This window comes from Methylobacterium jeotgali (genome assembly GCF_022179345.1).
Classification (GTDB): domain Bacteria; phylum Pseudomonadota; class Alphaproteobacteria; order Rhizobiales; family Beijerinckiaceae; genus Methylobacterium; species Methylobacterium jeotgali.
In genome coordinates this window covers 56,122-110,343 of sequence record NZ_BPQR01000027.1, presented here as the reverse complement: position 1 = coordinate 110,343, position 54,222 = coordinate 56,122, and the positions used below count along the sequence as shown (strand labels likewise).

General features: G+C 71.6%; 49 protein-coding genes (1 of these 49 only partly in view). 33 read left to right on the top strand and 16 right to left on the bottom strand.

What is annotated here, in order from left to right; translation table 11 throughout:
* From MFF04_RS08590 to MFF04_RS08580, 3 genes are all read left to right on the top strand, one after another.
* On the top strand, window positions 1-1,374 hold a 1,374-nt coding region (locus MFF04_RS08590; protein ID WP_238275068.1), incomplete at its 5' end, for a S8 family serine peptidase.
* 82 nt (window positions 1,375-1,456) lie between these two features.
* The gene (locus MFF04_RS08585) at window positions 1,457-2,017 is read left to right on the top strand and encodes a sigma-70 family RNA polymerase sigma factor (protein ID WP_238275067.1); all 561 of its coding nucleotides are present in this window, start codon (window positions 1,457-1,459) and stop codon (window positions 2,015-2,017) included.
* Window positions 2,014-2,712 (top strand): hypothetical protein, encoded by a 699-nt coding sequence (locus MFF04_RS08580; RefSeq protein ID WP_238275066.1) that lies wholly within the window; start codon window positions 2,014-2,016, stop codon window positions 2,710-2,712. Before MFF04_RS08585 ends, MFF04_RS08580 begins: the two co-directional genes overlap by 4 nt.
* A 16-nt stretch (window positions 2,713-2,728) precedes the next feature.
* Here MFF04_RS08580 and MFF04_RS08575 read toward each other — a convergent pair whose 3' ends face one another.
* The 7 genes from MFF04_RS08575 to MFF04_RS08545 all read right to left on the bottom strand — a co-directional run bounded on the left by MFF04_RS08575 (window position 2,729) and on the right by MFF04_RS08545 (window position 12,734).
* Complete coding sequence (locus MFF04_RS08575) at window positions 2,729-3,016, bottom strand: hypothetical protein (RefSeq protein ID WP_238275065.1); 288 nt, start codon at window positions 3,014-3,016, stop codon at window positions 2,729-2,731.
* Window positions 3,017-3,121: 105 nt separating this feature from the next.
* The gene (gene pgl / locus MFF04_RS08570; protein ID WP_238275064.1) at window positions 3,122-3,871 is read right to left on the bottom strand and encodes a 6-phosphogluconolactonase; all 750 of its coding nucleotides are present in this window, start codon (window positions 3,869-3,871) and stop codon (window positions 3,122-3,124) included.
* The gene (gene gnd / locus MFF04_RS08565; RefSeq protein WP_238275063.1) at window positions 3,868-4,842 is read right to left on the bottom strand and encodes a phosphogluconate dehydrogenase (NAD(+)-dependent, decarboxylating); all 975 of its coding nucleotides are present in this window, start codon (window positions 4,840-4,842) and stop codon (window positions 3,868-3,870) included. The genes pgl and gnd overlap by 4 nt, the downstream gene beginning before the upstream one ends.
* A gap of 79 nt (window positions 4,843-4,921) precedes the next feature.
* Window positions 4,922-7,771: a bifunctional transaldolase/phosoglucose isomerase gene (locus MFF04_RS08560; RefSeq protein ID WP_238275062.1), complete on the bottom strand. Its 2,850-nt coding sequence runs from the start codon at window positions 7,769-7,771 to the stop codon at window positions 4,922-4,924.
* Between the two features lie 263 nt (window positions 7,772-8,034).
* On the bottom strand, window positions 8,035-10,110 hold the full coding sequence (gene tkt, locus MFF04_RS08555) for a transketolase (protein ID WP_238275061.1): 2,076 nt from the start codon (window positions 10,108-10,110) through the stop codon (window positions 8,035-8,037).
* A gap of 42 nt (window positions 10,111-10,152) precedes the next feature.
* Window positions 10,153-11,961, bottom strand: a complete 1,809-nt coding sequence (locus tag MFF04_RS08550; protein WP_238275060.1) for a glycoside hydrolase family 15 protein — start codon at window positions 11,959-11,961, stop codon at window positions 10,153-10,155.
* A gap of 104 nt (window positions 11,962-12,065) precedes the next feature.
* Window positions 12,066-12,734, bottom strand: coding sequence for a hypothetical protein (locus tag MFF04_RS08545; RefSeq protein ID WP_238275059.1), 669 nt, complete (start codon window positions 12,732-12,734; stop codon window positions 12,066-12,068).
* A 177-nt stretch (window positions 12,735-12,911) separates the two neighbouring features.
* On the opposite strand from MFF04_RS08545, the gene MFF04_RS08540 reads away from it, so the two are divergent.
* On the top strand, window positions 12,912-13,691 hold the full coding sequence (locus tag MFF04_RS08540; protein ID WP_238275057.1) for a class I SAM-dependent methyltransferase: 780 nt from the start codon (window positions 12,912-12,914) through the stop codon (window positions 13,689-13,691).
* Window positions 13,692-13,694: 3 nt separating this feature from the next.
* Here the strand turns inward: MFF04_RS08540 and MFF04_RS08535 are convergent, their stop codons facing one another.
* From MFF04_RS08535 to MFF04_RS08495, 9 genes are all read right to left on the bottom strand, one after another.
* The gene (locus MFF04_RS08535) at window positions 13,695-14,795 is read right to left on the bottom strand and encodes an MBL fold metallo-hydrolase (RefSeq protein ID WP_238275056.1); all 1,101 of its coding nucleotides are present in this window, start codon (window positions 14,793-14,795) and stop codon (window positions 13,695-13,697) included.
* A 155-nt stretch (window positions 14,796-14,950) separates the two neighbouring features.
* Window positions 14,951-17,872, bottom strand: coding sequence for a beta strand repeat-containing protein (locus MFF04_RS08530; RefSeq protein WP_238275055.1), 2,922 nt, complete (start codon window positions 17,870-17,872; stop codon window positions 14,951-14,953).
* A gap of 217 nt (window positions 17,873-18,089) precedes the next feature.
* Window positions 18,090-19,115: a Rieske 2Fe-2S domain-containing protein gene (locus MFF04_RS08525; protein ID WP_238275077.1), complete on the bottom strand. Its 1,026-nt coding sequence runs from the start codon at window positions 19,113-19,115 to the stop codon at window positions 18,090-18,092.
* A gap of 470 nt (window positions 19,116-19,585) precedes the next feature.
* Window positions 19,586-19,852, bottom strand: a complete 267-nt coding sequence (locus MFF04_RS08520; RefSeq protein WP_238275054.1) for a hypothetical protein — start codon at window positions 19,850-19,852, stop codon at window positions 19,586-19,588.
* A complete protein-coding gene (locus MFF04_RS08515) occupies window positions 19,849-21,084 on the bottom strand; it encodes a site-specific integrase (RefSeq protein ID WP_238275053.1) in 1,236 nt (411 codons plus the stop codon). Before MFF04_RS08515 ends, MFF04_RS08520 begins: the two co-directional genes overlap by 4 nt.
* A 36-nt stretch (window positions 21,085-21,120) precedes the next feature.
* Window positions 21,121-21,378, bottom strand: a complete 258-nt coding sequence (locus tag MFF04_RS08510) for a hypothetical protein (protein WP_238275052.1) — start codon at window positions 21,376-21,378, stop codon at window positions 21,121-21,123.
* A complete protein-coding gene (locus tag MFF04_RS08505; protein WP_163334995.1) occupies window positions 21,371-21,655 on the bottom strand; it encodes a hypothetical protein in 285 nt (94 codons plus the stop codon). The genes MFF04_RS08510 and MFF04_RS08505 overlap by 8 nt, the downstream gene beginning before the upstream one ends.
* Window positions 21,656-21,727: 72 nt before the next feature.
* The gene (locus MFF04_RS08500) at window positions 21,728-22,015 is read right to left on the bottom strand and encodes a hypothetical protein (protein ID WP_238275051.1); all 288 of its coding nucleotides are present in this window, start codon (window positions 22,013-22,015) and stop codon (window positions 21,728-21,730) included.
* A complete protein-coding gene (locus MFF04_RS08495; protein ID WP_238275050.1) occupies window positions 22,012-22,614 on the bottom strand; it encodes a helix-turn-helix domain-containing protein in 603 nt (200 codons plus the stop codon). Before MFF04_RS08495 ends, MFF04_RS08500 begins: the two co-directional genes overlap by 4 nt.
* Before the next feature lie 145 nt (window positions 22,615-22,759).
* On the opposite strand from MFF04_RS08495, the gene MFF04_RS08490 reads away from it, so the two are divergent.
* From MFF04_RS08490 to MFF04_RS08350, 29 genes are all read left to right on the top strand, one after another.
* The gene (locus MFF04_RS08490) at window positions 22,760-22,954 is read left to right on the top strand and encodes a helix-turn-helix domain-containing protein (RefSeq protein ID WP_164212813.1); all 195 of its coding nucleotides are present in this window, start codon (window positions 22,760-22,762) and stop codon (window positions 22,952-22,954) included.
* On the top strand, window positions 22,951-23,532 hold the full coding sequence (locus MFF04_RS08485; RefSeq protein ID WP_238275048.1) for a hypothetical protein: 582 nt from the start codon (window positions 22,951-22,953) through the stop codon (window positions 23,530-23,532). The genes MFF04_RS08490 and MFF04_RS08485 overlap by 4 nt, the downstream gene beginning before the upstream one ends.
* Complete coding sequence (locus MFF04_RS08480) at window positions 23,529-23,783, top strand: hypothetical protein (protein WP_238275046.1); 255 nt, start codon at window positions 23,529-23,531, stop codon at window positions 23,781-23,783. Before MFF04_RS08485 ends, MFF04_RS08480 begins: the two co-directional genes overlap by 4 nt.
* A complete protein-coding gene (locus MFF04_RS08475; protein WP_238275044.1) occupies window positions 23,776-24,153 on the top strand; it encodes a hypothetical protein in 378 nt (125 codons plus the stop codon). Before MFF04_RS08480 ends, MFF04_RS08475 begins: the two co-directional genes overlap by 8 nt.
* Window positions 24,150-24,596 carry an HNH endonuclease gene (locus MFF04_RS08470; RefSeq protein ID WP_238275042.1) on the top strand — a complete coding sequence of 149 codons (447 nt, stop codon included), beginning with the start codon at window positions 24,150-24,152 and terminating at the stop codon, window positions 24,594-24,596. The genes MFF04_RS08475 and MFF04_RS08470 overlap by 4 nt, the downstream gene beginning before the upstream one ends.
* The gene (locus MFF04_RS08465; protein WP_238275041.1) at window positions 24,593-24,973 is read left to right on the top strand and encodes a DUF4326 domain-containing protein; all 381 of its coding nucleotides are present in this window, start codon (window positions 24,593-24,595) and stop codon (window positions 24,971-24,973) included. The genes MFF04_RS08470 and MFF04_RS08465 overlap by 4 nt, the downstream gene beginning before the upstream one ends.
* Window positions 24,970-26,079: a DUF7146 domain-containing protein gene (locus MFF04_RS08460; protein WP_238275040.1), complete on the top strand. Its 1,110-nt coding sequence runs from the start codon at window positions 24,970-24,972 to the stop codon at window positions 26,077-26,079. The genes MFF04_RS08465 and MFF04_RS08460 overlap by 4 nt, the downstream gene beginning before the upstream one ends.
* Complete coding sequence (locus tag MFF04_RS08455) at window positions 26,076-27,359, top strand: hypothetical protein (RefSeq protein WP_238275039.1); 1,284 nt, start codon at window positions 26,076-26,078, stop codon at window positions 27,357-27,359. Before MFF04_RS08460 ends, MFF04_RS08455 begins: the two co-directional genes overlap by 4 nt.
* A gap of 70 nt (window positions 27,360-27,429) precedes the next feature.
* Window positions 27,430-29,298 (top strand): hypothetical protein, encoded by a 1,869-nt coding sequence (locus MFF04_RS08450; RefSeq protein WP_238275038.1) that lies wholly within the window; start codon window positions 27,430-27,432, stop codon window positions 29,296-29,298.
* Complete coding sequence (locus tag MFF04_RS08445) at window positions 29,295-29,528, top strand: hypothetical protein (protein ID WP_238275037.1); 234 nt, start codon at window positions 29,295-29,297, stop codon at window positions 29,526-29,528. The genes MFF04_RS08450 and MFF04_RS08445 overlap by 4 nt, the downstream gene beginning before the upstream one ends.
* A gap of 40 nt (window positions 29,529-29,568) precedes the next feature.
* Entirely contained in the window at window positions 29,569-29,913 is a 345-nt protein-coding gene (locus MFF04_RS08440; protein WP_238275036.1) for a hypothetical protein, read from the top strand.
* Window positions 29,914-30,433: 520 nt separating this feature from the next.
* Window positions 30,434-31,102: a hypothetical protein gene (locus MFF04_RS08435; RefSeq protein WP_238275035.1), complete on the top strand. Its 669-nt coding sequence runs from the start codon at window positions 30,434-30,436 to the stop codon at window positions 31,100-31,102.
* Window positions 31,103-31,400: 298 nt separating this feature from the next.
* Window positions 31,401-32,897 (top strand): terminase large subunit domain-containing protein, encoded by a 1,497-nt coding sequence (locus MFF04_RS08430; RefSeq protein ID WP_238275034.1) that lies wholly within the window; start codon window positions 31,401-31,403, stop codon window positions 32,895-32,897.
* Window positions 32,898-33,323: 426 nt separating this feature from the next.
* The gene (locus tag MFF04_RS08425) at window positions 33,324-33,569 is read left to right on the top strand and encodes a hypothetical protein (RefSeq protein ID WP_238275032.1); all 246 of its coding nucleotides are present in this window, start codon (window positions 33,324-33,326) and stop codon (window positions 33,567-33,569) included.
* Window positions 33,569-35,215: a portal protein gene (locus MFF04_RS08420; RefSeq protein ID WP_238275030.1), complete on the top strand. Its 1,647-nt coding sequence runs from the start codon at window positions 33,569-33,571 to the stop codon at window positions 35,213-35,215. The genes MFF04_RS08425 and MFF04_RS08420 overlap by 1 nt, the downstream gene beginning before the upstream one ends.
* On the top strand, window positions 35,212-35,598 hold the full coding sequence (locus MFF04_RS08415; protein ID WP_238275028.1) for a hypothetical protein: 387 nt from the start codon (window positions 35,212-35,214) through the stop codon (window positions 35,596-35,598). The genes MFF04_RS08420 and MFF04_RS08415 overlap by 4 nt, the downstream gene beginning before the upstream one ends.
* 1 nt (window position 35,599) lies before the next feature.
* On the top strand, window positions 35,600-36,445 hold the full coding sequence (locus MFF04_RS08410; RefSeq protein WP_238275027.1) for a hypothetical protein: 846 nt from the start codon (window positions 35,600-35,602) through the stop codon (window positions 36,443-36,445).
* Between the two features lie 11 nt (window positions 36,446-36,456).
* Window positions 36,457-37,989, top strand: coding sequence for a hypothetical protein (locus tag MFF04_RS08405; protein ID WP_238275026.1), 1,533 nt, complete (start codon window positions 36,457-36,459; stop codon window positions 37,987-37,989).
* 160 nt (window positions 37,990-38,149) lie between these two features.
* Window positions 38,150-39,013, top strand: coding sequence for a phage capsid protein (locus MFF04_RS08400; RefSeq protein WP_238275025.1), 864 nt, complete (start codon window positions 38,150-38,152; stop codon window positions 39,011-39,013).
* Between the two features lie 61 nt (window positions 39,014-39,074).
* Complete coding sequence (locus MFF04_RS08395) at window positions 39,075-39,344, top strand: hypothetical protein (protein ID WP_238275024.1); 270 nt, start codon at window positions 39,075-39,077, stop codon at window positions 39,342-39,344.
* Window positions 39,345-39,397: 53 nt separating this feature from the next.
* The gene (locus MFF04_RS08390; RefSeq protein ID WP_238275023.1) at window positions 39,398-40,021 is read left to right on the top strand and encodes a phage connector family protein; all 624 of its coding nucleotides are present in this window, start codon (window positions 39,398-39,400) and stop codon (window positions 40,019-40,021) included.
* Window positions 40,021-42,471: a phage tail protein gene (locus MFF04_RS08385; RefSeq protein WP_238275022.1), complete on the top strand. Its 2,451-nt coding sequence runs from the start codon at window positions 40,021-40,023 to the stop codon at window positions 42,469-42,471. Before MFF04_RS08390 ends, MFF04_RS08385 begins: the two co-directional genes overlap by 1 nt.
* Window positions 42,472-42,475: 4 nt before the next feature.
* Window positions 42,476-43,066, top strand: coding sequence for a hypothetical protein (locus MFF04_RS08380; protein ID WP_238275021.1), 591 nt, complete (start codon window positions 42,476-42,478; stop codon window positions 43,064-43,066).
* Window position 43,067: 1 nt separating this feature from the next.
* Complete coding sequence (locus MFF04_RS08375; RefSeq protein WP_238275019.1) at window positions 43,068-45,275, top strand: hypothetical protein; 2,208 nt, start codon at window positions 43,068-43,070, stop codon at window positions 45,273-45,275.
* Entirely contained in the window at window positions 45,272-48,565 is a 3,294-nt protein-coding gene (locus MFF04_RS08370; RefSeq protein WP_238275017.1) for a nucleotidyltransferase family protein, read from the top strand. The genes MFF04_RS08375 and MFF04_RS08370 overlap by 4 nt, the downstream gene beginning before the upstream one ends.
* Window positions 48,566-48,838, top strand: a complete 273-nt coding sequence (locus tag MFF04_RS08365; RefSeq protein WP_238275015.1) for a hypothetical protein — start codon at window positions 48,566-48,568, stop codon at window positions 48,836-48,838.
* Window positions 48,839-48,855: 17 nt separating this feature from the next.
* Window positions 48,856-51,438, top strand: a complete 2,583-nt coding sequence (locus MFF04_RS08360) for a hypothetical protein (RefSeq protein WP_238275013.1) — start codon at window positions 48,856-48,858, stop codon at window positions 51,436-51,438.
* A 63-nt stretch (window positions 51,439-51,501) separates the two neighbouring features.
* On the top strand, window positions 51,502-53,949 hold the full coding sequence (locus tag MFF04_RS08355; protein WP_238275011.1) for a hypothetical protein: 2,448 nt from the start codon (window positions 51,502-51,504) through the stop codon (window positions 53,947-53,949).
* Window positions 53,950-53,971: 22 nt separating this feature from the next.
* Window positions 53,972-54,222, top strand: partial view of a lysozyme family protein gene (locus MFF04_RS08350; RefSeq protein WP_238275009.1) — the 5' portion only. The gene runs 1,003 nt beyond the window's last position; only the first 251 of its 1,254 coding nucleotides appear in the window; the start codon lies at window positions 53,972-53,974; its stop codon lies off the right edge, out of view.

The following is a 54,222-nucleotide window of genomic DNA, read 5'->3' as shown; positions in this document are numbered from 1 at the left end:
GCCGGGCGGGCGGCACGGGAGCGCAGCGCGGGCACTCCACCGCCCCGCGTCCCGCCCCGCGCCGCGGCGGCGGCCGCCGCTCCGGTCCGAGCGGCCGCGGAGGCCCCCGGCACGGTGCCCGGCGAGGTGCTCGTCGCGCTTCGGCCCGGCGCCCCCGCCGACATGCCCGCCCGCCTCGCCCGGCGGGAGCGGCTGACGCTGATCGCCTCCGAGCGCTTCGGCCTGGTGCCGGTGACGCTCCACCGCTTCCGCATCCGCGACCGGCGCGGCCTCGCCGCGGTGATCGCGGCGCTCTCCACCGACCGGCACGTGGCCTCGGCCCGGCCGAACCACGTCTACGCCCTGGTCCAAGCGCCCGAACCGGCCTTCGCGGGGAGCCAGTACGCCGTGGCGAAGCTGCACCTTCCGCAGGCGCACGCGCTCGCCACCGGCCGGGACGTCGCCGTCGCGGTGATCGATTCCGGCATCGACGCCGCCCACCCGGAGCTCGCCGGCGCGGTCGCGAAGAGCTTCGACGCGCTCGCCCGCTCCGAGACGGCGCCGCCGAGCCCGCACGCCCACGGCACCGCCGTCGCCGGACTCGTCGGGGCGCGGGGACAGCTCGCCAGCGCGGCGCCGGCCTCACGCCTTCTCGCGATCCGCGCCTTCTCGGGGACGGGCGAGGCGCGGCCGAGCGGCGCGCAGGGGACCACGATCCACGTGCTGCGGGCCCTCGACTGGGCGGCCGGCGCCGGAGCGCGGATCGTCACCATGAGCTTCGCCGGGCCCGCCGATGCCTGGCTGTCGCAGTTCCTGGCGGCGGGGCTCGCCAAGGGCACGCTCTACGTGGCCGCCGCCGGCAATGCCGGGCCGGCCTCGCCCCCGCTGCATCCGGCCGCCGACCCGAGCGTCGTCGCCGTCACCGCCACCGACGCCGAGGACCGGCTCTACCCGGCCGCGAACCGGGGGGCGCATGTGGCCCTCGCGGCGCCGGGCGTCGAGGTGTTCGTGGCGGCCCCCGGCGGCGGCTACGGCTTCCTCTCCGGCACCTCCATGGCCGCGCCGCAGGTCGCGGGGATCGCGGCGATGCTCCTCCAGGCGAAGCCCGACCTGACGCCCGCCGCCCTGCGGTCCGCGCTGACCGGCAGCGCCCGCGACCTCGGCCCGCCGGGACCGGACCCTGAGTACGGGGCGGGCTTCGCGCAGGCCGACGCGGCGCTGCGGGCGGCGGGCGCCGCCCCGCCGACGATCGCCGAGGCCGCACGGCCCACCTCCGCCAGTCCCCCGCAGGGCATGGCGGAAACGGCCACTCCGCCGGCCCTGGCGAGCCCGCAAGGCCCGGCCGGGACGCCGGACGCCGTGCCGGCCACCGAGCCGCCCGGGCCGCGGCCGTGAGCCCGGCGCGAGAAAGACCCGACGCCGGGTTTGAACCGCGGGCGCCCCTCGGGCGACCAAGGATCGAACGGGACGCAGGGCGATGACGGACGGGTCGGACGAGGCGCTCGTCGCGCGGATCGCCGGGGGCGACGGGCTCGCGATGCAGGCCCTCTACGGACGCCACGCGACGCGTCTCTACCGATTCCTGGTCCGGCTCGTGCGCGACCCGACCCATGCGGAGGATCTGATGAGCGAGGTCTTCCTCGACGTCTGGCGCCAGGCCGCCCGCTACGAGGGGCGGGCGAGCGTGACGACCTGGATGCTGTCCATCGCCCGGTTCAAGGCGCTCTCGCACCTGCGCCGGCGGCCGCAGGACTCGCTCGAGCCCGAGGCCGCCGAGGCGATCGAGGACGAAGCGGACACGCCCGAGATCCTGCTTCAGAAGGTCGGCAAGGCGGAGGCGATCCGCCGCTGCCTGGCGACGCTCTCGGCGGAGCACCGGGAGGTGGTCGATCTCGTCTACTATCACGAGCGCAGCGTCGAGGAGGTGGCCGAGATCGTCGGCATCCCGGCGGGCACGGTGAAGACGCGCCTGTTCCACGCGCGCAAGCGGCTCTCCGAACAGCTTTCCGCCCGAGGCATCGACAGGGGGTGGCCATGAGCCGGGACGAGGACCGGGACACGAGTCACGATAAGGCGCCGGACGACGTCGACCTGCTGGTTCCCTGGCACGCGACGGAGCGCCTGAGCCCCGAGGAGGCGACGCGGCTCGAGGCGGCGATCGCCCGCGATCCTGCGATCGCCCGCAACCTCGCCGCCGCCCGCGAGGAGCGGGCCGAGACGGTCGCCCTCAACCAGGGGCTCGGCCTGCCGTCAGCACGGGCGCGCGAGGCGCTGTTCGCGCGGATCGCGGCGGAGGCCGGCCCGGACCGGAGGCCCGGCCTGCTGGAGCGCCTGCGCGGGGCGCTCGCCGGGCTGTCGCCGGGGGTATTGATGGGGGCGGGCGCCGCCGCGGCCCTGGTGATCGCGCTCCAGGCCGGCTTCCTGGCGCAGGCCTATCTCCACGCGCCCTCGGGGACGGGCTACGAGACGGCCTCGGCCCCCACAGTGGAGAGCGCGCGGGGGCGCTTCGCCCTCGTCGCCTTCGCGCCCGAGGCGACCGCCGGCCGGATCGAGGCGCTGCTCCGGGAGACCGGCGCGCGCATCGTCGACGGCCCCCGCCCAGGAGGGGTCTACCGGCTGCGGCTCGCAGACGAGGGCATCGCGCCGGAAGCGCTCGCGGGGCTGGTCGAACGGCTTCGGGGGAGCGGCGCGGTCCGCCTCGTCGCGCCGGAGAGCCTGCCGCCCGCGCGCTGAGCGGAGCGGCGCCCGCTCAGCGCGCCTTGTCCTGCGCGAGAGCGGCCCTGTCCGCCGCGCGTGCGGGAGCGGCCTCCGGGCGTCGTGCTCCTTCGGAGACGATGGCGAGGAGGAGCGGCAGGCCCAGCGCCGCGAGCACCGCGAGCCCGGCCAGCGCGCCGACGAGGGCGCCCGCGGCGACGCCCCGGTCCCGCCGCCGCGACGGGCGCAGAGGCCCCGGCGCGAGACGCTGGCCACGCCGCAGCCGCGCCCTCGGAGGCCGGAGCGCGCAGGACTGAAGCGCCGTCTCGGACTCGGACTCCATCGAGCCTTCGCCGGCTTCTGCCTCGCGAATCATGTCCCTGCCGCGCTGAACGGAGATGGGTCTACGAAGCGGCCCGGTTTGCGGCGAAATTCCGAATGGCAGCCCTCACGCGCCCGCGGCCGCGGCATCGATCAGCCAACTGATGCGGCCGGCGCTCGTCACGCGGGCGGCGGGCAGGTCCTCGCCCGCGGCGAGACGGGTGAGGGGCGCGCGCTTCCCCGCGCCGGTGACGAGGAACAGCACCGCGCGGGAGGCGGCGAGCGCCGGGAAGGTCAGCGTGACCCGCGGCACGAAGGGCGCGAGGCCGGGCTTCGGCACCGGCGCGGTCCAGGCGTCGGAGACGGCGAGCGCAGCGGTGCCGGGGAACAGCGAAGCGGTGTGCCCATCCTCGCCGAGGCCGAGCAGCACGAGATCGAACAGCGGCGTCGCCGGATCGGGCCGCGCCACCCCGAAGAACCCCGCGAGCGCAGCGCCGTAGCGCTCGGCCGCCGCCTCGGCGCCGCCGGCGGGATCGATGCGGTGGAGGTTCTCCGGCGGGATCGGCGCGTCGGTGCCGAAGGCCTCGGCCGCCATGCGCACGTTGCTGGACGGATCGTCCCAGGGCACGACCCGGTCGTCGCCGAAGAACCAGTGCAGGCGTCCCCAGGGCAGGCGGTCGCGCAGGGGCGGGCGGGCGAGAAGGGCGTAGAGCAGCTTCGGGGTCGAGCCTCCGGAGAGGCAGACCGCGACGCGCTCGGCCGGCGCCGTCTCGCAGGCCGAGACGAGGTGCTCCGCCGCCCGCGCCGCCACCGCGGCCGGATCGGCCAGGGTCTCGGCGTTCGGCGGCAGGACCACGCTCGCGTCCTCTCCGCTCATTTCGGCTCCTGATGGCCGCCGAAGCCCTTGCGCATGGCCGAGAGCAGCTTGTCGGCGAAGCTCGCGTGCTCGCGGGAGCGGAAGCGGGCGTAGAGCGCCGCCGAGAGCACGGTGGCCGGCACCGATTCCTCGATCGCCGCGTTCAGCGTCCAGCGGCCCTCGCCGGAATCGGCGACGAAGCCGGAGAAGGAGTCGAGCCGCTCGTCACTCGCCAGCGCCTGGGCCGTGAGGTCGAGGAGCCAGGAGGAGACGACCGAGCCCCGCCGCCAGACCTCGGCGATGTCGCCGATGTTCAGGTCGAAGCGCTGCGCCTCCGGCAATTCCTCGGCATTGGCGTGGCGCAGGATGTCGAAGCCCTCGGCATAGGCCTGCATCAGCCCGTACTCGATGCCGTTATGGACCATCTTCACGAAGTGGCCGGCCCCGCTCGGACCGGCATGGATGTAGCCCTGCTCGGCGCAGGGGTCGCGGCCCTCGCGGCCGGGCGTGCGCGGCACCGAGCCGAGGCCGGGGGCGAGCGTCGCCAGGATCGGGTCGATGCGCTGGACGGCCTCACTATCGCCGCCGACCATCATGCAGTAGCCGCGCTCGAGGCCCCAGACGCCGCCGGAGGTGCCGACGTCGACGTAGTGCAGGCCGGCCTCGCGCAGCTCCGCGGCGCGGCGGATGTCGTCCTTGTAGAAGGAGTTGCCGCCGTCGATGACCGTATCGCCCGCCTGCATCAGGCCCTTGAGCGTTCCCACCGTCTCCTCGGTGATCGCGCCCGCCGGCAGCATCACCCAGGCGGTGCGGGGCACCTCCAGCTTCGAGACGAACTCCTCCAGGCTATCGGCGCCGACCGCGCCCTCCTTCACGAGGGCCTCCACGGCCTTCGGGTCCCGGTCGTAGACGACGGCCGTATGGCCGCCCTTGAGAAGACGGCGCACGATGTTGCCGCCCATCCGGCCGAGGCCGATCATGCCGAGCTGCATGGGGTGTTCTCCGGTTCAGCCGTCGAGGCGGGCAGGGGGACCCGGCGCGCGGGACGCGCCGGGCGCCGTCGAAGTCGCTTCAGCCGACCGCCGCGGTGATCGCGGCCGCGATCCGCTTCAGGCCGGCCTCGGTGTCGCCGCCCTTGATGTGGACGCGGAGCGCCCGGCGGCCGCGCTCGGCCAGCACCGCGAAGTCGCCCCGCGCCTGGGCGGCGATGACCGTGCCGAAGCCGAGCTTGCGCCCGGGGATGGGAAGGTCTTCGGCCGGGTCGGCGGTGATCTGCACGAAGACGCCGCTGTCGGGCCCGCCCTTGTAGGCCTGGCCCGTCGAGTGGAGGAAGCGGGGCCCGAACTCCAGGCAGGTCGCGACCCGGCGGGCGTCGCGCGCGGCCAGCCGCGCCTTCTGGAGCACGGCGTGGTGCGCCTCGTTGCGGGCGACGTAGGCGAGAAGCGCCAGGTAGTCGCCGTCCTTGAGGCGCCCGAGATGGGCTTTCAGGGCCGCGTCGAGACCTTCGGCGGCCCGGGGCAGGGCGCTTGCGTTGCCGGCATCGGCGTAGAGGGCGATGGTCTCGTCCTCGAAGAGCGGCGTCTCGGCGGGCAGCGCGCCGCTCGACTCCGCGGCCTCGAATAGCTTCTTCGTCTCGACCTTGCTGGCCTCGACGTCCGGCTGGTCGAACGGATCGATGCCGAGCACCGCGCCGGCCACCGCGGTCGCCATCTCGAAGCGGAAGAACTCCTGGGGCAGGTGCTCGACGGTCTCGAGCGCGATGCGGGCGACGGGATGGCCCTCGCGCTCCAGGTTGCGCACCGCCTCGTCCTGGCCGGCATCCGCGTGGCCTTCGAGACGCAGGTAGACGAAGAAGCGGTCGCGGCCGTAGACCGCCGGCACGCCCGCCGGCTCGCCGTCGACCGGGATCAGGCCCTTGCCCTGCTTGCCCGTCGATTCCGCGATGAGCTGCTCGGCCCAGGCGCCGAAGGAGGCGACGCCGGGCGAGGCGATCAGCGTGACCTTGTCGCGACCCTCCTTGAGCGCGGCGGTGCCGAGGGCCGCGCCGAACTGCACGCCGGGGTTCTGGGCCGGCGGAACGGCGGGGCCGCAGGAACGCACCATGGTACGGGCGGTGTCGAGCGCCTCGCGGACCTCGATGCCGGCGGCGGCGGCCGGCACCAGCCCGAAGGCCGAGAGCACGGAGTAGCGCCCGCCGATCTGCTTCACGCCGTGGAAGACCTTTCGGAAGCCGTCGGCCTGCGCCGCCTTCTCCATGGCCGAGCCCGGATCGGTGACGGCGACGAAGTGGCGCCCGGCGCGCTCGCCGACGACCTCCTTCATGCGGCCGAGGAAGTAGTCTCGGAAGACGTTGGGTTCGAGCGTCGAGCCGGACTTGCTCGCCACGATGAATAGGGTCCGGGCGAGATCGATCTGCGATTCCAGCGCCCGCACCTCGTCGGGGGAGGTGGAATCGAGGATGCGCAGGCGCGGGAAGCCCTCGCGATGGCCGTAGGTCAGCGCCAGCACCTCCGGTCCGAGGCTGGAGCCGCCCATGCCGAGCACCACGGCGTCGGTGAAGCCCTCGGCCTTCACCTCCTCGGCGAAGCGCTCGTAGGTCTCGACGCGCTCCAACTCGTCCTCGACGATGCGCAGCCATCCGAGCCAGTTCGCCTCGTCGCCGCCGGTCCAGACGGAGGCGTCGTGCTTCCAGAGCCGGCGGATGGCGCCCGACGCCCGCCACGCCTCGACCGTGCGGTCGGTCTCCTTGGCGAGCGCCTCGCTCAAGTGGAGGCTCTGGCCGTCGAGCTTCGGGCCGAGAAGCGCTGTACGCTTGCCCGCGACCGCGCCGAGCAGCTTGTCGGCGGCGTCGACGAAGAGCTGCACGCCCTCGTCCACGAGCTTGCGGGCCACCTCCTCGATGTCGATGCCGGCCCCCGCGAGCCCGGCCATCGCGGCCTCGGCGGCGGGCAGGTCGTGCGCGATGGTGGCGCGGACCTCGCCGTGGTCGCGGAAGGCGTCCATGGTGGCCGGCGGCATGGTGTTGACGGTGTTCGGGCCGATCAGCTCCTCGACGTAGAGCACGTCGGAATAGGCCTTGTTCTTGGTGCCCGTGGAGGCCCAGAGCAGGCGCTGCGCCTTGGCGCCCTTGGCCTCCAGCGCCTTCCAGGCGGGCTCGGCGTAGATCGCCTCGTAGCGCCGGTAGGCGAGCTTCGCGTTGGCGATGGCGACCTTGCCCTTGAGGGCCTCCAGCGCCGCCTTGTCGACGCCGCCGCCTGCGATCTTCTCGTCGAGCGCCTTGTCGACGAGGCTGTCGATGCGGCTGATGAAGAAGCTCGCCACGCTGGCGATCCGCGAGACGTCCTCGCCCCGGTCGGCGCGCTCCTGCAGGCCGGCGATGAAGGCGCGGGCGACCTCCTCGTAGACGCTCTGCGAGAACAGCAGCGTGACGTTGATCGAGATGCCCTCCGCCGTGAGCTGGCGGATCGCGGGGATGCCGGCGGGTGTGGCCGGAACCTTCACCATCAGGTTGTCGCGGTCGACCCACTTGTGGAGGCGGCGGGCTTCCTCCAGCGTCTCCTGCGTGTCGAGGGCGAGGTAGGGGGAGACCTCGAGGCTGACATAGCCGTCGGCGCCGTCGCTCGCCTCGTAGACCGGGCGCAGCACGTCGGCGGCGTTGCGGATGTCCTCGACGGCGAGCCCCTCGTAGAGGTCGATGACGCGGGCGTCGCCCTGCTCGGCAATTACCGCCTTGAGGGCGCCGTCATACTCGTCGGAGGCGCCGATCGCCTTCTCGAAGATCGCCGGGTTCGAGGTGACGCCGCGCAGGCCGTCGCGCTCGACGAGGGTCTTCAGCTCGCCCTTCGCGATGAAGCCGCGGGCCACGAAATCGAGCCAGACGGCCTGGTCCTGCTCGGTGAAGAGAGCCTTCAGCGCGTTCATCCGTCCCGTCCTCGCGTGGGTGTCATCGTCCCGCGCCCGGTAGATAGGGCGGGGGCCCGCGCGTGAACCACCCCCTTCGTGCGGGGGAGGGCGGCCTTTCGCGCAGGGGTGACGAATCCTCCGGAAGCGGCGGTGCTGTCCTCTCTCGGTCCGCTTCGCGGGCCACCCTCTCCCATCCCAAGCCGGGCCTGTCCGACTCGGGGAGCTTGGAGCGGAACCCGGGCAGCCCCGAGTTCCGTGGAGGAGAGGGCTTCTCGCGTGCGCTACTTCTTGTGGCGGGCGACCTGGGCGCGGGCGGCCTCCAGCACCTTCTCGGGGGTGAAGCCGAACTTCGTCAGCAGGTCCTTGATCGGCGCCGAGGCGCCGAAGGTGTGCATGCCGACGATGGCGCCCTCGCTGCCCGCGTAGCGGTCCCAGCCGATCACCGAGCCCTGCTCGACGGCGACGCGGGCCTTCACGGCGGGCGGCAGCACGCTCTCGCGGTAGGCTTGGTCCTGGCGCTCGAACAGGTCCCAGGAGGGCATTGAGACGACGCGGGCCTTCACGCCTTCGGCCTTGAGGGTCTCGTAGGCGCCGACGCAGAGCTGCACCTCGGAGCCGGTGCCGATCAGGATCACGTCGGGCGTGCCCTCGCTGTCGGCGAGCACGTAGGCGCCCTTCGCCACGCCGGAGGCGGGGGCGTACTTGGCGCGGTCGAAGGTCGGCAGCGGCTGGCGGGAGAGGGCCAGCACCGCCGGCTGGTCCTTCAGCGAGAAGATCACCCGGTAGGCCTCGGCGACCTCGTTGGCGTCCGCCGGGCGGAGCGTCACGAGGCCGGGGATGCAGCGCAGCGAGAGAAGCTGCTCGACGGGCTGGTGGGTCGGCCCGTCCTCGCCGACGCCGATCGAGTCGTGGGTGTAGATGTGGAAGACCGGCAGCTCCATCAGCGAGGCGAGCCGCACCGGCGGGCGCATGTAGTCGGCGAAGACCAGGAAGGTAGCGCCGTAGGCGCGAAGCCCCACGAGGCCGAGGCCATTCACGATCGAGCCCATGGCGTGCTCGCGCACGCCGAAATGGATGTTGCGCCCGCCCGGCTCGAAGGGGGTCAGCGTGCCCGCGCCCTCGAAGGTCAGGTTCGACTTGTTGGAGGGGGCGAGATCCGCGGAGCCGCCGAGCAGGAACGGCACGTGCTTGGCGATGGCGTTGAGCACCTTGCCGGAGGATTCGCGGGTGGCGAGCCCCTTGGCGTCGGCCTCGAAGACCGGGATGTCCCGGTCCCAGCCGTCGGGCAGGCGCCCCTGAAGGAACGCGTCGAGGTCCTCGGCGTGGCCGGCATCGGCCTCGCGGGCGGCCTGGAAGAAGCCCTGCCACTGGGCATGAAGCTCGGCACCGCGCTTGCCGATGCCGTCGCGGAAGGTGTCGAGCACGCCGTCCGGCACCAGGAACTCGGCATCCTCCGGCCAGCCGTAGGCGCGCTTGGCGCCCTTGACCTCGTCGGGGCCGAGCGCGTCCGAGTGGGCCTTCGAGGTGTTCTGCTTGGTGGGCGCGCCGTAGCCGATGATCGAGTTGACGACGATCAGGGTCGGCCGGTCGCTCGACTGGAGGAAGGTCTCGAGGGCGCCGGAGATCGCGTGCACGTCGTTGGCGTCGGCGACCCGCAGCACCTGCCAGCCATAGGCGAGGAAGCGGGCGGCGACCTCCTCCGAGAAGGCCAGCTCGGTATGGCCCTCGATGGTGATGGTGTTGTTGTCGTAGATCCAGCACAGGTTCGACAGGCGCAGGTGCCCGGCGATCGAGGCGGCCTCGGAGGCGACGCCCTCCATGAGGTCGCCGTCCGAGCAGATCGCGTAGACGTTGAAGTCGAACAGCGGCAGGTCGGGCCGGTTCAGGCGCTCGCCGAGGAAGCGGCCGCCCATCGCCATGCCGACGGAGTTGGCGACGCCCTGGCCGAGCGGGCCGGTGGTGGTCTCGACACCGGTCGTGAGGTGGCTCTCCGGGTGGCCCGGGGTGCGGCTGTCGACCTGGCGGAACTTCTTGATGTCCTCCAGCGACACCGCCGGCGCGTTGCCGCCGTCCTTGTCGGCGACGCCGGCGAGATGCAGCAGCCCGTAGAGCAGCATCGAGGCGTGCCCGGCCGAGAGCACGAAGCGGTCGCGGTTCGGCCAGTGGGGGTTGGCCGGGTCGTAGCGGAGATACCGGTTCCAGAGGGTGTAGGCGACGGGCGCCAGCGCCATCGGCGCGCCGGCATGGCCCGAGTTCGCCTTCTGCACCGCGTCGATGGCCAGCGTGCGCAGGGTGTTGATCGCGAGCCCGTCGGCTTCGCTCAGCTTGCCCCGCGCCGGGGTGTCCGCTCCGCTCATGGTCGCTCTCTCTCGTGCTGCCGCCGGCCCGCGCGCCCCGATCTAGCGGGGCGCTTCCGCCCCCGCGCCGCGTGCCGGTCCGGTGGCCCGGCTGTAGCTGAGGATGGTGTTGACGAGGGCCACGTGGCTGAAGGCCTGGGGGAAGTTCCCGACGAGGCGCTTTCTAACCGGATCGTACTCCTCCGCAACCAGCCCCACGTCGTTGCAGACGCCTATCAGGCGCTCGATGAGGGCGCGGGCCTCCTCGCAGCGGCCGAGGCCGATCAGATTGTCGGCATACCAGAAGGAGCAGGGCAGGAAGGCGCCCTCGCCGCCGGGCAGGCCGTCGACGGTCTGATTCTCGGTGTCGTAGCGCAGGATGAAGCCGTCGCGCATGAGCTGGCGGCCGATCGCCTCGACGGTGCCGACCACGCGGGGGTCGTCCTGGGGCAAGAAGCCCATGTGCGGGATCAGCAGCAGGCTCGCGTCGAGATGCTGCGAGCCGTAGGACTGCACGAAGCTGTTGAGCTCAGGGTCGAAGCCCCTGTCGCAGACCTCGGCGTGGATCCGGTCGCGGATCTCCCGCCAGCGGCCGACCGGCGCGTCGCGCAGCTCCCGCCGCTCCTCGTGGGAGCGGATGGCCCGGTCGAAGGCGACCCAGGCCATCACCTTCGAATGCACGAAGTGCCGGCGCCCGCCCCGGACCTCCCAGATGCCCTCGTCGGGCTCGCTCCAGACCGTCTCGACGTGCTTGAGAAGGGAGAGGCCGAGGCGCCAGCCCTCGGGATCGCTCTCCATGCCGCGCCGACGGGCCTGATAGAGGGCGTCGAAGAGTTCGCCGTAGACGTCGAGCTGGAACTGGGCGGAAGCGGCGTTGCCGACGCGGACCGGCCGCGAGTTCTCGTAGCCCGGCAGCCAGTCGAGCTCGATCTCCGGCAGCAGGCGCTCGCCGCCGATGCCGTAGAGGATGTGGGCCTGCTCCGGGTTGCCGGCGACCGCCCGCATCAGCCAGTCGCGCCAGGCGCGGGCCTCGTCGAGGAAGCCTGCGTCCATCAGGGCCAGCAGCGTGAAGGTCGAGTCGCGCAGCCAGCAGAACCGGTAGTCCCAGTTGCGCACGCCGCCGATCTCCTCGGGCAGCGAGGTGGTGGGCGCGGCCACGATGCCGCCGGTCGGCCGGTAGATCAGCGCTTTGAGAGTCAGCAGCGAGCGCTTCAGCACCGCGTCCCAGGGCGTTCCCTGGGCGCAGCCCTCCGACCATTCGTGCCAGAAGCGGTCCGTGGCCGCGAGCACCTTGCGCGGCTCGATCGGCGGCGGGTCGTCCTCGTGGGACTTGCCGTAGCTGAGGGTGAAGGCCACCGACTCTCCCGCCTGGAGGGTGAACTCCGCCACCGTCGTCTGGCCGGAGCCGCGCAGGGGCACGCCGGTGCGCAGCACGACCTTGTGGGGGCCGGATACGGCGCGCAGGTCGCCGAGCTCGTTGCGCGTCACCCAGGGCACCGCCGAGCCGAAGTCGAAGCGGATCGCGAGGTCCATGCGCATGGCTACGCGCCCCTCGATCCCCTCCACGAGGCGGATCAGGTGCGAGCCGTCCCCGGCGGGCATGTAGTCCGTGACCAGGACCTCGCCCGAGCGGGTGCGGTGGCGGGTCTCGAGGACGAGGCTCGACTCGCGGTAGCGGCGCTCGGTCTCGACCCCGGCGGCCACCGGCGCGATCCGCCAGAAGCCGTGCTCCTCGGTGCCGAGGAGATGCGCGAAGCAGGCCGAGGCGTCGAAGCGGGGCCAGCACAGCCAGTCGACGCTGCCGTCACGGCTGATCAGGGCGGCGGTGCGCCCGTCGCCCACGAGCGCGTAGTCCTCGATCCGTGCCGGCATGGACGCTGGGATTCCTCGACAGGCTCACCGTCAAGCCTCGAGGGTGCAGGTAGTCCCCCGCCCCGCCCGGTCCAGGGAGCGGCCGGCGCGACCTTTCGGCCGCCTCAGCGCAGGCAGTCGACGAGGAGAGAAACCGAGCTCTTCAGGCTGGCGGCCCCGCTGCCCACGGCGGAGGCCGCCCGGCCGACCGCGCGGGCCGCCGGGGCGAAGGGCAGGGCGAGATCGGGCATGCCGGAGCCGTCCTCCTCGCCGACCTCGATCTCGCGGGGCGCCGGGCTCTCGCCGGAGCGGATCGATCCCGTGCGGGCAGCGGCGAAGGGATCGGCCTCCTCCGGCGCGTAGCGATGGGCGGCATCCGGGCGGCGGGCGTTCTGGACCTCGCTACAGCGCGGCTCGGTGCAGCCCTTGCGGGGAGCGGAGAGCCCGACGACGCGCGGCCCCGGCCGCGCCGCGACCCGGACCTCGGGCGCCCGCAGATCGAGGGGCTGGAGCGAGGCGAAGGCGAGGCCGGCGACGAGCCGGTCGCCCGTCTCCGGGAGCGCCTCGGCGGAGGCGGCCTCGCGGGAGAAGGGGAAGGCGGCCGCCGAGACATGCGCCGAGGCATGGACGGCCGGCGCCGGGGCGGACACGAGCGTCGCGGCCGGCTCCTTGCAGAGGAAGGAGAGCGCGGCGATGGCGACCGCGGTGACGAGCGTCGGCAGGAAGGGCAGGTTCACGCCCGAGGACCGCCCCGAGACCGGTCCCTCGGCCAGGGTTCCGAGCGGGTCCCGCATCGCCTTCGCCCTCCCGAATCGCTCAGGCGCCGGGTCGGCGCCGCACCGTGGAGACTACGGCCCGGTTTGCGGCGGAAGCGGGGCCATTTCCTTTCCGGCACGTAATCCGGGGCCTCTTCGTCGCACCGGATGCGGGGACACTGGCGGGGTCCGGCGCGTTGCCGGGGACAGCGATCCATGAGAGGCCCCCCGAGCGTGCCCCTGTCCCGACGCGCGGCCACCGCGACCGCCCTGGCCTGCCTCCTCTGCCTGACGCTTCCGGGCGTGGTCCCGGAGGCCGCCGCCCAGACGGCGCCGGCCGACGCCTTCCCGAAGCCCGACCGGCCGGTCGCCGAGATTGTCGCGCCGCTGTGGTCGAGCGAGCGGGAGCGGGACGCCGCCGACGAGTACGGGCAGGTGGCGCGCGCGCTCGGCATCCGCCCCGGCGAGACGGTCGCCGATATCGGCGCCGGCAGCGGCTACTACACGGTGCGCCTCGCCCGGAGCGTCGGCCCCGGCGGCCGGGTCGTGGCGAACGACGTGACGCCGGCCTATCTTGAAGGGCTGCGCACGCGCCTGCGCGGCGAGAGCCTCGACAACGTCCAGGTGGTCGAGGGCGAGCCCCACGACCCGAAGCTCGCGCCGGGCTCCCTCGACGCGGCGGTCCTGGTCCACATGTACCACGAGATCGCGCAGCCCTTCGGCCTGCTCTGGCACCTCGCGGCGGCGATGCGCCCCGGCGGGCGGATCGGCATCGTCGATGCCGACGACATCCCCTCCCGGCACGGCACGCCCCCGGCGCTCCTGCGCTGCGAGCTGTCCGCCGTCGGCTACCGCGAGACCGGCTTCGCCCGGTTGAAGGACGGCCTCAGCTACGTCGCGGTGTTCGAGGCGCCCGCCCCGGAGGCGCGGCCGGCGCCCGCCGCGATCCGCTCCTGCCGGGACGAGGCGACGCGGGCGGGGAAGAGGCCGCGCTGAGGATCAGGACGCCTGCCAGACCTGGCCGGGGCGCAGGGCCGGGAAGCGGGCCGGGTCGATGCCGGCCTCCTCCAGCGCCGCGCCGAGCGCCTCCACCGGCCGCTCGATCCCCTCGTCGGTGAGGCGGAAGGTGCCCCAGTGGTGCCCGAGCGCCTGCTCGGCGCCGAGCAGCCGGAAGGCGGCGACGGCGTCGCTCGGGTTCATGTGCTGGGCCTGCATGAACCAGCGGGGCTCGTAGGCGCCGATCGGCAGGCTCGCGAGGCGCGGCGGCCCGAAGCGGGCGCGGATGTCCCGGAACACGCCCCCGTCCCCGAAGCCGGTGTCGCCGACATGGTAGTGCACGCCGCGGGGCGAGGTGACCACGAAGGCGCACCACAGCGCCATCCGCCGGTCGTTGACGCCCCGCGCCGACCAGTGGTTGGCGGGCGTCAGGTGCACCGTGAGGCCGCCGCCGAGGTCGCATGAGCCGCCCCAGTCGCGGGTCTCGACATGCATGCTGTCGTCGTAGCCCTTGAGGATCGCGTCGTTGCCGAGCGGCGCCACGATCAGGGGCTGATGGTCGGTCCAGATCCGGGCCATGCTCGGCCCGTCGAGATGGTCGTAGTGGTTGTGGGTGATCAGCACCGCGTCGATGGGCGGCAGGTCGGTCAGCGCGATGCCCGGCGGGTTCACGCGCTTCGGGCCCGCGAAGGCGACGGGGCTCGCGCGGCGCGAGAACACCGGGTCGATCAGGATGTTGCGGCCGGCGACCTGCACGAGGTAGCTCGCGTGGCCGATGAGCACGACGCGCAGGCCCTCGACCCGCTCGGGCGGCGTGTCGGCGGGAAACGGGCTCGGGAAGCGCTTGGGCCAGGCCTCGCCCCCCCGCGAGAGCTGCCAGCGGGCGACGGCGAGGAGGTCCTTGTCGGCGGCCTGATCGGGCGAGCTGAAGCGCACCCCGTCGAAATGGTCGCTCACCGGCCCGCGATAGTAGGGGTTGGCGCTGCGCCGGTGCGCCGCGTAGCCGACGCCGCCGAGCGTCATCACGGTCGCCGCGCTCGCCGCCGCGAGCAGGCCCCGCCGTCTCGTCGGGCGCTTCGCGGGGGGTGGAGAGGACGCGTTCATGGGTCTCTGCGTCTCGATCGCTTGCCACGGCGGAATCGGTCGCCGCGGTCGTCAGCTTAAGCCGGGCAGGTAGGACGGCCGACGAAAAAGGGCACCCGCAATGGGCGCCCCGTCTCGTTCTCCGAACTGGATCGGGGCCGAGATCGGCTCCGGGATCACGCCAGGAGATCGTGGAGGCTGGTGTGGACGACGAAGGCGTTGCCCTCGTCGATCCAGTGGGCGCCCGCCGCGCCCTGGCGGATGCCCGCCGCCTCATCGGCCAGGGCGAGATGGTGCTGACCGGTCTGCGTGTTGAGGAAGCGCGACAGCATCTGCGTGCCGCTCGCGCCCGCCTCGGCATAGGCCTGGAAGGCCACGCCCTCGTAGGCGTAGCCCGAGCCGCTCCGCAGCAGCACGTCGCGCTCGGCGGCGTCCGTCGTGTAGAAGTGGTCGCCGTTCAGGACATTGAAGAAGCGGAACACGTCGGTGGTATCCGCGGCTTTGTCCGGACTCGCCCAGGACGTGCCTTCCGCCCGGTAATTGGCCATTCCCGCGATCTGTACGGCCTCGGCCGCGCTCGTGGTCAGCATGTGGTCGCCCGACACCGTGTTGAAGAAGCGGAAGGCGGTCTCGGTCAGCGCGTCCACGCCGAGACTCAGGGTGGTCCGGCCGGCGTTGCCGGCCGCGTCGAGCACGGTCTGGGTGAACACGTCGCCGCCATGCGCCGCGGCCTGGTAGCTGTAGCTGCCGTCCGCCGAGACGGTGAGCGTGCCGTGGGCGCCGGCGATCTGCACGCTGCCGGTGCTCGGCACCGCGACCGTGGCGCCGCCGAAGCGGATCTCGGCCAGATGCAGCGGCGAGGCGTCCGTGTCGTTGGCCAGCAGATGGCCTGTCAGCGGGGTCGCCACGCCGCGCCCGACGGCGACGTCCGCGGTCAGCGCCGGGGGAGTGGTATCGCCCGCCGGCGGGGCCAGGACCTGCACCGCGTTGCCCGTTGCGGCGGCGGTGTTCCCGTGGATATCGGCGATGGCGAGCGATGCGGTCACCGTGCCGGTCAGGCCCGTGAGATCGACCGTGCCCGCGCCGTTCGCGGCGATGGTCGCCGTCGCCGTACGGGTGCCGTCCGTGAAGGTCGCGACGGCGCTCGCGTCGCTGTCGAGGCCCGTCACCGTGAAGCGGGCCGCCCGCGCCTCGGCCGCGTCGAGCACCCCGTCGGCGGTGGCGTCGAGCGTCAGGGCGGCGGCCGCGCCCGCGTCCGCGGTCGTGTCGACGATCAGGACCCGCGGCGTGCCGAACCCCGCGTTGCCCAGCGCGTCCTCGGTCGAGGCGACGACCACGTAGGTCCCGTCGGTCAGCGCGGAGGCGAGCGCCGGATCGGCGCCGCCCGCCGTGCCCGACGCGTCGACCCGGAGGGTGTAGGCCCCCCCGCTCAGCGTCGCGGTCCGGGTGGGAACGCTATGCCCGTCGCTGGCATAGAGGGCGATGCGCACGCCCGGACCCGGGTTGGCGTCGCTGACTGTCCCGCCGAGATGAAGGCCGTCGGCGAAGGCGGCGGCGTTGAGGACGAGGCTGCCCCCGGCATTGGTCGGAAGCGCACGGCTGCCATGGACCGGATCGCTTCCCGTGCCCGCCGTCAGCGCGAGCGTCAGGACCGGAGCGCTCGTGTCGACGGCGATGTGGGTGCTGGTTCCGGCGGCGGTGGTCAGGCTCGCCGCGTCCAGGCCGAGCGCCTGCGTCGAGGTGTTCAGACGCACCGCGAGCGTGCTGGTCGAGAGGGAGGCCGAGGCGATGTCGGGCAAGCCGTCACCGTTCAGATCGGCCGTCGTCACCGCATAGCTGTTGGCGCCCGCCCCGTAGTCCCGCTTGGTCTGGAACGTGCCGTCGCCGTTGCCCAGCAGGATGGAGAGGTTGCCCGTCGTCGTGGAGGCGACGATGTCGACCTTGCCGTCGCCGTTCACGTCGGCCAGCGAGACGGAGGCGGCCGGTCCGTTGGTGGCGTAGAACTGCCGCGCCTGGAACGTGCCGTTGCCGTTGCCCAGCAGCACCGAGACCCCGTTGGGCGTACCGAGATTCGGCGTGACGATGTCGAGGATGCCGTCGCCGTTGACGTCCTTCAGCGTGATGCCGAATGGGCTCGGCCCGGCCGCGTAGTCCTGCTTCGCCTGGAACGTGCCGTCGCCGTTGCCCAGCAGCACCGAGACGGAGTCGCTGTAACCGTTGGCGACGACGAGATCGGTCTTGCCGTCGCCGTTCACGTCGGCGGCCTTCACGTCCTGCGGGCCGTTGCCGACGGTGTAGGTCTGCCGCGCTTGGAACGTGCCGTCGCCGTTGCCCAGCAGCACCGAGACGGTGGTGCCGTCGCCGCTGAAGCGCCCCTTCTCGGTGGTCACGAGATCGAGCTTGCCGTCCTGGTTGACGTCGACCGCGATCGCGGAGGAGGTCCCGGCACCGGTGGCGAAATCCTGCTTCACCCGGAAGGTGCCGTCGCCGTTGCCGAGCAGGACGGAGACGTAGCCGTTCGCCGTGCTGCCGGAGGTGTCGGCGGTGACGAGATCGAGCTTGCCGTCGTTGTCGACATCCGCCGCCACGACGGTGCGGGGACTGTTGCCGGTGGCGAAGTCTTGCTTTGCCTGAAACGTACCGTTCCCGTTGCCCAGAAAGACAGACACGGTGTTGTCGCGCGTGTTGGCGGTCACGAGGTCGGCCTTGCCGTCGCCATTCACGTCCGCCGCGAAGACCGCGTAGGTCGAGACGGTCTGGGCGCCCGCGGCGTACTCGGTCGGCGTGCCGAAACCGAAGACGCTCGCGTGCGCGACCGTGGCGCCCTTGAGGTCGAGGTCCGTCACGGTCAGGCCCGCGGTGTCCTGGCCCGCGGCCACGGTGTAGGTGAAACGCAGGCCCGCCGCGTCGTAGCCGGCATAGGTGGCCGTCGCGCCGTTGCTGAGCGTCAGGATCGGCCTCACGCCGCCCGCGAGCGTCACGCCGTCGATGGACTGCGCGGTGGCCAGCGTCAGCGTCAGCGTGTCGCCGGCCCTGAGGGCCGGGCCGGACGAGGAGGTCGTCGTGGTGATGCCGGTGACGGCAAAGGTTGACGGCATCGCTTCGAGACCCCCTCGGGTCCGCGCCACGCTATCGTGCGTGCTGAATCACGGACGTGCCGAGAAATAGACTCGAATAGTGAATAAACCCTCGCCATAAAGCAGACGTCATCGTAAATCTTCTTCTGGAGGAAAGACTTGCCTTATGCTTATCCAAAGATGAACATCGGCCGCCCGATGCCGGGAATCCGGAGAGAGCGGCCGGCGGGCCGCCGCCTCACGAGCGCCAGCGCAGCTCCTGCTCCTCGAGCGGGTTGGCGAAGGGGCGGCGATCGCGGGCGGCCTGGAGCGCCTCGCGCTTGAGGCGGAAGTACCATTGCGAGGGCAGATCGCCCTGGCCGAACAGCACCATGGTGGGCTTGCGGTCGAGGCCCTTCTGGGCGTGCTGGAGCACCTGCTGATCCTGGGTCAGGAACTGGCGCATCAGCGGCCGGGCGACGGGCTTGAGGAGGTTGAGGCCGGGGATGTTCCAGTAGAGGGCGTTGGTCAGAAGCGTCCGGTTCGGCGTCATCGGCGTGGCGAAGGTGTAGTTCGCCACCCGCTTCTCGCCCGCCGTGATCCGCTCCAGCCGCACGCCGGGCAGGCGGAATTCGATCTCGACCTCCGGCACGCCCCCGAGCAGACGGTAGACCGGCGAGCTCGTCGTGGTGGCGTGGCTCGTCATGACGAAGCCGTAGGGCACGGGGGCGAAGCGCTTGACCTTCTCCTTCAGCTCCTTCGAGGGCCGGAACCACCAGGAATCGTGCACGAAGGCGACGTGGCCAGGATCGACGAGGCTGAGCGTCGTCAGATCGAAGGAGGCCTCGACCTCGAGCGCCACGACGAGGCTGCCGCGGGGCTCGAAGCCGAGCGCGGGCACCTCCGGGGTCTCGGCGCCGGGCGCCCCGAGCCAGGGGTTGACCCAGACGAAGCCGGCGCTCTCGACCACGGGGAAGCGCTGCACGACGATCTTCGAGAAATCCGCCGCGTCGGCCGCCGAGAGGGTCGGCACCTCCCGGCAGCGCCCGTCCGTGCCGAAGCGCCAGCCGTGGAACGGGCAGGTGAGGGCGTCCCCGTCGAAGCGGCCGAGCGACAGGGCCATGCCCCGATGCGGGCAGCGGTCGCGGAGCGCAAAGGGGGCGCCAGAGGTCTCGCGCCCGAGCACGATCAGCTCGCCGTTGAGGGGAACGGAGCGGAGCTTGCCGGCGCGGAGGTCCTCCGCACGGCCGACGCAGTACCAGGCGTTCGGCAGGGGCTGGCGCATGGCCTCCGGATCGAGGGCGCCCTCGTCGGCGGGACCCGCGGCGTTCGCGCCCGGCTTCGGGAGCGGATCGGAGGAGGGGGCGGGCACGCGCGGTGTGTCGAGCATCGGATCGGTCCCGCAAGGGGCGGACCGGCATGACGCCATCCGGCCTTTCGCGCCGTCCTCATACGGCGCCGCGGGGAAGGGGGCAAAGCCGGCCGCCGGACCGGGCGGCACGGGGGGTGCGGCAGGGGAGCGCGGCGGGCCGGCGCGCCGCACGCCTTCACAAGCCCGCGCGGGGCACCTACCTTCGGGCTCCCAGCAACCAGCGAAAGGAGGTGATCCAGTGTCTCATTGTCACTCGACAATGCCGAGCAAGGGCGAGGCGGTGGTCAATTCCTTCAACGGTTTAGGCGCTGCCTCGCCTGTACGAACCGAGAACGTGTGACCCGACGTTAGGGGTCGCAAAGGTCGCACGTGCGACCTTCGTTCTAGAGGCTGGTGACTTCGAGCAGGCGCGCGAGCATCTGCCTCGTCATCGGGAAGTCCTCGGCGATCTCGTTGTGGCCTACGCAGAGGTCCACGACGAGATCGCAGGGTTCACCGCTGACAGCTCTGCATTCCTGGCGGGCGAGGTTGAAAAGCTCCCTCGCCTTTGCCCGCGTCGGTAAGCGGATGTTGGCGACGGTGACGGGCTCGAGCTCGTCGGCGCTCACACCGCACACATGGATACCGATCGCGCAGGGTTCATAGCTCACAGGGCGGCCCCTTCGCTTTCGAGGTAGAGCACGAGCTTGCCGATCGCGGCCGATGCCTGCTCGCGGTCGATCGCCAGGTAGTGCTTGAGGATGCTGTAGATCGTGCGCGGGTCGTGCCCGGTGATGGAGCGGATTTCCGGCACGGTGCAGCCGGCGCGGGCGAGCCAGGTCACGGCGGTGTCGCGCAAGTCCCGGTCCTGAAAATCCGCCAGCGTCGGGCAGGGCTCGACGATCCAGGCGCCGTCCGCCCCCTTGACGCCGGCGACGGCGGCGGTGCGTACCTGGCGGTACTGCTTGTTGTAGGTGCTCTGCGTGAACGGCCCGCCCGTCTTGGGGTCGACCACGACGTTGGCGTGCTTGACGCCGAGCACCCGGCGTTCGGTAGCTGCCGCCGCCAGGCGAGCGGTGAGCTGCGGCGTCTCCGGAACCTCGACGATCGCCGCCGTCTTCGACTGGCGGAACCGCCGCCACCCCTTCTCATGCCCGGCATCCATCAGGGCCAGGCGCTCGGTCTGCCGCTGGCCCGTCATGAGGCCGAGCATGATCGCGTGCCCGACCATGGTCAGGCCGATCGCGTCGGCCGCCCGGATCATCGCGGTCATCTCGCCGATCGTGCCGACCCGCACGCGCGCGTCGGGCTGCTCGATGCCGAGGCGCAATCCGGGATGGTGCTTGAGGCCGCCGAGCTCCTTGCGCACGCCGTAGCTGAGCGCGACGCTGAGCGTCTTGAGGATGGCGTTCGCCATGTGGTGGCCCGTGTCGTGCCAGAGGCGTTCATGCAGGCCGACGAGGATCGGCTTCGACAGGGCGGCGACGTCGGAGCCGTAGAGCTCGGGATCGAAGCGGGCGAGCGCGGCCGCCTTCGCGCGGTAGTCCCGAATGGTGGCGGCCGAGAGGACCCGGCGCTTGGGCCGCCCCGGCACCGGCTCGCCGGCCGTGAACTTCGGCGACTTCCACAGATCCTCGAACAGGTCCTCGACGGTGTAGGCGCCCGGCGCCTTGCGGCGGGGCGCCCTCTTGCCCGCGGCCTTGGCCGCCTTGACCTCGGCGATGCGCGGCCGGAGCTGCGCCTCGACCCAGGCGGCGGCCTCCTCGGCCGACATCCACGTGCCGTCCGGCCGCTTGAGGTCCTGACCCTTGAGGCCGAGCTTGCGGTGCTTCGGCCCCGGCTGGTAGCGCGGGCGGCCGCCGCGCCACGAGACGTTGCTGATGGTGATAGTGACCTTCGCCACGGCCGCGGTCCCTCTCCGCATGGTGACTGAGCCCTCCTATTCGCCCGGCGCGGCCATGCCGTCCAGCGGGACGGCGAGCGGTCGCGGCGCGAGGGCCTTCTCGATCTCGAGGGCCTGCTCGGTGAGGAGCTTCGCGACGAACCGCAGCTCCCAGGCCGTCACGTTGGGCCCGATGCCGATGAGAGCGATCCCGGCCGACGCGAACACCTGCAGCCTGACCTGCCCGTCGCGGTCGATCGCCTTCGCGTAGCCCTCGAGGCGATCCATGAGCGTCTTGGTTCGGGGGTCAGACATGGGCGCCCCCCGCGTAGCGCGCCTCGAGCGCCTGGCGCTGCTGCTCGATGGCGACGGCGCGGCGCGGCCGGCGCTCGCGGGGGAGGTCGCGCTCCGCGTCGGTGGTGTCGATCCACTCGTTGACGAGGTAGCGGGACCAGGCGTTGCCGTTGCCCGGCAGCGGCCGCGGGAAGCCGTAATCGCGGTTGAGCCGGCGCCACTTGGCCGGGAGGGTGGCGAGCGAGCAGCCGAGCAGAGCGGCCACTTCCGAAGCTAGGTAGAGCGGTGACTGTTCCATTGCGCATCCCTTGTTGAGGATGCGCACAACATGCGCACGTTTGCGCGTGATGCGCAATGGTGCGCATGGGGCTCAGTCGTCGGTGTCGGCGATGCGCTCGATGCTGCGGGCGAAGCTGTGAGGGTGCGCCAGCGAGGCCAGGACGGCGAGCATCCCAAGCGCGACGGCGAAAGCGTAGGGGCGGGCGCTCGGCGAGCCTTTCGCAGGCAGGATGTAGAGCAGTCCCAGGAGGGCGCCGATCAGGGCAAGCGCATAGAACAAGCCGCCGGTCACAGTCGCCGCCAAGTGGCCGACGCGCGGGAACACGATCCAGACGACGACGCCCGCGCAGAGCAGCGCGAGCGGGAGCCAGCGGTTCACGCGGCGCGCCCGAGGTTCCGTCTAGGCCGGACGCTCGCCGTGACGACGCCCTTCACCACCACCACGTTGTCATCGACGACGAGGGGCCGCAGGACGCTCTGATCCGTGGTGGAGGCGAGCAGGTAGGGCGGCTCGTAGAGGCGAAAGACCGTCTGCGCCTTCGAGCGCATCCAGTCGTAGACCTGCGCACAGACGACATCGTGCGGGCGCGGCCGCTCGTTGAGGTCGACGAGCATCACGTCGCCCGGCAGGTAGCCGATGCTGCTCAACGCGCTCGACTGCAGCACCCACGGGTCGACCCCGTTGCGCATCCCGACGAGCTGCTCGACGGCCTGGTTCATCACGCCGTCGCGATCACCCTCCGGCCGGTAGGCGATGGCCTCGGCCTCGGCCATGCCTGACACGCGCGGTGCTCGCTCCGCCGGCCTCTCATAGGGCCGGAGCTTCGCATAGTCGGCGATGCGCTCGACGGTCTCCGGCGAGAGATCGTGCGTCGCGTCAGGATCATTCAGGAAGCGGTTGAGGGTGGACGGCGCCCGCTCGATCGCGCGGGCGAGCTCGGTCGGCCGGATGCGCAAATGCGCAAGCACGGCTTCCACCCACGCCTTTGTCTCGTCGCGGCTTCTCATGAGCGCGAACGTAGATGCGTAGGATGCGCAATTCGCGAGCAAAATGCTCCCTTGACACTGCGCAGCTATGCGCATCATGTGCGCATTTACCTGCGCACGTGACGAACGGTCAAGCATGTCGAACATCAAGGCGATCGACGAGGAGCGGCGCCGCCTCGACCTGTCCCAGCACGCCCTGTGCGTGGCGGCCGGCATAGACCCATCAACCTACGTCCGTTTGAAGAAGGGGCGCACGAAGGCCAGCGAGGGGACGCTCGCGAAGCTGCGCAACGCCCTCGCCATCGCCGCGCAGCGCGAGGCCGCAGAGTGATGCCGGCCCGCGAAACGCTACAGCGTTTGTTAAGCGGGACGCTCGCGGAGATCGAACGGCAGCGCCGCGCGCTCGGTATCTCGAGCGAGATGCTGGCGGCCCGCGCCGGCCTGTCCCGCAGCACCTACGTCCGGGCGATCGGTACGGCGTCCGCCCGGCCGGCCACCGTCCGCCGCCTCGAGGCCGCGCTCGCCGCGCTGCGTTCGGAGCGGCGGGCGGTGCGCGAGCCCGACACGATCTTGATCCGGGCGGTCTACGGCGGCTTCGTCGCCTCGATCGCTGTGCACATGGGCGTGCGCCCCGACGATGTACATGCGCAGGACCCGCGGCTCGGCGCGACGGCCGACCCCGAGTGGCGGCGCCTCGCGCAGGTGCGGCAGGCGGCGATCTACCTCACCAACACCGTGGTCGACGTGCGCCAGGCGCGCCTGGCCCACGTGCTCGGCCTGACCCCGGCGGCCGTCTGCCTCGGCTTGCGCAGCGTCGAGGACCGGCGGGACGATCCCGACTTCGACGCCCTGCTCGAGCGGCTGACCGCCGACGTGGTGTGCGCGCTGGCGCGCGGGGAGGCGGCATGAGCGCGACCCGCGACGCGCTGCCCGACGGCTTCGACCTGGCGGGCTACGTCGACCGGCTCGGCGTCGAGCGGGTCGTGCCCTGGCCGAAGCTCCCGCCCGGCATGGGCGCGCTGCTCATGGAGGGGCGCCCCGTCGTCGTCGGCCCGATCGAGCGGCTGCACGCCGAGGTCTATGCCTGGCGCGGCTGCAGCCTGGCGCTGCCGCAGGCCGAGCTGGCGTCCCTGACCCATTGGAGGGCGGCGCATGGCTAAGGCGCCCGGCCTCACACAAGAGCAGATCGATGCGGCCTGCGCGATCGTCGAGGCGGGCGCCACCTTCACGGCAGCGGCGCAGCAGCTCGGCGTCGGGTACGGCGTCGTCCGCTACCACATGATGCGTCTCGGGATATCCAGCGGACGCACGCGCACCCAAGAGCGGGCGCTCTCGCGGACCGTGTGCTTCCGCGACGGCCGCCCGGTGTGGCGCTTCACGCCGGCGGAAGATGCGCAGCTCCTAGCCCTCGAGGCGCAGGGCATCAGCGTCGCCGAGATCGCGCGCCGCATCGGGCGGCGCACGAGCAGCGTGTTCATGCGGCTTGCCACCCTGGCGCGGATCGAAGCCGCACGGGAGGCGGCGTCTTGATCGCCGCCGACGACTTCGACCCGACGACGTGGCCGGCGCCGGCACCGGCGGCCTGCTACCTGCACCTGTCCGATCGCTTCGACGTCTACGCGCTCGTCGACCCGGAGGACCATGCCTGGGCCTCGCGGCACCGGTGGTGCCACACCTACGGGTCGGGCTCGATCTGCGAGCGGTTCGAGGGCGTGTTCGTCATCGACCGGCCGGACGGGATGTACGCCCGCCGCTGCGTCGGCGGCCGGACCCTGTGGCTGCACCGGGAAATCCTGATCCGGAAGGACGGCCCGCCCGGCCGCGGGCGCTGGATCGGCGACCACCGCAACGGGAACACGCTCGACTGCCGGCGGCGCAACCTGCGCTGGGCCACGCCCTCGCAGAACGCCCGCAACGTCCCCGGCTCCCGCACCCGTACGCGGTTCCTCAAGATGATGGAGGCGGCCGAGTGAGTGCCAAGCCTGTGCGCCTTCGCCTGTCGCGCGTCAGCGGGTTCAGCCTGCAGGACCATAGCAGAACGACAAACGGCTTGCCGGCTGTCGTCGTAGCGAGACCTACCAAGTGGGGAAATCCCTTCAAGTCGGCCCCCGCCTATAGTCATGACTACTGCACGCTGCCGGAGATTACCGACGCGGGCGCGGTTTCTCTCTATCGAGAGCGCATGGAACAGATGGCCAAGTCTTGGCCGTCTGTGCGCGAGATGCTGGCCGAGCTGCGCGGTCATAATCTGGCCTGCTGGTGCAGGCCCGGCGCGCCCTGCCACGCCGACGTTCTCCTTGCTCTGGCGAATGGACCGCTCTGCGACGAGCCCTTGGCGGCCGCGGAATGAACGCCCGCGTCCCCATGCACGTCATCAAGGGCGCGCTGCAGGGGCGCCTGAAAGAGCTCGTGCGCACGCTCGTGCCCGGCCTGACGCCGGCCGAGCTGCGGCAGCTCGACGGAGCGCGGGTGCAGCCGCGCAACCCGACGCGGCCCGATCAGCACGGCGGCAGCTTCACGATCTGGATGCGGGGGCCGAACGCCGGCGCGTGGAAGGACTACGCGACCGGCGACAAGGGCGATGTCCTCGACCTCGTGGCCTACTGCAAGGGCGGCGGCCGCTCCGAGGCGGTGCGCTGGTCGCTCGACTGGCTCGGCCTCGGCCTAGTCGACACCGCCACCCTCGAGCGGATGCGCGCCAGCAGCGCCGGCCGACGCCAGGCCGCCGAGGCCGAGGCGCGGGAGCGTGACGCCCGGATCGTGGCGCGGGGGCGCAACCTCTGGCGCCAGGCGCGGCCGGACATCCGCGGCACCGTCGCCGAGACGTACCTCGAGGCGCGCGGCGTGCCGCCTTCACAGATCCCCGGTTTCGAGTGGGACGACGTGCGGTTCTTCCCCGACCTCGAGTGGTGGCGGGGTCGCAGCCACGACGAGGACGGCGTGGTGACGGAGGGGCCGCGGTTCCCCGCGATGGTGTGGGCGATCCGCGACCGCGAGGGCCGGATCGTCGCCGTGCACTGCACCTTCCTCCGGGCGGACGGCCTCAAGAAAGCGCATGTCGGCAACCCGAAGCTCATGCTCGGGCTCGTCGCCGGCGGCGTGATCCGTCTCACCCGCGGCCCGTCCGGCCTGCTGCCGGAGGATGCCGCCCTGCAGGACGTCTCCGGCGTCCTCGCCACCGCCGAGGGCGTCGAGGACGGGCTCACCATCGCGCTCGCCGCGCCGGAGGCCCGCGTCTGGGCAGCGACCTCCCTCGGCAACCTCGCCAACGTCCCCGTCGAGCATCCCTGCGTGTCGGCCGTCGTGGTCGCGCAGGACAACGACTGGGGGAAAGCTCAGGCCGTCGACGCCTTCAACGCCGCGATCGAGCGGATGGAGGCGGCCGGCCGGCCTGTGAGCGTGCTCCGGAGCCACTGGGGCAAGGATGTGAACGACGCTGTGAGGACGGACGAATGACCGACGAACCCAAAGACGACGGCGGCCAGTTACCCGAGGGCCTCGCCCCCCTCCGCGAGCGCGACCCGGCGGCCTTCGCGGCCTACTCCGCGGCCGCCTCCGTGCTGCTCACCGGCGCCGACGAGGACCTGAACCCGATCTTCTGGCCGAGCCTCGGCGTCGCCGAGGGCCGGAACGTCGAGGGCGAGATCGCCTTGACCATCGAGGTCCTGGCGCCCTTCGTGCGCGGCAACCCCGGCGTCGCGCCCGAAGCCCTGTACCGGCACGCCAGCGCCGCCGGCGTCCATGACGGACCCGGCGACGGCTGGCCCGAGCTCGGCGCCGGCCAGCGCTCGAGCTATACCGCCTTCGCCCGCGTGCTCGAGATCGTCGACCGCGAGACGGCGACGGCCGCCGCGGCCGTGCGGGCCGCCGAGCCGGCCGAGCTGCCGCAGGCCGATTTCGTCGACGTCGAGGACACGATCCTGCGGGTCGGCCACGATGCCACCGATCCCGTGCCGGGCTTCGGCGAGGACCGGGTGATGACGATCATCCCGGCGACCGGCAAGGTAGCCAGCACCTGGCACGTGCCCGGGCAGGCGCCCCCGCCCGTCGAGAGCAACATGACCCGGCCGGCGCCGTTCATGCCCTCCCTGCGCGGGCCGGACGGGAGCGACCGCACCGGGCACGGCACCGACGCGCCGCCGGCCGAGCCGCCGCCGATCGCCGGCGCGCCCGCGATCGACGGGAGCCTAGCGCCGGGCGGGGCGGTGCCACTCGGCCACGGCTTCGACGGCGCCGAGCCGTTCACGCCGATCGCCGGCGACCCGGCGCAGGCCGCGCAGGACGCGGCCGCGCTCTCGAGCGTCGCCGAGGAGCCGGCCCGGCCGGGCGGCGTCGACGATCCGCAGGGCGACCGCAACGCGCCGGAGAGCGGCGGCCGCCCTCAGGCCGAGCCGGCCGCCGATCCCGTCATCGATGAGGAGGACGCGCGCGATGCGCAGGATGCGGCACCCGCTGGCGAGGCCCGGCCCGATGCTGCCGGCGGACCGGCGGGAGTTGCTCCGGCTGATCCGCCTGCCGCTGGCGCGGGCGCTCCGGACGGGGCGGGTCCTGGCGATCACGGCGATGCCGCGGGCGGCACGGACGCGGATGCGCCTGGCGAGGCGGATCGGCCTGCGGCGGTGGCGGCTGCTGCAGCTCCGGACGCCGGAGTGAGCGAGCCGGCGGCCGACCGGGAGCCGACGCCGGACCCGGCGCCGGAACCGGAGGCGAAGCCGGCGAAGAAGCGCCGCCGCTGAGCCCGATCGCGGCCGCCGGTTCGCTGGCGGCCGCCCTCCCTCGTGACAGCGGCCCGGCCGCACAGGTTCCATGGCATCCCGTTCCGGTCTCAAGGGCGTCCGCGCCGCGTTCTCCGATGCCCTGGCGCAGCACGCTGCCGATGCGCAGCCGAGCGACCCGCCGGCCGAGGAGAACCGCCACGGCTTCCCGCCCGGCGGCTGGCCCGGCGGCCCGGTCTCGCACCTGCCGCCCGAGTGCCCAGTGATCCCGCTCGGGAAGGACGGCGACACGACCTACTTCGTCGACACGCTCGGACAGCTCCGGGCCGTCAACGTGAACAAGTGGGGCAAAAAAATATTGCTCGACCTGTTCGCGCACCAGCCGAACTACCTCACCTGGGCCTGGCCGCGGCTCTCGGCGCCGAAGGACGGCAAACCCTCACGCATCAACGGCCTCGAGGTCGACGACGCCTGCGCCTGCCTGCTCAAGGCCGCCTCGACCCGCGGGCTGTTCGCGCCCGTCGACCGGGTGCGCGGCCGCGGCGCATGGACCGTGAAGGGGAGCGGCGAGCTCGTCTGGCACTCCGGACAGGGGCTCTGGCGCGTCTCGACCCATGGCAAGCTGCAGGTGTCGCGGCCCGGCGAGGTCGACGGCACCTTCTACCCGCGCCGGCCGCCGGTGCTCGAGCCGTGGCGCGAGGCGGTGCCGGCCGAGCAGAGCCCGGCGCACGACCTCATCGCGGCGTTCCAGTCGTGGAAGTGGGAGCGGCCGCTCCTCGACCCGATCCTCTTGCTCGGATGGATCGGCGCGGCATTCCTCGGTGCCGCCCTCGACTGGCGGCCGGCGCTGTTCATCACCGGCGATTACGGGCAGGGCAAATCGACCCTGCAAGCCATCATCAAGGAAGTGATCGGCGACGCGCTCCACGCGACCGCCGACACGACGCCGGCGGGCATCTACCAGCGGGTGAAACAGGATTGCCTGCCGGTCGCCGTCGACGAGCTCGAGGCGGACGCGGACAACCGCCGGGCGGTCGGCGTGGTGCGCCTGGCGCGGCTCGCGGCCTCCGGCGGCGTGATGTACCGCGGCGGCTCCGAGCACGAGGGCGTCGAGTTCCAGGCGCGCAACGCGTTCTTCTTCTCGGCGATCAACCCGCCGCCCCTCGGCCCGCAGGACCGCTCGCGCATGGCGCTGCTCAATCTGCGCAAGCTCGAGCAGGGCGGCGCCCGGCCGGAAATCCCGGGCGCCATCGACACGTTCGGCCGCCAGTTCCTCCGGCAGCTCATGGACGGCTGGAAGCACTGGCCCCGCACCCTGAACGGCTGGAAGGACGCCATGCGCGACGCCGGCCTCGACGGCCGCACGCAAGACACCTACGGCACGCTGCTCGCCTGCGCGACCATGCTGCTCGGCGATGCCGGCATGGAAGCGGCCGGCCTCCCCGTCACCGAGCCCGGCCTCCTCGGCCCGATGATCGCCGAGGCGACGGCGGCCGAGCGCGGCGAGCGTACGGCCAACTGGCGCGCCTGCCTCGAGCACCTGCTCGCGAGCCCGATCGAGGCGTGGAAGGGCGGCGAGAAGCCCACCGTCGGCGGCTGCATCGAGCTGCTCGAGGCGAACCACACGCCGCTCGACAGCATGAACACGTCGACGGAGCCGCTCGAGGCGGCGCGCACGCGCCTGGCGCTCGCCGGCCTCGGCCTGGTGGCGCCGGGCAAGGTGTGCGCCGGGCCGGCGCTCGCGATCCCGGCGACCTCGCCGCTCCTGACCAAGCTGTTCGCCGGCACGATCTGGGGCGCCGGCGTGTGGATGCACGCCCTGAAACAGGGACCGGCGGACGTGGTGATCCGCGACCGGGGCAACCAACAGGTCGTGAAGATCAACAGGGTCGCCACGCGCTGCGTGCTCGTCGACATGCAGGCGTTCGACACGGTTACGAAGGTGGAGGATGAGGGATGAACGAAGAAACACGCCACACAAAGGTCATCATAGGACTAGGGGGCTGCAAGCTGGAAATCGATCTGGACACGGGCGGCGGCCGGTTCATCTCGAGCCGGGGCTATGACTACGTGCCGGCGGATGATGGCGGCTCGGACATCTCGCAGCCGCTCAGCCCGGAAGGGCTTCGACACCTGCGCAACAGCCTCGATCAGTTCCTACCCTGCACCCTTGCCACGAAGGGGCGCTGAGTTTGACGGAGGGGGCATCCGCCCAACTGAGGAGACGAACATGGGTGAGCAGAAGCGACGCGAGGCACGCATGACACCCGTCGAGCGGATTGCGCAGGAGCTAACCCGCAAGCTGACGGACGACGGGAAGTTGATCGAAGCTGGCTGGGCCAGCCTACGAGCAGTTTGGCTCCCCGATGGCGCACCGGCAGGGATGGAGGCGGATCTGCGCAAGGCGTTCATGGCCGGCGCACAGCACACTTGGGGAAGCATCATGACGATGCTGGAGCCCGGAGAGGACCCGACCACTGCGGACCTGTCGCGAATGGACCTGATCCAGCGCGAGCTAGACGCCTTCGGCTCCGAGCTTGCTCGCGACCACTATCCAACTCAGGGCACCGCCTGAGTTCGACGGACAGAGCATCCGCCCGGCCGCCCGCACCCTGACCTGCGTGCTCGGCCCCTGATCCACATCCTCGGCGCGCCCCGACCCTGGCGCGTCGTCGTCTGCCTTTCCCCGACCCTCAGAGGGGGAGGTCAATTCGGCGCGAGGGCTCCCGGCGCCGTCCAGGGCCTGAGGCCCGGCGCGACGCCCTCGCACTTAATGCGGGCCAAGCGCGTGCGAGGCTGCATGACCGCCGATGGCGCCGGCGGGACGGTTACAGGTTACACGGCCGGTTACAGCGGCTGTAACCCGGATTATCCAACAACCTGAGAGGGTTAGGGGTGCGGTTACGCGGTTACAGCCGCTTCGCGCGCGCGTGACATAGGCAGGCGCACACGCGCACGTATGGGGATGGTTGTAACTCTGTAACCTGTAACCGGGAGAGCTAAGTTGTTGAAGGGCCAAGCAGAACGCGGTTACTCGACGGTTACATGCGGCGCCGATCCGCGCCGGCCTGTAACCGCGTCCGCGCCCTGCCAGCGTGCCCGGATCGGCGGAAACCAATTTAATATCAGGTGTTTATGCCATGAAGCCGGGCGTTAAGGCGTCGATCGACGCGGCCGGTGGCGCCGCCGCGGTGCGCGAGGCCGCGGAGGTTCGCCAAGCCGCGGAGGGCGAGCAACTGGCGCTCCTCGCCGAGGAGAACGACCGCCTCGACGAGCTGCTACCGCTGGCGCCGCCGCCCGCCAGGCGCGGGCCGGGCCGGCCGCCGGGGGCGAGGAACAAGCGGACGCAGCAGCTCGCGAGCTACTACCTCGGCCGGTACGGCGATCCGCTCGAGGCGCTGCTCGCCATGGGAACGGGCGATCTGACCCACACACACCGCGCGCTGGCAGACGCGGCGCGCGCGACGGGCCTGCCGCTGCACGGCGGAGGCGAGAAGGGGAAGGTCATGACGGTGATGGACCTGCTCGTGTTCAAGCAACGCTGCCTCGAGACGGTGCTGCCGTACCTCCACGCGCGCCTGGCGCCGACCGACGACAAGGGCGATCCCGTCGTGCCGATCCTGGCGCTCGGCACCGTGCGGCCGGGGGCGGCCGAGGCGGTCGCGAAGGGCGGGGCGCTGTCGATCGAGGACCTGATCGACGTGACGCCGGTCGGCGGAGACGAAAGCGAGCCGGATCAAGCACTTAGCGAGGGCGAGCCGTGAAGGGTCGCACGATATGGGGTCGCACGATGCGAGCTAACGCGTTGGCAGGCAACGGCTTTCGGGCTGGCAAGCGCATGACCGGAAGTCATCGCTCTGGCCGCCGCGCCCCCCCTCTGGGGGCCTCGCGCGCGCGCCGGAGCCCCCGCGCGCCCTCGAAAACGCGCGCGGGCCCACCCCCTCAGGGGTGCTTGGTCTCACACACGGGCCGAAACTGGATCGCCCCCAGGCCGGGTGTGGGGAGCCGGAACCGGGCCGCGGGTCCGGGAGCGTCGAGGGCAGGGGCATGACCGACGTCCCCGTGCTCGCCGGCGACGTCTCGCTGTGGGAGTGGACTACGCCCGGTCCCGTCGCGACCGCCTACCTGCAGAGCAAATCGCCGCTCGACTTCATCATGGGGCCGGCGGGCTCGGGCAAGACCACGACGAGCGTCGTCAAGTGCGCGCTCAACACACTGCAGATGCCAGTCTGCAAAGACGGCACAATCCGAGCCCTAGGTTGCGTCGTTCGCGACAATTATCGAACGCTCTACCGGACGACACTTGAGACGTGGTTCCGCATCTTCCCGCGCAACTTCCCAGGCTCGCACTTCGAGGGCGGGCAGGACCGGCCTGCAAAGCACCGCATCACCTTCCGCACGCCCCGCGGGCAGCTCGTCGAGATGACGGTCGACTTCTACGCAGTCGGCGATCACGCGATCGAGGACCTCCTCAAGGGGTATGAACCCAGTTGGGCATGGATCAACGAGGCGGACCTCCTGCACGAGCGGGTCGCCACGTTCCTGTACGGCCGCACCGGCCGAAACCCGCCGCGTTCGAGCCTGCAGGACCCACAGGCGCTCATCCCGCGCCAGGTGTTCGCCGACCTCAACCCGCCGGACGTCGACCACTGGATTTATCGGGATTTCGTCGAGAAGCCGATCGACGGCTACCAGCTCCACCAGCAGCCGGACGGCCTCTCCGACGCCGCGGAGAACCGCCAGGGCGCGTCGCGGGCCTATTACGAGGAGATGGCCCGGCTGCTGCCCGAGCGAGACGTGGTGCGCTTCGTGAACGGCCGCTTCGGCTACAGCCTGAGCGGCAAGCCGGTGTACCCGGAGTTCAACGAGGCGGTGCACTGCTCGCCGACGCCGCTCGTCCCGGTGCCGCAGCTCCCGCTGCACGCCGGCTATGACCAGGGCCTCTCGCCCGCGGGCCTCCTGTTCCAGCAGATGCCGAACGGGCAGCTCCGGTTCTACGGCGAGGTGGTGCCCGACCACGGCACCGGCCCGGCCCGCTTCTCCGAACAGTGGGCGGCGCTGCTGCAGGAGCCGCGGTTCCGCGGTTGCCCGCCCGGCGCGCACACCGCCGACCCGGCCGGCTTCTACGGCGCCGATCGCCAGGCCGGCGAGCTCGCGTGGGCCGAGACGGTTTCCCGGGCAATCGGCATCCCGATCATGCCGGCGCCGACCCAGGAACCGGGGATCCGCATCGAGAGCCTGCGCATCCCCATGACGACGGCGATCGACGGCCGCATTCCGGGCCTGCTCCTCGACCCATCATGCCGCAAGCTCCGCTCCGGCCTGGCGGCGCAGTACAAATATCCGAGACAGCGCCAGGACGCCCGCGACGTCTACGGCGACCGCCCGGTCAAAAACGAGTGGAGCCACCCCTGCGAGGCGGCACAGTACGGCGTCCTCGGCGTGCGCGGCCGCGCCGGCATCATCAACAGCGCCGCGCAGGCCGGCCGCCCCGGCAACGTCATCCCCATCGATACCGGCCGGCGCCAGCCCACGGATTTCAACGTCTGGGAAACGTGATGATGCTCCGCGTCTCGACGCCGGCGCCGATCATGGAAACCCTCGAGCTCGTGCGGGACACCCGCACGGGCCTGAAACCATGGCAGCGCCGGGGCCTGGTGCTCCAAGTGCTCGGCTCGCTGAGCGTCGCGTTCAGAATCGAGCACCGCCTCGTCGCCGCGGCCGGGTTCTTCCCCATCGAGCCGGAGACGCCGGGCGAGGAGGCCGCCGAAATCTGGTTCCTGTGCCGGCCGGAGCTCGCGGGGCACCTGCGCACCTTCGTGCGGCTCGCCCGCTTAACCTGCGCGCGGGCCGCGCAGGATGGCACCGTGCGGTTGCGGGCCTTCGTCCGGCAGGGGCACGCGCCGGGCGCCCGCCTGGCCGTCCTGTGCGGGTTGGAGCTCCGGGACAGCCGCGCCGGGTTCGACCTGTGGGAATGGCGAGGCGATGGGCGGGTTCGTCAAGAAACTGTTCGGCGGCAAGACGGCCTCGGAGCGGAACGCGCTGCGGGCCGCGGGCCAGCAGGCGCAGGATAACCAGCGCATCCAGCAGATCACCCAGGCGCAGCAAATCCAGGCGCAGGGCCAGCAGGCCGCGGCCGCCGACAAGGGCCTCGCCGGCGCCCGCAAGGCCAACAGGGGCCGGCGCCTGCTAATGGACACCGGTAGCGACGGCAAGGCGACGCTCGGCTGATGGCCCGCAAGCCGAACAAAGAGCGCGCCGAGCGCGCGAGCAGCCGCCGCCGCGAGCCGGTCGCGGAGCCTGCCGCCCCCGGCTTCTCGCTGCAGACGCACCGCATCCGGGTCGGCCGCGCGTGGACCAACCGCAGCATCTGGACCGGGCTCTACGAGGACGCCTACGAGTTCGCGATCCCCTACCGGCGCCCGGCGACGCGCACGGGCCAAGCCAGCGGCCGGGTCGACCGCATCTTCGACAACACCGCGATCGTCTCGACCTTCCGGTTCGCCGGCCAGTTGCAGAACGACCTGTTCCCGCCGGGACAGCCCTTCTTCAAGCTGGCGCCGGGCCCCTTCGCTGAGCTCGCGCTTGGCGACACCGACAAGGTGGCGCTCGCCCGCGAGCTCGAGACAGTGAGCCGGACGGTGCAAGCGTTCTTCCTCTCCTCGGAGTGGGACAACGCGGTGCACGAAACCTGCGTGGACCTCGCCGCGGGCACGGGATGCATCCTGCTCGTCGAGGGCGACAAGGATCGCCCGGTGCGGTTCGTCAACGTGCCGCAGGATGAGGTCGCGATCGAGGCCGGTCCCTACAACGACCTGGCGCTGATCTCATGGAAGACGCGCCTCTCCCGCCGTCAGATCAGGGGCGCCTTCCCCAAGGGCGAGTACGACGAGCAGTTCGTCGAGGCCGAGCGCACCCAGCCCGACGAGGAGGTTGAAATCCACCAGGATTTCATCCGCGAGGGCAAGCGCTGGCGCTTCGTGGCGCATGTCGCCACCAGCGCCCGGCCGATCGTCGACACGCACATGCGCTCGCAGCCCATGGCGGTGCCGCGCTACTTCCGCGTGCCCGGCGAGGCGTACGGCCGCGGCCCCGTCCTGCTGGCGCTCCCGACGATCCGCACCCTCAACAAGGCCATGGAGCTCACGCTCAAGAGCGCGGCGATCCAGATGCTCGGCATCTGGGGCTACCGGCCGGGCGGGGCCTTCAACCCCGACACCGCCCGGATCGCTCCGGGTGCGTTCTGGGCGATGGGCGCCACCGGCGGCGTCCTCGGCGCCGACGTCACCCGCATGGACGTCTCGGCCGGCAAGATCGACGTCGGGCACCTGATGTCGGGCGAGCTCCGGACCCAGGTGCAAGCCGCGCTGCACGACACGCAGCTCGCCCCTGAGAGCGGCACGCCCAAGAGCGCTACCGAGATCATGGCGCGGATGAAACGCATCTCCGAGAACTACATGGGGGCGTTCGGGCGCCTGGTGCATGAGATCGTGCCCGTCGTCGTCCGCCGCGCGATCGAGATCGCCTACGACCTCCACCTGCTCGAGACGGAAACGCCCATCGACGATCTGCTCGTGCGGGTCGACGTGCTCTCGCCGATCGCCTCGGCGCTCCGCGCGCAGGCCCTCTCGACCATCGTCGAGTTCATCCAGCTCGTCGGCACGATCCGCGGCCCGCAGGCCGTCGAGCTGACCGTGAAGGTCGACGAGGCGCTGAAGGAAATCGGCCTCGGCATGGGCGTGCCCGCGCAATTCCTGCTCACCGCCGAGGAACGCGCGGCGCTCGAGGCGAAGATGCAGCAGGCGGCGGCCGCGATCGCGGCCGCGCAGGCCGGCCAGGCAGGGGAGGGCGCCGAGGCGGCGCCGGCAGCAGCGTGACGCAACCCGCGATCCCCCCGAGCTACGGCCCCCGCCAGGCGCAGCCCCTCGACCTCATCCTCGAGCAGCACGGGGCGGCCGACTGGGCCTGGTTCGACGGCCCCGATCCGAAGGACAAGCGCGGATCGTGGGAGGAACGGCTCGAGGAGCGCGCCGCCGGCGCCGCGGCCGCAGCCGCAGCCGTGATGGCGACCCCGGAGGGGCGCGAGCTCGTCGAATACCTGGCGGACATCACGGTCAGGCGCCCCCTGTTCGTGCTCGGGATGCCCGATCCGCTGCTCTACGCGGCAACCCGCGAAGGCCAGAACGGCCTGTTCTTCACCCTGCTCAAGCTCATCGCCATGGGCCGGCAGGAGCAAAGCCACGTCAGAGAGGGAACCTGACATGAACTTCGGCCGACGCCTCGATTTCCACCCCATGCGCGCGCCCGAGGACGGCGCGGGCGCCGCTGCACCGGCCGGATCGCCCGATCCCGGCGGCGCTGGCGGGCAGGCCACCGGCGGGGAGGGTAGTCCCTCACCCTACCGGCCGGAGGGCCTGCCCGACCACCTGTACGGCGCCAGCGATCGCGAGACGCTCGACAAGGTGTTCGGGGCCTACAAGCCCGCCCGCGAGGCGATCGCGCGGATGGGCGAGCTCGGCGAGCTGCCGAAGGACGCCGGCGGCTACAAGTTCGAGCCCTCGGACAAGCTCAAGCCCTACCTCGGCGACCTCGAGGCCGATCCGGTGTTCAAGCTGGCGCGCGAGGCCGCCCTCAAGAGCGGCATCCGCGAGAAGCAATTCGGCCCGTTCATCGGGGCCGTCATGGAAGCGATGATCGACGGCGAAATGGTGCAGCCGCCCGTCGACCTGGCGGCCGAGAAGGCGGCGCTCGTGCCGGACGAGGCCAAGGCGCTCGACGAGAACGCTCGCAACGCCGCCGTCGACCGGCGGGTGCGCGACAACCACGCCATGCTCGAGGCGTGGAAGGCGCGCGGCCTCTCGGCGGACAGCGCCGAGGCGCTTGGCCTGACCCTCGACACCGCTGCCGGCAACCGCGCGATCGAGTGGTTCGCCGCGCAGATGAAGACGCCGCAGCCCTCGCCGGGCGGCGCGCCGGCCGGAAGCTTCAACAAGGCCGACGTCGAGGCGCGGTCCCGCGATCCGCGGGGGATCGTCGGCAATGCGAAGTACGACCCGACCTTCGCGGCCGAGACCGACCGCATGTGGCAGACGCTCTACCCGAACTGAGGCGCGGGATCATGGCATACCGGCACCGCTCCGTCGTCCGCACCGGCCAGGCGCCCGTTCCCGGCGGCGGCGTGGTGTCGGCCTACCTGTACCCGACCAACGACGCGGCCGCCGTCGTCGAGGCGCCGAACTACTTCAACGACCCGCGCTTCCGCGTCGGCGACATGATCGAGGCGGTGGTCGACCGGCTCAACACGCCCAAGGTCAAGCACTACCTCATCTCGAGCGTCGCCGCCGGCGCCATCGCCGTGTCGCTCCTCGCGGGATGGGCGCTCGAGCAGGCGGCCTTCGACATCGACTTCGCCAACGACCGGGCCGTGAGCAACGGGGCGCTCCTCGCGTCGTCCGGCGACGGGCTGACCTTCACCCGCAACAGCGTCAAGCTGATGGACGACTTGTCGGGCACCTACGGCTCGGTGGGCGTCAACGTCCGCGGCCGGACGAACAAGGGCGCGCTGTACGAGCCGGCGAGCACCAACGTCCTGACCAACAGCGGCATGGCCGGTGCCGCGGCCGGCGCGCCCGGCACGATGCCCAATGCTTGGATCCCCGCAGGCACGCTCGCGACGGCCTTCTCGGCCTCGGGCATCACCTTCAACGTCGTTTCGGTGTTTCAGGAGCGGGGGCTCGACTTCATCCGCATCCGCCTAACGACGGGCGCGGGCACGACCACAGGGGCGGCCTCGCAGTTCATCCTGCACGAGAACGCAGCCTCGGCCGCGGCGCAGAACCAATCTTGGACCGGCAGCGGGTTCCTGCGCGTGGCGGGCGGGTCTACCGCCGGCTTCTCCGTCGTCGGGCTCCGCTCGCGCAGTCTGGCGACAACGGGCGCACAGACGAGCAGCGTTCAGAACGACTATAAGTCAATACTGAACGGCAACATTCAACGTTTGTCGATTTATAACACTGTCCCCGCCGACGCGGCGCTTGTAACCGACCGTCTGCAGCAGGGCATTCAGCTCAACTGGCCGAGCGGCGTTGCCATCGAACTGACACTCGACATCGGAACGCCGCAGCTCGAGCGCGACCGACTTTCGAGCCCGATCCGCACGACGACGGGAGGTCTACCTCGCAGCGCAGATAGCGACACCGCTACTCTGTCGTCCGCTCTCACGTCGGCAACGTTCTGCGGCGTGTTCCGACCGCTCGACCTGCTCGAGGGCGGCACGCTGGTGCGCCTCGGCACGTCGAGCGATTGCCTGATCCTGCGCATCCATTCGACCGACCGGACGCGCCTGCAGGCGTACTCCATTGTGGGTGGCGTGGCGCAAGGCAGCGCCGCAACTGCGGTCGGCAGTCTCGCGTCCGACACCCGGTACGCCTTCGCCGTCTCCTACGCTCCCGGCCGGATTGCCCTCAGCCTCAACGGCGGGGCCGTCGTCGCCGCGACGCCGGCCGCCATGCCCGCCGGTATGTCGGCCCTGGCGGTGGGCGGCGGCGCCTTCCCGGTCAACGGCTACATCGAGCGCCTGGCCTGCCAGCCCTTCGCCGTGTCGGACGCCGAGCTGCAGCGCCTCGCCACGCTCGCGACCTACGGCGGTTGACCCGCCGCGCTTAACGCGCCCGCGGCCGCGCGAGAGTGTGGCCGTATCCGCGGGACAGACCCCGGCGACGCGGCCGCCCTTCGAGCCCATGCTCGGACCGGCCTGCAGCCTGGCACTCGGCCCGACGTGAGACACCATCCTCACATCGAGAGCCAGGAACATGACCAGTCGCGCACCGCAGTGGTTCGAGCAGAAATACATGTCCGGCGTGATCCACGTCATTCAGGACGAGGGATATCGCCTCAAGGGCTGCGTCAACGAGACCGGCGAGGTGAAAGGCAATCAGGTCACGTGGAAGTTGGCCGGCGCCGGTCAGGCGACCATCATGTCGACCGCCATCGAGGAGCGGCCGGTCATGAACGCCGACCGCGCGACCGTCAGCGCCACCATGGTCGACTACGAGGCCAACGAGTGGGTGCTCACCACCGACATCGAGAAGATGTCGCAGAACGAGCAGCAGGTGGCGCAGCAGACCGGCGCCTACGCCTTCGGCCGCCTGTTCGACAATCTGAACATCGCCACCCTCGACGCCGCCGCCGGCGCCATCGAGACGATCGACGTCTCGGCCAACGCCGCGCCGAGCGTGGTCGACACGATCACGGCCTCGGGGCGTATCCTGAGCCAGGGCTTTACGGCGGCGCCGGAGCTCTACTGTGCCCTGCCGCAGATGAACATGCTGCAGCTCGAGATGTACCGCGAGTTCTCGTCGGCCGACTACGTGGGCGACCGGCCGATGCTCAAGCTGATCGGCGCCCGTACCTACAAGGGCGTGACGTACATCCCCCTGCCTGACAGCCAGTTCTCCGTCCCGAGCGCCGGCAACGTCGACTATTACGTCTGGCAGAAGACGGCCCTTGGCTTCGTGCCGAACTACGCCCTCAAATCGCGCATCGACTACGTGCCGACCAAGAAGGCGTACTTCGCCGCCAACACCATGGGCTGCGCCACCGCCCTGCTGCTGCCCGGCGGCGTCCGGCGCATCCGGTCGAAGCTGCCGACCACGCTCACCCGCCCGACCCCCTGACCGTCACCCCGCGCGCCGCCGGCGCGCGGGCCTTCGTGCTCTCCCGAAACCAGAGGTTCCCATGGCCTACGATCCCAAGGCGCTGGTGCGCGTCTCGCAGGCGGCGGTCGCCGCCGGCGACATGTGCTCGAAGTACATCTATGCCACGGCCGATGCCGCCGCCGTCGTCGAGGCGGCCGCCTACGCCACCGACAAGCGCCTCAAGAAGGGCGACATCATCGAGGCCAGCATGGCCCGCGGCGGCACGCCCGTGACCAAGACCTACGTCGTCACCGCCGTGTCCGCCCTCGGCGTCCCGACCCTCGCGCTGCAGTCCACCGCGGCCGGCTGACGCCGCCACCGGCCCGGCGCGCCCGCGCCGGGCCTCTCCACGCGCGAGGGGCCATGTCGACACAGGACACGCTCAAGACGGTCAACGAGGCGCTGGCCCGGCTGGGCTCGGCGCCGATCGCCGCGCTCGACGAGGAGACGCCCAAGGCCGCCAAGGTGGCGCAAATCTACCCGACCGTGGTCGGCGCGGCCTTCGCCTGCCACCGCTGGAACTGGGCGCGCCGCACCGCCCGCCTCGACCGCCTCGCCGTCACGCCGGAGACGGGCTGGCGCTACGCCTACGCGCTGCCCGGCGACCGGATCGGCGAGCCCGTCAAGGTCATGTCGAACCCGCGGGCGCCCGACTATCCCCTGCGCGCCTTCGCCCTCGAGGGCGACGAGCTGCACGCCGACGAGCTCGCCGTGTGGGCGACCTTCGTGCGCTCCGTCGAGCCCGAGCAGTGGCCCGCGCTGTTTCGCGCCGCGATCGTGGTCGCGCTCGCCGCCGACCTCGCGGTGCCGCTGACGCACGACGTCACCCTGAAACAGCAGCTCGCGCAGGATGCCTGGGGTACGCCGTCCGAGGGCGGCCGCGGCGGCCTGATGGGCCGCGCGATGGCGGTCGACGCCTCGGCGCAGCCCGGCAGCACGGTCCTGGCCCGCGATCCGCTCACGGACGCTTGGCACGGGGCCTACTGATGGTCGCGCGCCCCGGAGCCCTGCAAGCGACGTTCAACTCCGGCGAGGTCGCGCCGGAGCTCTACAGCCGCAGCGACGTGAAACAGTTCTACGCCTCGGCCGCGACGATGGAGAACGTCGAGCCGGTGCCGCAGGGCGGGTTCCGGCTGCTCGACCGATCGCGCGACCTCGGCCCGCAGCGCACGGCCCTGGCGCCGATCGTGGGAACCTTCAACTGGAACAGCAACAACCTGCCGGGCGGCAGCGTCGTCGCGCTGCTCACGTTCCCGTCCGCCGACCTCTCGGCTGTCCGCCTGGCCTACACCGCCTCGATCGACGCCGAAGCTCGCCTCCTCGTCGAGTATCAGGACGCGACGTCGGGCAACTGGGGCCCGCTCGCTCCGGCATACGCGGTGCGCACCGCCTTTCGCCAGCGGCTCGCCGCCCGGCCGCCCGGCCAGATGGTGCGCGCGACGGCGGTGCGCCTGGTGACGACGGCCGGCGCCGCCATGACGGTGAACGTGACGGACCTCGCCGCCTTCGGTGAGACCGGCGCGCTCGTCGAGGCGCAGCTCCTCCCGTTCACCTTCTCGACGTCGACGCCCTACATGCTCGTGCTCGCCGGGCAGGGCGTCGCCGACGTCTACCGGGACGGGCAATGGGTCGCGAGCGCCTGGCACTCGTTCACGGCCGACCGCATCACCGACGTCACCGCCGTGCAGCGCCTCGAGACGGCGCTCCTGTTCCATCAGGACAGCCCGACCGTGCGCCTGCTCCACGGCAACGGCGGCGACCACGACTGGCACACGGATCAGGCGCCCTTCGCGGACATCCCCGCCGTCGACCTCGGAGGCAGCTACACCAAAATCGCGGAGCAATGGCAGATCGCCCTGCGCTGGCCGACCGTGAACGGCGCCGGCCCGCAGGGCTTCGTGTTCACGGTGACGGTCGACGGCCAGGACACGACCGCCATCGGCATTCCCGACGTCGGCGCCTCGCGCTGGAACACGGTCGCGCCGGACCTCCAGGGCAAGCTGCGGTCGCTCTCGACGGTCGGTCCCGGCTGCACCGTCACGGTCGGCGACGGCGAGGCGAACGGCAAGGCGCCCGGCCTGCAGCTCCTCAACGTGTTCTTCGACGGCGGCAACACCGGCTCGCGCTTCACCGTCTCGGCGAAATTCATCAACACCGCGGATGCCGGCGCCAACGCGCTCCGGATCACGGTCGGCGATCCCGGCGGCGAGCCGCTGTTCTCGGCGACGCGCGGCTACCCGACGAGCGGCATCTTCTACCAGGATCGCCTGGTGTCTGCGGGCTTCCGATCCAAGCCCGGCGCGGTTCTCGCCTCGCCGGCGGCGGACTATTACTCGGGCGTCATCGACGTGGACACCGCCTCGGGTGGCATCCTGCTTAACCTCGACACGGACGGTGCCGAGCAGGTGCGGCGCCTGGCCCGCTCGAAACATCTCGTCATTTTCACGACCGATGCGGAATACTACGTCTCAGACCGGGTGATCCGACGCGACCAGCCGGTCAACGTCGTCGAGAGCTCCCGCAACGGATCCTGCCCGACCGTGCCGATCTGCACGACGGAGACCGGGCTCCTCTACGTGTCGCGCGCCCGCTCGCTGATCTACTCGGCGACCTATGACGACGTGGCCTCGGCCTATGTGAGCGAGCCGCTGTCCCTGCTTGCTCGGCATCTCATCCAGGGCGTGCGCGGCGCCGCCCTGCAGCGGGCGAACGACCGCTCGGATGCCGCCCGCTACTTCGCGGTGCGCGACGACGGCCTGATGATCGTGGGCCTCATCATCCGGAGCCAGGACGTGACGGCGTTCGTGCGCTGGCGGACGGATGGGAAGGTTCGCGCCGCCGGCGTCGACGGCCTGAACCGGGTGTACCTCATCGTCGAGCGCATCGTCGCCGGCGTCGCCCGGCGCCGCGTCGAGTGGCTGGAACCGGGGCTGTTCCTCGACGGCACCGTGTCGCAGACCTTCGGCGCGCCGCAGACCGTGGTGTCGAACCTCGGCGCCCATGAGGGCGCGGTGGTGTGGGCGATCGGCGACGGCTTCGCCATGGGACCGTTCACCGTCACCGGCGGCAGCATCACCCTGCCGATCCCGGTCACGACGGCGCATGTCGGCCGGTGGACACCGCCCCTCGTCAAGACGCTGCCGCTGCCCCGCGAGGTCGGCACGCGGACGGTGCTGCTCCGCCCCTGCCGTGTCTTCGCGCTCGGCCTGCGCGTCATCGACACGACGTCGATCGCGGTCGGCGCCAACGGGGAGGCGGCGAGCGACGTCGCCCTCTACCGCGGCGGGATGCCGACCGATCTCCCGCAGGTGCCGGTGACGGACTGGCTCGACGTCGACGGCCTCGAGGGCTGGTCCGTCGAGGGGCAGGCGACGATCACGCAGGTGCGCCCCGGTGCCCTGCAGGTGGCGGCGGTCAACGTGATGGCGAGGACGTAGGGCGATGGAGTTCGCGGCGAGCGCGTTGACCGCCATGGCGTCGGCGGCGGGATCGGTCGGGGCGAGCGGTGTGGCGTCGGCCGCGACCGCCGGCGCCTCTGCCCTGACCTCCGCCTCCTCGGCGCTCGCCCCGCTGACCTCGGCGGGGTCCGTCGTCGGCAGCATCCTGTCGGGCTCGGCGAGCCTCCTGCAGATGTCGCAGCTCCGGCAGGCCGGGCGCGAGAAGGAGCTCTCGCTCAACCTGCAGGCGGCCGACACCGTGAACGACATCGCCCGCGAGAACCTGCAGCAGCAGGACCGCTCGACGAGCCTGCGCCAGGCGCTCTTGCAGACGATCGGCGAGCGCGATGCCGCCTATGCCGCCTCCGGCGTCGACCTCACCTTCGGCACGCCGGCCGTTGCCCGCGAGCAGTCCGTGACCCAGGCCGAGCAGGCGCTCACCATGGAGAGTGCCACGGCGACGTCCCGCGTCGCCCGCCTCAACGAGCGGGCCGGCAACCTGCGCCTGATGGCCCGGAGCGCCCGCCGGTCGGCCGACACCATGGCCGACCTGACCGGCCTGCAGGCCGCCGGCAACCTCCTGCGGCGGGGCTGAGATGGCGAACAAGCGGGGCAGCAACGTACAGGTCGACAACCCGCGGCTTCGGGGCACCGTCGACGTCGGCAACGCCGCGGTGCCGCGGGGCGACGGCTCCGATGCGGCCACCGTCGCGGCCGGCTTCGGCGGGCTGGCACGGGAAGCCGGCGAGTGGGCGGACAAGGCCGCCAAGATCGAGGGCAAGCGAGAGGGCGAGATCGCCGGCATGGACCCGGCCTGGCGCCCGTCCGGCTCGACTACGATCCGCGGCGCCGCCGCCGACGAGGCCGGGCAGACGAGCTACTTCAACAACCTCGACGCCAAGTTGCGCACGTCCATGACGGACCTGTTCCAGCAGCATCAGAACGACCCGGCCGCCCTGAAATCCGCGCTCGACGGCCTCAAGGCGTCGATGACGGACCCGGCAAAGGGCGACGTCTTCCCGGAGATCGCGTCGAGCTTCAACGCCTCTTTCGAGCGCCTGCGCCTGCCGTTCCAGATCAAGGCCCTCGACAATTTCCAGGCGCAGCAGCGCGACCAGGCGCGGGCCTCGGCGGTGCTCGCGACGAGCGCCGGCGAGACGGTGCGCGAGCAGGCGATCCGCGCGGCGCCGACCAACCCGGCGACGCGCCAGGCCGTCGAGGCGACGCTCGTCGAGGACGATCATCGCGACCAGGCGCTCGTGAAATCCGAAGCCCTGACCGCCGAGCAGGCAGCCGGCCGCGCCCTCAAGCGGCGCCGCGACGCGGAAGTCACCGTCGTCGACGCGACCGCCAACGGGCTGACCCGGCCGGAGGCGGTCGCGAACTACCGGCAGCAGCTCCGCAAGGAGTTCACGGACGGCCGGACGAAGCTCGACGCGGACGGGTATGAGCGCGCCGACGCGCTCCTCGAGCAGCGGGAGCAGAAGCTCCGCGCGAAGGGCGTGTCCGACCGCGCCCAGGTCTCCGGTCTGATGGACAAGATCGTGCGCCAGAGCGCGGACGGCATCCCGTCCTCGCCGGAGGAGATGGCCGCGGTCCGCCAACGCGCCGCGGGGATCCCCGATGGGCAGCGCCTCACCGAGGATTTCGACAAGAAGCTGCTCCTCGTGAGCGTCATCAAGGCGAAGCCGCCGGCCGAGCTCGACGCCATGGCCGACGAGATCACCGCCCGTGCTCGGACCGACAAGCGCGGCCTCACCACCGAGGAGGGCGAGCGCATCGAGCTCCTGCGCGACCTGTCGAGCAAGAAGCGCAACGCGCTGGCGACCGACCCGCTGGAGCACGCCAGGCGGCAGGGGCTCGTCGAGGCGAACCCGCTCGTCATCCCGACGCAGGACACGGGCGCTGCCGTCGCCGGGCAGATGGTGCCCCGGATCGCGGCGGGGCGCGCGGCGCAACAGGTGCAGGGCGGGGCGGTCCGCTACCTGACCAACGACGACAAGGCGATGCTCAAGACGGTGGCGGACGCCGGCGGCGATCGGGCGCTCGAGACGGTGCGCGGCATCGTCGCCGGCGCCGGGCCGGACGCCCCGGCGATCCTGCGCGAGGTCGGCGGCGACATGCCGGAGCTCGCCAAGGTCGGCGACCTCCTCGTCAACGGCGCCGTCGGCGCCGACCGCAGCGCCCGCGAGATCACCAGGGCCCTCGAGCTGCGCAACGTGAAGGACGCGAAGCTGCCCGCCGTCCCGAAGGACGCGGCCAACCTGATGCGAACCGAGTTCGGCGATGCCTACCTGAACAGCCCCACAGCCCAGGCGCAGGTGATGGCGGGCGCCAAGGCCATCTATGAGGCCAGAGCGTTCGGCAAGATCACCGACCCCAACTCGAGCGAAGCCCGCGAGCTCTACGGCGAGGCCCTGCGCGCGGCCGCCGGCGCCGGCAAGCAGGGCGATGTCACCTATGGCGGCGTGGCGAGCTACCGGCCCGGCTACCTCTGGAACTACAAGGTCGCGATCCCGCCGAACGTCCGCGCCGACCGGTTCCGCGACGTGATGGGCGCGATCCGCGACGAGGACCTCGGCGGCGCGACGGACCCGAACGGCAAGCCCATCAGCGCCCGCGACGTGCGCGGCGCGATCCCGGTGCGGGTGCGCGGCGGCTATGCATTCTCGCTCGACGATCCCAAGGAACCCAATCCGCGGTTCCTCGGCCGGCCGGGCGCGCCGCTCGTGCTCGACATCGACGGCATGTCCTCGACCCTGCGGCAGCGCGTCCCCGGCGCCTATCTCGGGGGCGATCGGTGAGCTCGATCTTCGACGAGCCCCTCGCGGCCGGGCTCGGCGCCAACGCGATCAGCTTCGCGCGGGCCGACGCCTTCGACGGCCGCAGCATGGCCGAGGCACTGGCGAGCGCCCCCGATCCGGACGGCGCCCTGGCCTCCGAGGGCCTGGCCCGCAGCGACGTCTACGAGAACCCCGGCGCCTACGCGCGCCTGGCGCGGAAGGCCTACGACCAGGTGCTCACGTCGGAGCTCACGACGTCCCGCCAGATCGTGCAGGAACGCAGCTATGACGGGTTGATCGCCGCCGTCGAGCGGGTGTCCGGCGTCCGCCTGGCGAACCCGCTCCGGGGCGGCTACGCCGACGAGGCCCTGCGCGATCCGGGGTACAGCATCGACCCCATCACCCTGCAGGACAACGCGCCCGATCGGCAGCGCGCCATCTTCGAGGGCAAGCTCGACGAGCTCGCGCGGAGCGACCCGCGGGTGAGCGACGCGCTGGCAGACGCCCGCATCGACTTCGCGCCGGCGATGATCGCCCGCCGCTCGCAAGAGGACTACGAAGCGGCGCAGGCCGACGCGCCCTCGGGCGTCGGCTCGATCGCGGCGACGATCGCCGGCGGCGCCCCGGCCATGCTGCGCGATCCCGTCAACGTGCTCGGCCTGCTCGTCACCGGCGGCGAGAGCGCGGCCGCGTCGGTCCTCGGTCGGCTCCTGAGCACGGTCGGTCGCGAGGCGGCGGTCAACGCCGGCCTGACGGCGGTCGCCCAGCCCTTCGTTCAAGGGAACCGGGCCGAGCTCGGCCTCTCCTCCGGCGTCGAGGAGGGCCTCAAGAACGTGGCCATGGCGGCGGCGGTGGGCGGGGCCTTCGGCGGCGTCTTCGGCGGCGCCCGCGAGATGCTGCGCGGCGTGCCCGGCCCGGAGGGCGGCGTCATCCTGCACGCGGTCGGCTCCGAGATGTCCGACGTGGCCGCCGTCGCCGGCGCCCCGGCGGTGCTGCGGGAGACGTCGAACGGCCGGCGGGCCTTCAGCGAGGCGGTGGCCTACGCCGAGGCACCCTACACCGCGCCGCCGCCCGAGCTCGTGCTCGCCCTGCCGCCGGCTCGCGCCGACCGCCTGCGCGTCACCAGCGAGGAGCTGCCGGCCGTCGCCGGCGCCGTCGAGACGGTCGACGGCAAGCCCGCCACCTTCGGTCGCTTCGACGCCCGCGAGCTGCAGACCGACGCGGCCGCGTTCCAGTACAAGGGCGGCGGCGATATCGAGGGTGTGACGGACCGCCTGCGCTCCGTGTCGCAGTGGGACCCGCTCGCCTCCGGCAAGGTGCTGGTCTTCGAGGCGACGGACGGCACCCGCTACGTCGCGGACGGCCACCAGCGCCTCGGCCTGGCGAAGCGCCTGGCGGCCGAGAACCCCGAAGCCCGCGTCAACCTCGACGGGTTCCTGATGCGAGAGGCGGACGGCTGGACCCGCGAGGACGTGCGGGCGCTCGCCGCCAAAAAGAACATGCAGGAGGGCAGCGGCGACGCGATCGACGCGGCCCGCGTGCTCCGCGACCGGCCGGACCTGGCGGACGGCTCCCTGCCGACGACGGCGCCGATGATGCGCCAGGCGCTCGCCCTGGCGCGGCTGTCCGACACCGCCTGGGGCATGACGGTGAACGGCCTCGTCCCGGCGAGCCACGCGGCCGCGGTCGGCGCCATGGTGGCCGACCCGCTCCGGCACGCGTCCGTCCTGTCCCTGCTCGGCAAGGCGCAGCCGGAGACCGACCGGGCCGCGCGGCTCCTCATCGGCGAGGCGCTCGAGGCCGGGTTCACGGCCGAGCATCAGATCGACCTGTTCGGCGCCGCCGACGCCACCCGCTCGCTGATGGCCGAGCGGGTCGCTGTGCTCGACACCGCCCTGTCGCAGCTCCGCAAGGACAAGCGCCTGTTCGGGACGCTCTCCGGCTCGGCCGACGCGATCGAGAGCGCCGGCAACGTGCTCGCCCGCGGCACCAACGAGGCCCGGGCCGACCTGGCGGGCCGCCTCGAGGACATCCTCACCCGGATCGCCCGGCGCACCGGCCCAGTGTCCGACGCCCTCAACCGGCTGGCGGCGCGGAACGCCGCCGGCGAGGCCCGGCCGAAACTCGGCCGCGAGTTCCTGGAGGAGGTACAGGGCATCATCGACCGGCGCGGCTTGGTCGGTCTGCTCGCCGACCCGGAGCTGCGTCCCGCCCGCGTCGTCGAGCCCGGCACGCCAGAGGCGGTCAGGGCGGCCGAGAGCCTGCCGCCGGCATCAGACAGCCCACAACGCGCTCCCGCCCGTCCTGAGCCGGATTTGGCCCAGGAAACGCCCGTCCGCGCGATCGGCAGCGTCATGGAGCTGCGGGCCGGGCAGGCCGGGCGCAGCGTCGAGGACGTGCACGCGCGGGCGACGGCCTTCCAGCCTGAGCTTGCGACCGCAGGCGGCGAGATCGCCGAGGAGACGGGCGCCCGGTTCATGAACCCCGGCGTCAAGCAGATCGAGACGGCGCGGGAGAAGATCGCTCGGAAGGGCTACCGGGACGCCTCGTCGCTCACGGACCTGGCGCGCGGCGGCTTTGCCGTCGACACGCCGGCGCAGGCCGATGCGGTGGTGGCTTCGCTGGGGCGGCGCTTCGACATCCTCGACGAAGGATGGAAGACGTCCGAGGGCGGCTACGTCGACCGAAAGGTGCTCGTGCGCGCGCCGGACGGGACGGTGGCGGAAATCCAGATCGCTGCCGCGGCGATGTGGAAAGCGAAGAAAAGCGGGGGGCAGGAACTCTACAACGCCTGGCGCAGCGCCGGCCCCGATGTCGACAACGAGCCGCTCAAGGCTCGGTCTGTCGCGCTCTACTCGGCGGCGATGGAAGGGGCGGACGCATCCTGGAAGAGCGTCGGCGGGATCACCAGCGGGCCGAACACGGGCTCGAACGTGGCGCGCCAGACCGGCTCGGCCATGACGGACCCGGTGAAGAACACGTCCCGATCGTCGACCTTGCTCCAAGAGCCGCCCGGCTCGAGCACGGCGAACGCCTTGCCGGCCGAGACGTCGAGCAGGGCGGGACGCCAATCCCAGTTGATGAACGATGCCACGGGAGCCTCCGAGCCGAATATGGCGGCTGGCGCCCGCGAAGGCAACGCGCCGCCGCCGGCGACCGCCGTGCAGGGTGAACCGTCCCTGTTCGACGCCGTGCCGCTCGGAACCCGCGAGGATGGTGGTGACGCGCGGATGCTGACCCGCGAGGCCGCCCTCGGCGAGGCTGATCGCGGCGACCTGTTCGGTGATCTTGTAGACGCTTGCAAGGGGTAGATGATGGCCGTCGCCTATCACACGTGCGCCGATCCTCGCGGCTCTGGTGGCACGCTCGATGTGGAATTCGAGATCGAACACTACGGTTCGCCTGCCAGGACATTCTGCCTTCCAGAGGATAGTGAGCCAGGCGAGCCGCCCGAAATATCTCTGATCTCGGTTCGCGCTGATGATGATTTAGATATCATTGATCTCCTCACAGACGACGAGCGCAATAAGATCGAACATGAAATCATCGAAGATTACGACTTCGATCAAGACGACGACTATTAGAAGGTTGGCGAGGGACCATGGCCTTCCGTGACTGCCTCATCTCCGCGGTCGATCAGGGCGCGCTGTCGCGCGAGGAGGCGGCCGAGCTGCAGGCGCGCTTCGACGAGCAGTTCGCTCAGGCGCGGCTGTCGCTGGGCGACGACGCGGCGGCCGCGGCCGCCAAGGACGCGCTCGCCGCCGAGCTGCGCTACGAGGCCGCCGAGACGCGGCGGCGCGTCCTGCTGCAGGACGGCGCCCGAGCGCGGAACGCGGAGTACCTGCAGGGCTACCGCGACGCGAAGGGCCGGCCGGACATCTTCTCGGCCGCCCTCAACCTCCTCGAGCATTACGGCTATGCCGGCACCAGCTCCGTCGCCGGCCGCGCGAAGGCGATCACGTCTCTTGCGCACGGCGCCATGGCCGACGTGCTCTCGACCTTCCGGAGGGACTTCGCCACCGGCGCCCGACGCAACCGGCCGATGGTCGACGACGTGGTGCGCGGCCTGTTCGGCGAGGAGACGACGCCGGAAGCGAAGGCGCTGTCGGGCGCGATCGGCGAGACCTTCGAGCTGCTGCGGCAGCGGTTCAACGCCGCCGGCGGCGCGATCGGCAAGCTCGAGAAATGGGGCCTGCCGCAGGGGCACGACGCCGCGGCACTCCTCCAGGCCGGCCGCGAGCCGTGGAAGGATTTCGTGCGGCCGCTCCTCGACCGCGAGCGGATGCGCGATCCTCTCAGCGGCGGCACCATGACGGAGGCTCGCCTCGAGGCGAGCCTCGACCACGTGTTCGACACCATCACCACGGACGGATGGGCGCACCGTGCGCCGACGATGCAGGCGCGGGGCCGCGGCTCGCTCGCCTCGCAGCGGGCGGACCATCGTTTCCTCGTCTTCAAGGACGCCGACGCCTGGCTGTCCTACGACCGTGAGTTCGGGCACGGCGACCCGATCCGCAGCGTCTTCGAGCACGTGAACGGCATGTCGGCCGACATCGCCACCATGGAAATCCTCGGCCCGAACCCCGGCGCCATGGTGGAGTGGATGAAGCAGGTGGTGACGGCCGAGGCGGCGAAGGCCGTCGCCGGCAAGCCGTCGCTCTACAACGCCGGCGCGAAGACGGCCGAGGGCATCGCCGAGAAGCTCAACTACCTCGGCTATCGCATCGACAGCGTGTACCAGTACGTGCGCGGCCGCCAGGTCGTGTCGAGCGCCGTCGCGGCCGGCTTCGGCGACGTCCGGAACGTGCTCACATCCGCCGTGCTCGGGTCCGCATCGATCACGGCGGCCGCGACCGATCCGTTCATCGACGCCGCCGCCCGCTTCCTCTCCGGCCTGCCCATGGGCGGCGCTCTCGGCGCGGTGCTCCACACCGGCCGCCGCGGCACGCGCGAGGAGGCGGTGCGCTCCGGCATCCTCCTCGACGACTTCGTGCACATCATGCAGGACGAGGCCCGTTGGGCGGGCACGCTCGGCGGCCGGGAGTGGTCCCGCTGGCTCGCCGACCGGACTGTCACGTGGTCCGGCCTGGCGCCGATGACGCAGGCGAGGAAACACGTCTTCGCCCGCGAGTTCGAGGCGACGCTCGCCGACCAGGCCGGCCGCCGCTTCGACGAGCTGCCGCGACCGCTGCGGGACACGATGGCCGGCTACGGCATCGACGCCACGGACTGGGACGTGATGCGCTCGGTGGAGATGCACCGGCCGAAGCCGGGAAGCGCCGGCTTCCTGCGCCCGATCGACGTCGCCGGCTTGGCGGACGCGCCTGCCCTGCCGAAGGTGCAGCAGCTCCTCGGCATCGACGCCACGGATCAGGCGCTCGCCCGCGACCAGGCCGCCGCCGGCGCCCGGCGCGTGGCCGAGAAGTACCTCGAGATGATCCTCGGCCAGACCGAGCGCGCCGTTCCCGAGGGCACCGTGCGGGCGAAATCCGTCGTCGGCGGGGCCGCGCCTCGCGGCACGGCCGCGGGCGAGCTCCTGCAGGGCGTGCTGCAGTTCAAGACGTTCAGCCTCTCCTTCACGACGCTGCAGCTCGAGGCGATCATGCGCGAGGTCGGCGTCTCGAAGCCGCGCGGGGCTGCCTATGCCGGCGGCCTGGCGCTCGGCCTCACGATCGCCGGCGCCCTCGCGATCCAGTTGAAGGCCATCGCCAACGGGAAGGACCCGCAGCCGATGGACGATCCCCGGTTCTGGATACAGGCGCTCGGCACCGGCGGCGGTTTCGGCATCATGGGCGACTACATGTTCGCCGACGTGAACCGGCTCGGGCAGTCGCTCGGAGAGCAGATCGCCGGGCCGACCATCGGCGCGGGCTCCGACGCCCTCAAGTTGACGATCGGCAACGCGCAGGAGCTCGTACAGGGCAAGCCGACGCACGCCGGGCGCGAGGTCGTCGGCGCGATCGGCCGCTACACGCCGGTGCTATCGAGCTTGTGGCCGATCCGGGCCGCCTACCGCCGCGTGTTCCTCGACCAGTTGCAATACCTGCTCGACCCGGAAGCCTCGAAGAATTTCAGCGAGCAGCAGAGCCGGTTGCGGCGAGAGACCGGACAGGAGATGTTCTGGGAGCCCGGCGACCTGGCGCCCCGCCGCGGCCCGCGCCTCGAGCGCGCACTCCACCGTTAGCCCCGCTTAACAGGGGTCGCACGCCCCGATCCTGCAGGCCCGACACCCGCGGCCGGCAGGACCATGAGCACGCTGTACCCGATCCCGCGCCAGGCGCGCCGGCAGGACTTCGTGGCGGCGGCTGGGCAGACTGCGTTCCAGCCGAACACGTTCAAGGTCTACTCGCCGCTCGACCTGCGCGTGCGCATCAAGGGCGTCTCCGGCCGCTTCCTGACGGTGGCGGCGGGCTTCACCGTCGCCCTGCTCGGCCCGGCGCCGAGCTTTCCGGTCGTGACCTTCACCACGCCGAGGGCCGCCGGCGACGTCGTGCGGATCGAGGGGGCGCGCACGCCGGAGCGCGAGACTGACGTCACCTTCGGAGGCGTGATCCGCGCCGCCAACCTCGAGGCCGAGCTCGATAAGGTCGCGGTGTTCGGCCAAGAGGTCCGCCGCGACTTCACGGACGTGGCCGACGCGCTCGACGCCGTAGACGAGGCCGTCGAGCTCATCGCGGGCGGCACGTCGGCGGCGGGCCAGGCCGTCGCGGCCGCGGCCGCGGCCAAGGCCGGCGCCGAGGCGGCCCGCGACGCGGCCGTGTCCTCGCGGGATGCTGCGGCCGGGTCAGCCGGCGGCGCGGCTGGGTCGGCCTCGGCGGCAGGCACAGCGCGCACGGCGGCCGAGGCAGCTCGTGACGCCGCCAGCTCGTTCAAGGATGCGGCGGCGGCCGCGGCGACCAGCGCCGTCACGGCCCGCTCGGGGGCCGATAGCGCTAACGCTGCCGCACAGAGCGCCAATGCTGCCGCGCAGGGCGCTAACACGGCCGCGCAGACCGCACGGGGGCAGGCTGAGGCGGCGCGGGACACCGCGACCCAACAGTCGACGAACGCCGGCAACAGCGCCAGCGCGGCCAACACGGCCCGCAGCCAGGCCGAGAGCGCGCGCGACCAGGCGCAGGCCGCGATGAGCAGCAAGGCGGACCGCGCCAACCCAACGCTCACCGGCATCGCGACGGCGCCGTTGTTTCGAGGGTACGGCGGAGGCGGGATCGGTTTCGTCGATGTGGTGACAGGCGAGGCCGATCGCACCGGCTTCATCGATTTCCGCGATCTGTACGGAAACCGCGTCGGGCTCGTCGGATACGGCCACGCCATAACAAAGCAAATCTCGCTCTACACCGGGCAGGCCGGCGGCTTCTTCAACTTCGTTACAGAGAACGGAGCATTAGGACCGCGCGTCAACGGCAACGAAATCTGGCACGCTGGCAACTTCACGCCCGGTTCGACCGGCGCAACATCCATTCTCTACATCGACACCTATGCGCCTCCCTACAATGTTCGGGCGAACGGCTCGGACATGGCCCCCGCGATCCAGGCAGCGCTGAACGCCGCCGCCGGAATGATCGACGGGCGCGGCTTCGGTGCCGGCTGTGTCGTGCTGCCTCAAGGGGTCATCACCGTTCGCGACACCCTGAATATCGGCTCGTGCGTCAGGCTGATGGGGCAGGGCCGACAGAACACGATGCTGCAGATGGCGGCCGACCGGCAGGACCGAGCGATCATCTCCGTCGGCGACACGATCCTCAGCGGCGTCTCAGACCTGGGGGTGCGGTTCGACGGCGGTCTGCCAGGGATCGAGGCGGCCCGCGGCTTCCTTATTCAGGGCAACTGGGGCAGCTATCGCAACATCAGCGCATGGAATACGGCGGTTGCTTATGCCGTCATCGGCGGAAACAACAACTTGTTTCACCAGTTCTACGCGGCGAGCTATAGCCTGATCGGCCTTCTCAATCAGGGCACTGACACGGTGCAGCAAGACGGTAGTTACCGGGGCGCGATCGATAATTTTTGGGTTCAGGGGCGCCTCGAATGTCCGAACGTGCCGGGCTACGCGCAGTACGGAACGATCCGGCTCATCAATAACTGCGAGGGGCTGAACCTCGATCACATCTCATGCCTGGGCGGCGAGTGGGGCATTATCGCCGACGCGACGACGAACACGCACGGCCGTCGCCCTCAGTACATGACGATCACCAACTCGATGATCGACAGTACCCATCGCGGCAGCAAGCTCGACAAGTGCTCGCAGTCGCGGTTCTCGAACATCTGGTTCTGCGGAGCGGGCGCGCAAACGGGCAACAACCCCGAGGCCGGTGCCTATCCCGGCCTCGATATCGGCGTCGACTGCTTCGACATCTCGGTCGAGGGCGGCTGGTTCAACCAGAACTCAGGGCAGGGCGCCATCGTCAGGCCGGGCGCGAGCGACTGCCGGTTCAACGGCGTCAGCTTCACGACGGCCGGCATTCGAGGCAACCCGATCGGGCTCGACATCGCCGGGACGAATTGTGTCGTCGTCGCCTGCATCTTCAAGAAGGCAACGCCCGGCCACGCGCAAGGAAACATGACGCACAGCGTCGTCCTGCGAAACACCGCGACCACCAACCTGCTCGTCGGCAACATGTCGATGGGGGGACTGCTCTATGACAACCAGAACCCAGGCGGCGGAAACCAGTCGCAGTCGAATATTGGCATGTGAATATCTGAGACGAGGAGACACCATGACTTATCCCGCCATCCCCGCGCCGGCTCGCAGGCTCCTCGGCTTCATCGGCCACACCGAGGCGCCGCGGGGCTACGACACCATCTACGGCAACAACCAGAGCAAGCTGCCGAAGCCGCTCACGTCGATGACCTTCGATGAGGTCGTGGCGGCCGGGCCGAGCTGGACGAAAGCCTACGGCAGCTCGGCCGCCGGCTTCTACCAGTTCATGCGCAACACCCTCGACGCCCCGCGCACCCTCGAGGACAT

Excerpts from the sequence above, each read along its gene's own strand:
- MFF04_RS08585 (WP_238275067.1), top strand. The coding sequence starts at position 1,457 with ATGACGGACGGGTCGGACGAGGCGCTCGTCGCGCGGATCGCCGGGGGC.
- MFF04_RS08580 (WP_238275066.1), top strand. The coding sequence starts at position 2,014 with ATGAGCCGGGACGAGGACCGGGACACGAGTCACGATAAGGCGCCGGAC.
- MFF04_RS08575 (WP_238275065.1), bottom strand. The coding sequence starts at position 3,016 with ATGGAGTCCGAGTCCGAGACGGCGCTTCAGTCCTGCGCGCTCCGGCCT.
- pgl (WP_238275064.1), bottom strand. The coding sequence starts at position 3,871 with ATGAGCGGAGAGGACGCGAGCGTGGTCCTGCCGCCGAACGCCGAGACC.
- gnd (WP_238275063.1), bottom strand. The coding sequence starts at position 4,842 with ATGCAGCTCGGCATGATCGGCCTCGGCCGGATGGGCGGCAACATCGTG.
- MFF04_RS08560 (WP_238275062.1), bottom strand. The coding sequence starts at position 7,771 with ATGAACGCGCTGAAGGCTCTCTTCACCGAGCAGGACCAGGCCGTCTGG.
- tkt (WP_238275061.1), bottom strand. The coding sequence starts at position 10,110 with ATGAGCGGAGCGGACACCCCGGCGCGGGGCAAGCTGAGCGAAGCCGAC.
- MFF04_RS08550 (WP_238275060.1), bottom strand. The coding sequence starts at position 11,961 with ATGCCGGCACGGATCGAGGACTACGCGCTCGTGGGCGACGGGCGCACC.
- MFF04_RS08545 (WP_238275059.1), bottom strand. The coding sequence starts at position 12,734 with ATGCGGGACCCGCTCGGAACCCTGGCCGAGGGACCGGTCTCGGGGCGG.
- MFF04_RS08540 (WP_238275057.1), top strand. The coding sequence starts at position 12,912 with ATGAGAGGCCCCCCGAGCGTGCCCCTGTCCCGACGCGCGGCCACCGCG.
- MFF04_RS08535 (WP_238275056.1), bottom strand. The coding sequence starts at position 14,795 with ATGAACGCGTCCTCTCCACCCCCCGCGAAGCGCCCGACGAGACGGCGG.
- MFF04_RS08530 (WP_238275055.1), bottom strand. The coding sequence starts at position 17,872 with ATGCCGTCAACCTTTGCCGTCACCGGCATCACCACGACGACCTCCTCG.
- MFF04_RS08525 (WP_238275077.1), bottom strand. The coding sequence starts at position 19,115 with ATGCGCCAGCCCCTGCCGAACGCCTGGTACTGCGTCGGCCGTGCGGAG.
- MFF04_RS08510 (WP_238275052.1), bottom strand. The coding sequence starts at position 21,378 with ATGTCTGACCCCCGAACCAAGACGCTCATGGATCGCCTCGAGGGCTAC.
- MFF04_RS08505 (WP_163334995.1), bottom strand. The coding sequence starts at position 21,655 with ATGGAACAGTCACCGCTCTACCTAGCTTCGGAAGTGGCCGCTCTGCTC.
- MFF04_RS08490 (WP_164212813.1), top strand. The coding sequence starts at position 22,760 with ATGTCGAACATCAAGGCGATCGACGAGGAGCGGCGCCGCCTCGACCTG.
- MFF04_RS08480 (WP_238275046.1), top strand. The coding sequence starts at position 23,529 with ATGAGCGCGACCCGCGACGCGCTGCCCGACGGCTTCGACCTGGCGGGC.
- MFF04_RS08475 (WP_238275044.1), top strand. The coding sequence starts at position 23,776 with ATGGCTAAGGCGCCCGGCCTCACACAAGAGCAGATCGATGCGGCCTGC.
- MFF04_RS08460 (WP_238275040.1), top strand. The coding sequence starts at position 24,970 with ATGAACGCCCGCGTCCCCATGCACGTCATCAAGGGCGCGCTGCAGGGG.
- MFF04_RS08455 (WP_238275039.1), top strand. The coding sequence starts at position 26,076 with ATGACCGACGAACCCAAAGACGACGGCGGCCAGTTACCCGAGGGCCTC.
- MFF04_RS08450 (WP_238275038.1), top strand. The coding sequence starts at position 27,430 with ATGGCATCCCGTTCCGGTCTCAAGGGCGTCCGCGCCGCGTTCTCCGAT.
- MFF04_RS08445 (WP_238275037.1), top strand. The coding sequence starts at position 29,295 with ATGAACGAAGAAACACGCCACACAAAGGTCATCATAGGACTAGGGGGC.
- MFF04_RS08440 (WP_238275036.1), top strand. The coding sequence starts at position 29,569 with ATGGGTGAGCAGAAGCGACGCGAGGCACGCATGACACCCGTCGAGCGG.
- MFF04_RS08425 (WP_238275032.1), top strand. The coding sequence starts at position 33,324 with ATGGGCGGGTTCGTCAAGAAACTGTTCGGCGGCAAGACGGCCTCGGAG.
- MFF04_RS08420 (WP_238275030.1), top strand. The coding sequence starts at position 33,569 with ATGGCCCGCAAGCCGAACAAAGAGCGCGCCGAGCGCGCGAGCAGCCGC.
- MFF04_RS08410 (WP_238275027.1), top strand. The coding sequence starts at position 35,600 with ATGAACTTCGGCCGACGCCTCGATTTCCACCCCATGCGCGCGCCCGAG.
- MFF04_RS08405 (WP_238275026.1), top strand. The coding sequence starts at position 36,457 with ATGGCATACCGGCACCGCTCCGTCGTCCGCACCGGCCAGGCGCCCGTT.
- MFF04_RS08400 (WP_238275025.1), top strand. The coding sequence starts at position 38,150 with ATGACCAGTCGCGCACCGCAGTGGTTCGAGCAGAAATACATGTCCGGC.
- MFF04_RS08395 (WP_238275024.1), top strand. The coding sequence starts at position 39,075 with ATGGCCTACGATCCCAAGGCGCTGGTGCGCGTCTCGCAGGCGGCGGTC.
- MFF04_RS08390 (WP_238275023.1), top strand. The coding sequence starts at position 39,398 with ATGTCGACACAGGACACGCTCAAGACGGTCAACGAGGCGCTGGCCCGG.
- MFF04_RS08385 (WP_238275022.1), top strand. The coding sequence starts at position 40,021 with ATGGTCGCGCGCCCCGGAGCCCTGCAAGCGACGTTCAACTCCGGCGAG.
- MFF04_RS08380 (WP_238275021.1), top strand. The coding sequence starts at position 42,476 with ATGGAGTTCGCGGCGAGCGCGTTGACCGCCATGGCGTCGGCGGCGGGA.
- MFF04_RS08375 (WP_238275019.1), top strand. The coding sequence starts at position 43,068 with ATGGCGAACAAGCGGGGCAGCAACGTACAGGTCGACAACCCGCGGCTT.
- MFF04_RS08365 (WP_238275015.1), top strand. The coding sequence starts at position 48,566 with ATGATGGCCGTCGCCTATCACACGTGCGCCGATCCTCGCGGCTCTGGT.
- MFF04_RS08360 (WP_238275013.1), top strand. The coding sequence starts at position 48,856 with ATGGCCTTCCGTGACTGCCTCATCTCCGCGGTCGATCAGGGCGCGCTG.
- MFF04_RS08355 (WP_238275011.1), top strand. The coding sequence starts at position 51,502 with ATGAGCACGCTGTACCCGATCCCGCGCCAGGCGCGCCGGCAGGACTTC.